We start from the raw sequence: 57671 nt of genomic DNA, 5'->3' as shown, positions 1-57671 counted from the left end.
GACCAGTCGCCGCTTCATCAGCTGCAACAGCCAGGTGCGCGGCGTGCCGCTTCCGCCGCAAAGCGACGAATACCGCGACCTCGAATATTATCTGTCCTATGTCAGCAATGGTCTGCCCATTTCCGGACCGGGATCACGGCCATGAGACGCCTGTCGAAAGTCTCGCTCGGAATTCTTGGGTTGCTTGCGATCCTGTCAACCAAAAGCGCTGCGTTTGCCGCGGGCCCTGAAGCCGATTTCAAAACGGCCTATGCCGCGGCGGAGGCCGCCGAAAAGCAAGCCGGCGTCTTGCGCAACCAATGGCTCCCGACGGAGACCGCCTTGGCGGATGCACGGAAAGCCGCCGAAAAGAGCGACTTCGACCGCGCGGTTGCCGCCGCGAAAGAGGCTGAAGCGTTGGCCAAGGCTTCGATCTTTCAGGCCAATAGCGAGAAAGAGGCCTGGAAAAATCTCGAGATACGCTGAGGGTTCCTTAGAGAATGACGCAACGCCGACCATGACCTTTCGCCGCCGGGATTTCTTGAGCCTATCAGGCGCCGCAGCGTTCGCGACCGCCCTGCCGCACCGCGCGCGCAGCGCCGAGCCCGGTGTCTACGACCTCGAGCGCTTCGGCAATGCCCGCATCCTGCATATCACCGATACGCACGCCCAGTTGTTGCCTGGCTATTTCCGCGAGCCGAGCGTCAATCTCGGCATCGGTGCGATGGCCGGACAACCGCCGCATCTCGTCGGCCACGCCTTTCTCGACCGCTTCGGCATCAAGGCGGAGAGCGCCGATGCCTACGCCTTCACGTCGCTCGAATTCGAGAAATCGGCGGCGCGCTTCGGTAAGCTCGGTGGCTTCGCGCATCTGAAAACATTGATCGACCGACTGCGTAACGAGGCTGGTCCGCGAAATTCCATGCTGCTTGACGGTGGCGATTCCTGGCAAGGCACCGGCCTCGCCAACACCTTGCGCGGCGCCGACATGGTGGAAGCGACCAACCTGCTCGGCGTCGAGGCGCTGACCGGGCATTGGGAATTCACCTATGGCGAGGAAACGCTGCGCAACAACCTCGCGCGCTTCAAGGGCGAGTTTCTGGCGCAGAACGTCTTTCTGACAGACGAAGCCGCGTTCAACGGCGCCAAGGCCCTCGATCCGGCATCAGGCCGCGTCTTCAAGCCGGCAATGGTCAAGGACATCGGCGGGTACCGTGTGGCCGTGATCGGCCAGGCTTTTCCCTACGTTCCGATCGCACATCCCAAGCGTTTCACGCCGGACTGGACCTTTGGCATTCGCGAGCAGGAATTGCAGGCTCTGATCGACAGTCTTCGTTCCACCGAGAAGGCCGACGCGGTGTTGCTGCTGTCGCATAACGGCATGGACGTCGATCTGAAACTGGCTTCCCGCGTGCACGGGCTCGACGTCATTCTCGGCGGTCACACCCACGACGCTATTCCGCAAGCCATTGCCGTGACCAATTCCGGCGGCACCACGCTCGTTACCAATGCCGGTTCGAACGGCAAGTTCCTCGGCGTGCTCGATCTCGATCTCGCCGGGGGCCGCGTGCGGGACGTGCGTTACCACCTGCTGCCAGTGTTCTCGGAACTGCTCAAGCCCGATGCCGAGATGACCGGGCTGATCGAGAAGATTCGCAGCCCGCAAGTGGCTGGCTGGAGTGGCAAGATCACCACCATCGACCGCCTGCTCTATCGTCGCGATAATTTTACCGGCACTGTCGACCAGTTGATCTGCACCGCGCTGCGCCGCGAATTCGATGCCGAGATCGCGCTGTCGCCGGGCTTTCGCTGGGGCGCAACTTTCCTCGCCAATCAGCCGTTGACGATGGAAGACGTGCTGGCCGAGACCGCCATCACCTATCCGGAAACCTACGTCTCGAGACTGACCGGCAGCGAAATCAAGAACACGCTCGAAGATGTCTGCGACAATCTGTTCAACGCCGACCCCTACCACCAGCAGGGCGGCGACATGGTGCGCATCGGCGGCCTCAGCTACAGCTGCTCGCCCTCGGAAAGCATCGGCCGGCGGATTTCCGACCTGAAGCTCGACAACGGCCGAGCTGTTGAATCGCACAAGCACTATTCGGTTGCGGGCTGGGCCGCGGTCAATCCGCAGCAAGGCATGCCGGTATGGGACGTTCTTGCCAAACAGCTCGGCAGCGCCAAACCGCGCGCCGAAACTGCCGACAATGTTGCGTTGCGAGGCGTCACCGGCAATCCCGGTATCGTGGAACAGTAGGGCGCTAGGGCTTCCGGCGTGATACGATGGCCGGATCGGTTCACGGATTTCTTGGCCATGATCTTTCGTCAGTTGTTCGACAGCGTCTCCGGCACCTACAGCTATCTCCTGGCGAGTCGCGCGGGCGGCGAGGCCATGATCCTCGACCCCGTTCTGGAACGGGTCGATCGCTACTGCACGCTGCTGCGCGAACTCGACCTCAAGCTGGTCAAGGCTGTCGATACCCACCTGCATGCCGACCATGTGACCGGCCTCGGCGAACTGCGCGACCGCACCCATTGCATCACCATCATGGGCGAAGAGACCAAGGCCGACGTCGTGTCGATGCGAGTGTCCGATGGCGACCGGGTGACCATCGAGGGAATCACGCTCGACGTCATGTACACGCCCGGCCACACCGACGACTCCTATAGCTATCTGATGGGCGATCGCGTCTTCACCGGCGACACGCTCTTGATCCGCGGCACCGGCCGCACCGATTTCCAGAACGGCAGCGCGCGGGCGCAATACGAGTCGATCTTCAATCGCCTGCTGAAGCTACCCGATGAAACCATGGTGTTTCCGGCCCACGACTACAAGGGCGACACCGTATCCACCATCGGCGAAGAGAAGCGCTACAATCCGCGTCTGCAGGTTCGCTCGGTCGACGAATATGTGGAGCTGATGAACAATCTGAAGCTGCCCAACCCCAAGATGATGGATGTCGCGGTGCCGGCCAATATCCGCGTCGGCCTGCACCAGGACGAGTTGACCAGGCAGGGATTGGCGTTCACCGCGATCGACGCGATCAAGAGCCTCGGCCGTCCCGATATCCTGCTCGTCGACTTGCGTGAAACAAGCGAGCGCGCCAAGCACGGCACCCTGCCCGGCGCATTGCATGCGCCGTATCCTTCGATCGATGACAGCCTCAAGCCCGGCGGGATGCTGCGCGAGGTCGCGACCGCGACCGGACGGCGCATCGTGTTCTTCTGCGCCTACGGCGAGCGATCGGCGATGGCCGTCAATGCCGCCAAGGAAGCCGGGTTGCCCAATCCAGCCCATATCGCCGGCGGCATCGACGCCTGGAAGAAGGCCGGCGGCCCCGTGCAGACCGGCTGACCGTTGTTATATGTGAGACAAACCCGGGCGCGTCGCCTCATAACCCTTGTTCTTAAGGGCTGCCATGCAGCCCTATTCATGGACAAGTAACCGCTAGCGCCGATATTTTGCCTCGCCGAAGCGAGGAAAACCCCTGATATGGCCGATATTCTGGCCGCGCCGCCAGTTGCATCCAAACAGGCCGAAACCGACGATCAGCTTCGTACGCTGGGCTTGATTTCGGTCGCGCATTGGGTGAGCCATTTCCATATCTTCGCATTGCCGATGCTGTTTCCTTTTCTGAAACAGCAACTCCATGTCGGCTATGTTGAACTCGGTTTTGCGCTGACCGTCTTCGCAGTGAGTTCCGGCCTGACGCAGGCGCCGATCGGCTATCTGGCTGACCATCTTGGCGCGCGGAAGATCCTCCTGATCGGCCTTTGTCTCGGCGGCGGCGCGCTAATCGCACTCGGCCTGCATCTCAGCTATTCGTGGCTGATCGTGAGCGCGGCGCTACTCGGACTGGCCAACAGCGTCTATCACCCGGCCAATTATGCAATCCTCTCGGCCCATATGAACGAAGCGCGGATGGGCCGCGCCTTTTCGATTCACACCTTCGCCGGTTTCCTTGGCGGCGCGGTGGCGCCTGCCGTTATCGCGGGGCTGGTGGCGGCGACAGGCGGCAACGGCGCGCTGATCGCAGCCGGCGCTGTCGGCCCGCTGGTGGCGCTCCTTATCCTCATCTTCGGCATTCCCGATGTTCGCGCGGCCGACAAGGAGACGGACAGAGCCGACGCGCCGAAGCAAAACGTCATCACACCGGCGCTCGTCGTGTTGACGGTCTTCTTCATGCTGCTCAGCCTCTCGAATGCCGGCATCGCCAATTTCGGCGTCGTGGCACTGATGAGCGGTTACGGCGCGACCTTCTCCGGCGCCAATTTGGCGCTGACCGCCTATCTCGGCGCCAGCGCGGCCGGCGTTCTCGCCGGCGGATTTCTCGCCGACCACACCGAGCGTCATGGACAGGTGGCAGCCGCCTGCTTTGGGGTGAATGCTGCTATCCTGTTGCTCGTCGCCACCGTGAGCCAGCCGCCACTGCTGCTGACCGGAGCGATGGGACTGGCCGGATTCCTCTCTGGCGTGATTGCTCCCTCGCGCGACATGATGGTCCGTAATGCCGCCCCTCCCGGCGCCGCAGGCCGCGCGTTCGGCATCGTCTCCACCGGCTTCAATATCGGCGGTACTGTCAGCCCGCTGCTGTTCGGCTGGATCATGGACCAGCACCTGCCGCATTGGGTGTTCGGCGGCTCGGTCGTTTTCATGGTGCTGACCGTCCTGCTCGCGCTCGCCACCGAGCAGAGCCCGGAAAGCAAGCCGGCTCGCGCCTGATGCCGTGACAGACCGGATCGCCTTCAAGCGAATTTCGGCTGCTGCGTGGCTGCCAGCAAACGCTCACGTTCGCTATTGGGCCATAGCAGCAGCAGGCCCAACAGGCCGGATACGACGAGGATGACCGCGTTGATCGTGAAGCCGGTCATATAGCCTTCCACCGAGCCGGACGCGCGCTGGATCATGCGGCCCATCACCCATGGCGCCATGATGCCCGCGAGCGTATAGATCGCGCCATAGATCGCGATCGCCGCCCCGCGCTGCGAGACGGGCGTAAACTCGCTGATCATCGGCCCGCACACAACATAGATCGAGCCCGAAAGTCCGGAGCCCACGACCAGCAGCGCGATCTGGAGTCTCGCGCCGTCGGCATAAGGAACGAGGCCAAGGATGATGCCGCCGGCGATCAACGGGACCGCGCCCAGAATCCCGCGCGCCAAGCGCGTTGAGTAGCCGCGTGCCACCAGCACTTGCGAGATCCAGCCGGTCAGCAGCACAACGCCGGCGCCAAAGATCCAGGGCAGTATCGAAACCACCCCGGCCTCACCTTGCGAGAAGCCGAGCCCCGTCACGATGAACGGCGTGAACCAGGTGAGACCCAGCGAAAGCGCCCAGTAAGCGCCGAAGCTCGCGGCGCAGCAGCCGACAAAGGTGCGCGAGGCAAGAAGCCGCAAATAAGGAAATCGGATTTCCTTCGCAGCTGTTGCCAAAGCCGGAACGAGCGGACCTTCCTTGCCGAGGAGCAGCCATGCCACGACCCAGAAGAGCCCGACCACGCCGAGCGCGCCGAATGCATAGTGCCAATTGTGGTAGACGATGAGCCAGTTCAGCGCGGGCACCGCCAGAATGATTCCGAACGCCGAGCCCTGCGCTAACACGGCCGTCGGCAGGGTGCGCTTCTCGTCGGGAAACCATTTGTAGATGGCGTGTGCCGCGACTGAACCCGCCGGCCCTTCGCCCGCACCGAGAATGACGCGACAGATCAAAAGCGTCATGAAACTGACGTCGCCGACCATCGGCAACTGGGCCAGCGCCCAGATCAATGCGAGCGCCAGCAGCACCCAGCGGGTTGCCACGCGGTTGGCGAGAAAGCCGACCGCAACCGCCGATACCGAATACAGGAAGAAGAAGGACGAGCCGAGCAGGCCGAACTGTTGCGGTTCAAGCTTCAGGTCGGTCATGATCGGAACGCCGGCAAGACCGACCACGATCTTGTCGGCAAAGTTCATCAGCATGAACAGAAACAGGAGAAACGTCATTCTCCAGGCCCCCTGAGGGGCGGACTGGGCGTTCATGGACATCCCCTCATAGCGATCTTTTGCCGTTAGACCGGCTTTGAGGTGATGCTACGCAAGGCGAACCCGGAAATGCAACCGATCGTCCGGCGGCCACGCCTTTTTCCGGCAACCAACCGATGATGGGCAGACCCGATCACGATCCAGTCCCCGTTGCCACCGCAGGGCATGATATGGGTTATGTGTATGGCTATGCTGAAGGGCTATCGAAAGTAGACAGCAAGGTGCATCGCTTCGCATGACGCGGGACAAAGAGATCGTGCTGAGCGTTCGTAATCTGACCAAAGCCTATTCCGCGGCTGGCGAAAAGGTTTCCGTTCTTCGCGGGGTCAACCTGATCGTCGCAGCCGGCGAGCGCGTCGCGCTGACCGGGGAATCCGGCAGCGGCAAGAGCACGTTGTTGCATCTGATCGCCGGACTTGATCGGGCAGACGGCGGCGACATCGATTTCGCCGGAACGCCAATGGCAGGCCTCAACGAAGCCGGGCTTGCGGCATTACGCCGCGACCGGCTGGGTCTCGTCTTTCAGCAATTCAGCCTGATCCCGAGCCTCAATGTTGGGGATAATTTGGCATTCCAGTCCCGCATTGCCGGACGTAACGATGTCGCCTGGCAGACCGAATTGGCGCAGCGCCTGGGCCTTGCCGGGCTTCTTGATCGCTATCCCGAGCAGCTTTCCGGCGGCCAGCAGCAACGGGTCGCCATCGGTCGGGCGCTCGCGGTCAAACCGTTGCTGCTGCTCGCGGACGAACCCACCGGCAACCTCGACGAGACGACAGCCGACAACGTGCTGGCGCTCACCCGCGACCTTGTCGCGCGGACCGGTTGCAGCCTTCTGATGGTGACCCATTCCAATCGTCTGGCGGCGACGCTCGACCGCCATGTCAACCTCAGCGCGGGATTGATCGCGTGACCCGGACGCTCTGGGTTCTCGCAGTCCTGCTCAGTCACTGGCGGCGGCATCCGATGCAGTTCGCGACGCTGGTGATCGGCCTCGTCTCGGCGATCGCGCTGTGGAGCGGCGTGCAAGCCCTGAACCAGCAGGCGCGCGCGAGCTATGACCGCGCCGCAGCTGCATTCGGCGGCACCCGCACGGCCACATTGGTCTCCCGCAGCGGCGGCACTTTCCCGCAGCAGCTTTTTGTCGATCTTCGTCGCGCCGGCTGGCCGGTATCGCCGGTTCTCGAGGGCCGCATCCAGATCGATGGACGTTCATTCCGTCTGCTCGGCATCGAGCCCGTGACGCTACCGGCGGAGGTCGGCGATACGCCAGCGATCGGCGGAGACCTGCAGAGCTTCGTCATGTCGCCCGGAGAGACGCGCGTCGCGCCCGAGACCTTGACCGAGCTCGGCGCAAGCGAGGGCGGTTCGCTGCAGGCGAGCAACGACATGACGCTGCCGCCGCTGCGCCTTGCGGCACGACTGACGCCTGGGGTGTTGGTGGTCGATATCGGCATCGCCCAGCAGCTACTGAAAATGCCGGGCCAGGTTTCACGCCTTCTGATCGGCAAGAGCAAAGGTCCGCGCGCTTCGCTCGAATCGGTTGCCGGCGACAGGCTTCGCCTGATCAAGCCCGACGCCGAGACCGACCTCGAACGCCTCACCGACAGCTTTCACCTGAACCTCACTGCGTTCGGCCTGCTGTCGTTTTTCGTCGGTCTGTTTATCGTCAACTCCGCGATCGGGCTGGCGTTCGAACAACGGCTGCCGATGCTGCGGACCTTGCGGGCGTGCGGCGTATCATCCCGTCAACTCAATGCGGTATTGCTGCTCGAACTCGTATTCTTCGCGCTCGTCGCCGGGCTTGCCGGCATGGTCGTCGGCTATCTCATCGCAGCCGCGCTGCTGCCCGATGTCGCCGCGTCCCTGCGCGGCCTTTATGGCGCGCAGATTCCTGGACAGCTTTCGCTGCGGCCGCAATGGTGGCTCGCTGGTCTCGTGATCAGCGTGTTGGGTGCGCTGCTGGCTGCGGCCGCGAGCCTGCTGAAAGCAGGCCGCCTCTCCGTGCTCGCGGCGGCCCAGCCCCAGGCCTGGCATCAGGCGCAGCGCCGATGGGTCATGCTTCAGGGGATGGCCGCGCTCGCGGTGTTCACTGCAGCGCTCGGCCTTCTCTGGTTCGGCGATTCCCTGCTTGCCGGCTTTGCGCTGCTCGCCGCGATCCTGCTTGGCGCTGCCCTGGCGTTACCCCTGCTGTTGGAGCTTGTGCTGGCCGGCGGTGAGCGACAGGCGCGCGGCGCGCTCGCCGCATGGTTCTGGGCCGACAGCCGCCAGCAGCTTTCGGGCCTATCCCTGGCCCTGATGGCGCTATTGCTCGCACTTTCCGTCAATGTCGGCGTCGGCACGATGGTCGAGAGTTTCCGCCAGACCTTTGTGAGCTGGCTCGACGGAAGGCTCGCGGCCGATGTCTACATCAATGCGGCCGACGATGCGCAAGCCAAAGCCATCACCGCATGGCTGCGCGAACGGCGTGACGTCATCGCCATCCTTCCCGGCGGACGCGCCGAGACGCAATTCGCCGGCGCGCCGCTGGAAATTTTCGGACTTCCCGATCGTGCCACCTACCGCGACCGCTGGCCGCTGCTGCGGTCGGCGGAGAACTCCTGGGCGCGGTTGCGGCAAGGGGACGCCGCTTTCGCCAGTGAACAACTGGCGCGGCGCTCGAAGCTTTCCATCGGTGGCGCGATCGAGGTGCCGACGCCGAATGGCGACTGGAAGATCCGGATCGTCGGCATCTATGCCGACTATGGCAATCCGAACGCACAGATCGCGGTCAATTTTGACGCGCTGACAAATCACTTCCCCACCATCCCGCGTACCCGGATCGGCTTGCGCGCCAATCAAGCCGCCGTCCCCAAGCTGATGTCGGACTTGCGCGAGAAATTCGGTCTCGACGAACACAGCCTGATCGATCAGGCGACCTTGAAAGCCGAATCGAAACGCATCTTCAAGCGGACCTTCTCGGTGACCGCCGCGCTGAACGCCTTCACCCTCGCCGTTGCCGGCATCGCGTTGTTGACTAGCCTGCTCACGCTCGGCAACTCGCGGCTGCCGCAGCTTGCGCCGCTGTGGGCGATCGGGATCACACGACGGCAACTGGCTGTCATCGAGCTGCTCAAGACGATGTCGGTTGCACTCGTCACCGCGCTGCTCGCGCTGCCGCTCGGCCTGCTGGTTGCCTGGTGCCTGATCGCGATCGTGAACGTGAAAGCATTTGGCTGGCGGCTGCCGTTCCACGTGTTCCCGCTGCAATTGGCCGAGCTTCTCGCCGTCGCCATGGCAGCCTCGCTCGTCGCGGCGGCCATCCCGGTTCTCAAGCTGGCGCGCTTGCAGCCGGCCGAACTGATCAAGGTTTTCGCCGATGAGCGGTAGTGGAGTGGATTTGGCATTCGCTACGGTATTTGCCGCAAGTTCGCAAAGCGAATGTCAAATCCAAAACTCCACTACAAACCTATATTTGCTGGTGGTCCAATGATTCCAACATTCGCAGAACTATTTGCCGAGACGGGCTGCGAATGTTGGAATCGGACCACCAGCTTCTTGATCTCGCGCCGGACCTTCGCCGGTGGCGCACTATTGGCCGCGCTGGCGGGAAAGACGGCGCGGGCGCAGGGCTTTGCCGGGCTCGGCATGAACGGCCAGGGGTTTGCACCCGTCGTGCCCGGCAGGCCGCTTGTCTTTCCCGCCGATCACGGCCCGCATCCGGACTTTCGCATCGAATGGTGGTACGTCACCGCGAACCTCGCTGATTCCAGCGGATCGGCCTACGGCGCGCAATGGACGTTGTTTCGCCAGGCGATGGCGCCCGGCCCACAGCACGAAGGCTGGGCCAATCAGCAGATCTGGATGGGACACGCTGCCGTCACCCGCGCCGACACACATCGCTTCAGCGAAACCTTTGCGCGCGGCGGCGTTGGACAAGCGGGCTCGCAAGCCTCGCCCCTTGAGGCGTGGATCGACGCTTGGCAAATGCGCGGTGGCGAGAGGATGAACAGCGACACGCTTTCACCGCTCGAACTCAATGCAGCCGGCAACGACTTCGCTTACACCCTTCGTCTCGAAGCCGATCATGCCTTGGTTCTGCAAGGCGATGCCGGCTACAGCGTGAAATCGGAACAGGGACAGGCGTCCTATTACTACAGCCAGCCTTATTTTAGAGCGCGTGGCCGCATCACCGTCGACGACAAGCCGGCCGAGGTCACCGGACTTGCGTGGATGGACCGCGAATGGAGCAGCCAGCCACTCGCCTCCGATCAAACCGGATGGGACTGGCTGTCGCTGCATCTCAATCGCGGCGAAAAGCTCATGCTGTTCCGGCTGCGCGACAGAGGCAATCATGACTTCATTTCGGGAAAATGGTTTTCGCCCGATGGCAGGGAAATGCGGCTTGGATCCTCCGACATCGCCATGACTCCGAGGGTTTTCACGGATATGGCCGGACACCGGATTCCAACCACCTGGGACATCGCCATCCCATCGCTCTCGCTCGCGATCTCGTGCACGCCAGTGAACCCGAAATGCTGGATGGGAACGCGCTTTCCCTATTGGGAAGGACCGATCCGCTTTTCCGGCAGCCACAGCGGGGTTGGATATCTCGAGATGACGGGTTACTGAACGTGGAATTTTTCAGACATTGAAGGAACTTTCGCCATGTATCACCTGACGGCCCTCGTCACGTGCCTTGTGATCTTGATGTATTTCGCTTTCAGCTTTCAGGTCGGCAAGGCGCGCGGAACCTACGGCATCAAGGCGCCGGCGATATCGGGCCATCCGGACTTCGAGCGCGTTTTTCGCGTCCACATGAATACGCTGGAGTGGATGCCGATCTTCCTGCCGGCGCTCTGGCTGTTTGCGTTCTATGTCAGCGACGCCATTGCGGCGGCGCTTGGCGTCGTCTGGATCATAGGCCGTATTCTGTACATGACCGGCTATGCAAAAGCCGCCAACAAACGCAGACCGGGGTTTGCGATCCAGGCCAGCGCCACGATCGCGCTTTGGCTGGGCGCGACCGGAGCCATCCTTTGGCGCCTCGTCCATCCATGAAACAAAACAGGTCGCGAAGTATTGAACCTATCAATGAATTGAAATATTTCCGTGCGATTTCAGGCCCGGACCGCTATTTGACTTCAGAGATACCCCAAGTTTAACTAGTGCGGTGAATTTGAAGTTCCTATCAGTTTCGCGGTGACCTCGTCATAGGAACTTCAAATTCTAAACCGCACTAGAATCAAATAATTGGCTAGTGCTCCTTTGATTCCGAAGTTCGTAAACGCGGAGCCGCAATATGATACGAACTTCGGAATCGGAGCACTAGTTATCATACCAGGGCCCACAGCCTCATTTGATGACATCAGCGCCTGAGTGCTTTTGCGCGACGGCCGCAGCGAGCCGCATACGAGCCCCATAGATGAATGACATTTTCAAGCGCCAGCTTGCCGATTACGTGGAATATCATCGCAACCCCTGGAACGGGGTGATGCACGTGCTCGGCATTTTGACATTGTTTTTTGCCGCCATTCTTCCGCTCAACCTGGTTTCGGTTCATGTGCTCGGCGTGCAGACGACGCTGGCGCCGATCCTGGCATTGCCGGTATTGATTTATTGGCTGTTGCTCGACGCTGCGCTTGGAACAGCCATCATCGGTTGTGCGATTATCCTGTTCGCTGTCGCCACGCTCGTCGTGCACCACGCGAGCATCCTCACGGTGTGGGCCGTGACGTTGCCTTTGATCGCCATCGGCATCGGCTTCCAGATCGTCGGTCATCGCTTCTTCGAACAGCGCCAGCCCGCTTTGGTCGATAACCCCTCGCACTTCCTGCTCGGGCCGATGTTTGTGATGACGAAGCTGTTTATCGCACTCGGGTTCCGGCCCGACCTGGCGGCGATTATCCAGAGCGAACCGCGGCAGGCGCAACGCGGGGCTTCGTCTTTCACCGAGGAAAGTCAGCCGCTGCCACGTTCATGACCAAGACACTCATCACGGGCGGCACAGGCTTCATCGGACAGCACCTTGTATCGGCGCTTGTGGCGGGCGGCCGAGAGGTGCGGGTGCTCGATCGCCGCGCGCCGATTTGCGCCACACCTGGCGTTGAATACGTGTCGGGTTCGGTGCTGGATGCGGGTCTCGTCGGCGAAACCCTGCGCGACGCCGATGAGGTCTATCATCTCGCCGGTCTTCCGGGCATGTGGATGCCGAACAAGGGCGACTTCCACGCCGTTAATTTTCAGGGAACGGAAGTTGTCATCGCCGCGGCCCGCAAACGCGGCGTCGCACGCTTCCTGCATTGCTCGACCGAATCCATCCTGTTCCGGCCGGCCTCGATGCAACAAGACAGCGGCGAGCGCAGCCTTTTGCCGCCAGAGCAGATGCCGGGCGTCTACACCCGCTCGAAGATGCTGGCAGAACAGTCGGCGGCACAGGCCGCAGCGGACGGATTTCCACTCGTCATCGGCACACCGACGATGCCGATCGGTCCGCACGATCACAACCTGACGCCTCCCACCGCGATGCTGCGCCAATTCCTGCACGGGCGAGTTCAGATGTATCTCGATTTCATCGTCAACATGGTGGATGTTCGCGATGTCGCCACCGGGTTGATCCTGACGATGGAGCGCGGGCAAACCGGCCAGCGCTATATTCTCGGCGGTGAAAGCGTGTCGCTGAAGAAGATCCTGCAGCTGATGGCTGACATCAGCGGGCGGCGCACGCTGGCCGTTCCGGTCCCCGGCCGGATTGCGGAAGCAGCCGCGGGCATGCTGGAATTCGTCGCAGATCACATCACGCACAAACCACCATCCGGCACGGCCGAGGGTGTGCGGATCGCGCTGCGGGCAACCGAATTATCGGTCAAGAAAGCACAGGACGAACTCGGCTATGCGCCACGGCCGATCGAGCCGGCGTTGCGCGATACCATTACTTACCTGCTCCGCGAGCCCAAACTCGCTTGAGGGCCTAAGCCGTTCCCCTGGCTTGATTTTTTCCACAATTGCCTTTGCGCGCCAATCGGGAATATAAGGCTGGCGTGGCGACCCTGACGTTCCTTTTAATGCCGCCGCGAGTTCTTTGAAGGAATGTCAGAGTCAAAGCACGCCAGAATTATATAGTTCCCAGCGTCCCCGTGGTTCTGACATTCGCAATAAGTGGACGCCTCGACGGGATACAAATGTCAGAACCGGGACGCTAGCCATGATGAATTCGATTGTCGCTTTCGTGTGGAGCGGTTGGACCGCGACCTGGCCCAGCGCCTTGTTGGCATTGATCTGGGCAGCCTGGCTTTTGAGCTGGTTCATAGGCGCATTCTTTTCCGGTCGAACCGAGAAGCACGTCAGGACCTGGGACTCGCGGGCCTATCGATTTCCCATTCTGGCCGGCGCGATCCTGCTGACGCCGTGGACCGCGAAAGTGCTCGGGGAGAAGCCGCTCTGGGATGTCGGCACCGGGGGCACCTATATACTTGCCGTCCTGACTGCCGCCGGCTGCCTTTTCACCTGGTGGGCTCGCATCCATCTCGGACGCTTCTGGTCAAATGCGATCACGCGCAAGGAAGACCATCGCGTCATCGACACCGGACCTTACGGATTGGTCCGTCATCCGATCTACACCGGGCTGATCGGCGCGATGATCGCGACCGGCGTTGCGGTTGGAACGGCGACCGCGTTGCTCGGCACAGCCCTGATCGCCATCGGCCTCTGGCAAAAAGCACGCATGGAGGAAGGCTTCCTCAGCGAGGAACTCGGTGCGGATGCCTACGGCCCCTATTGCCGCCGCGTTCCGATGCTGGTGCCTTTCCTGCCGCAGCGCTGACGGCGGCAGTAAGCGCTTAATTCCGGCTGCGCTCAGCGCTTTGCGGGCGCCCGCACCGACGCCTCGACCACCGGTTCGAGGTGACGCGGGACGACGACACGCTCGCCCGGAACCAGCGGCGTGCGCTCGGCGCCCCTGTTGATCTGCATGACCGACCAGAGCGGAACGTGGTAAGCGGTCGCGATCGACTGCAAGGTGTCTCCCGGACGGGCAAACACCGCCGTGCCGCTGTCCCAGAGCTCGATGTCCGCTTTCGCGGGAACGACGAAGCGAACGGGAACGGTGTTGTCGCCATCGGCCTTTGCCGCGGCGAGTTGAACAACCTTGGTCACGAGCTGCTGCTGGACCGTGTCCTGCTTCTCGATATTGATGTGCGTTACTTCGTCGTGCAGCGAAAGATCGTAGCTTGCATAGTGGCCGCGGTATCCCGGCTTGGGTTTGACGTCGCCGCCACCGAGCACGCTCTTTGACAGGAAGATGTTGATGAAGCGATCGACATTGAGGGGCACGTCAGGCGTCACATGGGCGGGGTCGATGGCAACGACGAGGTCCGCTCTGATCCCCTCGCCTTCCAGAATCTCGGCAAATTTCAGCGCACAGAAGCCGCCCATCGAATGCCCGATCAGAACGATCGGCGCCGGGTTTTCGCGATATTCGTGAATCGCCTGCGCGGCGATCAGACGGCAAATAGTGAATTCGTAGACGTTGGCGGTGATGCCGGCCTCTTCGAGCCGTTCGGTGATACGGTCGATCCCACGCGAGAAAAACGGACCCAGCGCACCACGGAACAGATAAGCACGCGGACGCGGCGCGACGCTTGGGGGCGGCGGCGATATAACGGCTTCGGTTGCGGCAGCCGTTACGGGATCCGCGGCCGCTGAACCAAGATTGCCACCTGACAGCGAGAGCAGGCACAGCGCTCCGGCAAGGACCGCCATACGCCGTGCCGGATTGATCATGCGATTCACTAGCTGTCCTGACGCTGGAAGCCCCTGATGGATCGCCAGGATCGGCGTCGCCAAAGGGCGGGAAGACGCAAGTCCATGCGCGCTTCCCGCCCTTTTGTGAGGCCGAATTGGTGGAATTGTGGCGACTTCGGCAACCCCGGAGGCATCGCTCATGCCGCAGCCGGCCCCTGCCGCCCATGGGCGCTGGTTGGATTTAATGCACGACGCGAGGTGCTGCGGAAACTTCCCTCGCCCGGCCGCCGAACACCACCGAATCGATGTCCACGATCACCTTCCGCTGCATGATCGCGTTCTTATCGATGGTGATGTGCCCGACACCCGGAACGTTCTGCACATTCACATTGTCGAGTTCGCCATGCATTCCTCGCGCGCGCGCCACCGGCTCTCCGTTACCGTTGCCGATGTAGTAGTTGATATAACGCCCGACGCGGCCGTTCAGGCTGGTGCGAAATACCGAATCGAGACCGATCACGAGCCTCACTGGAACGCCAAGCTGATTGAGACGGTCCACCATATCGGGCAGCACGGTCGCGCCGGAAGAATGCCCCACCAAAATGACCGTCTTGACCTTTCCGCTGCGATAGTCGGCTGCGACCTCGTCGGCGACCACCGACCAACCGAGATAGTTGGTCACGTCGACCGGGATGCCCTGGGCTTCCAGTTGCGATGCGATGCTATCCAGGCCGAGCGAAAAAATATTGAGCACGCCGCGCAGCATGTAGACTTTCGCGCCATTGGCGGGCTGTGCCGACACCGCCCGGCTTGCCATTGAGGGAATCGGAAGAGCAAGCAGCAGCAACGCCACCGCGACGGGCTTCCACCATCGTCCGGGCAAGCCGGACATGCTGAAAAATTTCAAGTAACCGCCGGATGACGTCATGGCTTTCCCTCGGATCAATGAAGTGGCCGGAACCTAGCCCCGGCATGCTCGCATCTGCAACAAAAACAGCGGTGACGGCCGCCATTTAATCTGCGTTTCGTGTCCCGCCTGCAACACCAACGGTTCCGCCGGCACCTCCCCCGACGCTTGAGCGCTTTTGCGGATGCCCTAAAAAACGCGGCGCCAAATGGCGCCGCGTCACATCGCCGCAATAACAGCAGCGTCGATTACTTCGTCAGTGGGCAGCCGCTTTCCTTGGCCGTGAAGAACGCCTTGTCGCCGGGCACCACCGCGAGCTGCTTGTAATAGTCCCAGGGCTTCTTCGATTCCGACGGCTTCTTGACCTCGAACAGATAGAGGTCATGCACCATGCGGCCGTTTGCGAGCACCTTGCCATTATCCGTAAAGGCGTCGTTGACCGGAAGCTCCTTGAGCTTCTTGACGACAGCGTCCGAATCCTTGGTACCGGCGGCCTTCACCGCTTTCAGATACTGCAGTGTCGCCGAGTAGGTCCCGGCATGGATCATGCTGGGCATGCGGCCGGTTCGCTTGAAGAAGCGTTCCGAGAACGCACGCGTCCTGTCGTTCTGGTCCCAGTAGAAACCTTCCGTGAGCACCAGGCCCTGGGCCGCTTCAAGTCCCAGGCCGTGAACCTCGGAGATCGTCATCAAGAGCGCTGCAAGTTTCTGGCCGCCTCTGACGATGCCGAATTCTGCCGCCTGCTTGATCGAATTGGTGGTGTCGAGTCCGGCATTGGCAAGCCCGATGATCTTGGCCTTGGAGCTCTGCGCCTGCAGCAGGAACGAGGAGAAGTCCGACGAGTTCAGCGGGACACGGACGGCGCCCAGCACCTTGCCGCCGTTTTCCTTGACGATATCGCTGGTGTCCTTCTCGAGCGAGTAGCCGAACGCGTAGTCGGCGGTCAAAAAGAACCAGGTGTCGCCACCCGCTCTAGCCAGCGCACCGCCGGTGCCGACCGCAAGTGAGCGCGTGTCATAGGCCCAATGGAAGCCGTAAGGCGTGCAGGCATCGCCGGTGATACGCGAACTTGCGGCGCCCACCACGATGTCGATCTTCTTCTTTTCCTTCGTGAGCTCTTGTACCGCGAGCGCAACTGACGACGTCGTGAGCTCGGTGATCATGTCGACGCCTTCGACATCGTACCACCGCCGCGCGATGCTGACGGCAAGGTCCGGCTTGTTCTGATGGTCGGCGGTGACCAGTTCGATTTTATGGCCGAGCACTTCGCCACCGAAATCCTCGATCGCCATCCTGGCGGCTTCGACCGAGTATTTGCCGCCGTAGTCGGCGTAAACGCCGGACTGGTCGTTCAAGATGCCGATCTTGACGCCTTGCGCCAACGCCGGCGCCGCGATCAACAGGCCGCAAGCCGCGACGGCTGCCGGAAGTAGATTAAGTCTCATGCGATCACCCCTGATTATTATTGTAGTGGATGCTAATTCATTCCACCGGCAGCATATTTTATAACCTTTGCCGTGCCCACCCGTTTGGGATGCACCAAAAGTAGGGTCGCAAGGGCACGCGCGCTGCGGCAAGCGCCGCGTCTTTTTTCCGGAATGCAGGGTCAGCTCATCAAAACCGGCTTTTTCGGTCCCGACCGATCCGCGAGGTTGCGCACCACCACATAGAAGATCGGCGTGAACACGAGCCCGAACAGCGTGACACCGAGCATGCCAAAGAACACCGCCACGCCAACCGCCTGGCGCATTTCCGATCCCGAACCGGTCGAGACGACCAGCGGCAGCACGCCGAGAATGAAGGCGAACGAGGTCATCAGGATCGGACGCAGCCGAAGCCGGCAAGCCTCGATCACCGCCTCCATGCGTGGCCGGCCCTCGAGCTCGATGTCGCGCGCGAACTCGACGATCAGGATGGCGTTTTTCGCGGCGAGGCCGACCAACACGACGAAGCCGATCTGCGTGAGGATGTTGACGTCCTGTCCCATGATCCGCACCCCGAGCGTCGCCGCCAGAAGGCACATCGGCACGATCAGGATGACCGAGAACGGCAGGCTCCAGCTGCCATACTGCGCCGCCAGAACCAGGAATACGAACAGAACGCAAATCGGGAAAACGTAAAGGCCCGAATTGGCGCCATTGACCTGCTGGTAGGACAAATCAGTCCAGTCGTAGAAGAAGCCGCTCGGCAGGGTCTGGTCTGCGAGATGCTTCATGAGTTCAATGGCGCCGGCCGAGCTCGTTCCCGGCGCCGGCTCGCCCTGAAGTTCGGAAGCCGGATATAGATTGTAGCGTGCAACCCGGTCGGGGCCCGAAACATCGCGGAAGTCGACGACGCTGCCCAGCATCACCATGTTGCCGGACGCGTTGCGGGTGCGTAGCCGCGCGAGATCGGCGGCCTCCTTGCGAAACGGGAGATCTGCCTGCGCGGTGACGTGATAGGTGCGGCCGAGGATGTTGAAGTCGTTGACGTAGGTCGATCCGAAATAGGTCTCGATGGCGTCCGTCACGCTCTGAATCGGGACGCCGAGCTTCTGCGCCTTGATGCGATCGATGTCGACGAAGACCTGAGGCGTGTTGGCAGTGTAAGGCGAGAACACCGACGTCAGCCCCGGCGTCTTGCGTGCCGCTGCCACGAGTTCGTCGGTCGCGGCCGCAAGCAATTCCGGACCGCGGCCCTGCCGGTCCTCGATGCGCATGGCAAAGCCGCCGCCAGTGCCGATGCCCGGAATCGACGGCGGAGGAATGACGATGATGAACGCGCCCTCGATCACCGAAAGCCGCTTGCGCAAGTCGCCGATGATTCTGGCCGCGGTCAAACCCTTCTTCAGGCGAGCTTCGGGCTCGTCGAACACCGGAAACAGCGCCGCGGCATTGCTCGCCTGCGTGCGTGTGGCGCCGGAAAGGCCGGCAAACGAAGCGACGCGGACGATGCCGGGCGTATCGAGCGCGATCCGTTCGATTTCGCGCACGACCTCGGTGGTGCGCGCCAGTGAAGCGGCGCCCGGCAATTGCGCCGAGACGATGATGTAGCCACGGTCCTGCGCCGGGACAAAGCCTTGCGGCGTTGTCGCGAGCAGCCAGCCGGCGCTTCCGATGAGCGCCAGATAGACCAGCAGCATCACCGACGAGTGCCGGATCACGAACGAGGCAGTGCTGGCGTAACCGTGGGAGAGCCAGTCGAAGCCGCGGTTGAAAACACCGCTGAATGCCTCCCAACCGCGCGCGACCACGTTCCAGCGCGCCGGCTCCCGCTTTTCTTCATGCGCGACCAGGATCTGCGAGGCCAGCGCCGGCGACAAGGTCAGCGAACAGAAGCACGAAATCGCCGTTGCGACCGCGATCGTAACGGCGAATTGCTGGAAGAACAGCCCGGAAACCCCGCCGAGAAATGCGGTCGGCACGAACACGGCACACAGCACGAGCGCGATCGACACCAGCGCGCCGCCGACCTCCTGCATGGTGCGCAGCGCCGCATCGCGCTTGCTCAAGCCATCGCGCAGATGCCGCTCGACATTTTCCACCACCACGATCGCGTCGTCGACCACGATACCGACCGCAAGCACAAGACCGAACAAGGTGAGATTGTTGATGGCAAAACCGAGCGCAGCCATCGCCGCGAACGTCCCGACCAGCGACACCGGGATCGCGATGATCGGAATGATCGCCGGCCGCCATCCTTGCAGAAACACCAGAACGACGATGACGACCAGAATCATCGCCTCGTAGATCGTCTTGATCAGCTCGCTGACGGATTGCGCGATGAATTCGGTCGGGTTGTAGCCGATATTGTAGTCAAGCCCCTTCGGAAAATTGGCCTTGAGGCGGGCCATCGTGTCGGAAATACGTTTCGCCGTGGCCAGCGCATTAGATCCCGGACGCTGGGTAACGAGCATCGCGACCGCGCTCTTGCGCAACAGAAAACTGTTGGTGGTGTAGTCGAGCGCGCCGAGTTCGATCCGCGCCACATCGCGCAGCCGAACCGTACGGCCATCGCTGCCGGCTTTGACCAGAATGTCTTCGAACTGCCTGATGTCCTTCAGCCGTCCGGTGAAAGTCAGATTGGGCTGGAAGGCGCGGTCGGCGATCGGAGGCCCCGCCAGCTCGCCGCCGGCAATCTGCAAATTCTGCGACCTAATCGCGGTCAGCACGTCGCCGGCCGTCAAGCCCAGATTGGCGATCTTGTCGGGATCGAGCCACAGCCGCATCGAGTAGTCGCGCGCGCCAAAGATCTGGATGTCGCCGATGCCATCCAGCCGGAGCAGCTGGTCGCGCACCTGAAGCAGCGCATAGTTGCTGATATAGAGCTGGTCGAAGGTGTCGTCGGGCGACAACATGAAGACGACCATCAGGATGTCGGGGCTGTTCTTGCGCGTCACCACACCGTTGCGCTGAACCTCCTCAGGCAATTGCGGCGTCGCGATCGCGACGCGGTTCTGGACCAGCACCTGCGCCTTGTCGAGATCGGTGCCGAGCTTGAACGTGACGGTGATCGTGAGCTGACCGTTCGAGGTGGCCTGGCTGTAGAGGTAGAGCATGTCCTCGACGCCGTTGATCTGCTGTTCGATGGGAGCTGCAACGGTGTCGGACACGGTTTGCGCCGAGGCGCCCGGATATTGGGTGGTGACCACCACGGTCGGCGGCACCACTTGCGGATATTCGGCAACCGGCAGCGTCGTATAGGCGATCGCGCCAACGATCAGCAGCACGATGGACAGAACCATCGCCAGGATCGGCCGGTTGACGGAAAGCGCCCCGAGATTCATGTCTTGTTACCTACGGGCTTGGCCTCGTGCGGCGTGACCTTCGCGCCAACCCGCACGCGCTGCAATCCATCGACCACCACGCGGTCTTCGGGCTGGAGCCCTTCGCGGACCACCCGCAGGCCCTGGTCGAGCGGTCCGAGCACGACGGGCCTCGCCTCGACCATGTTGTCGTCCTTGACCACGAACAGGATCTTGCGCGCCTGATCGGTCGCGACAGCCGTATCCGGCACCAGCAACGCCTCATACGGCGCGCTCGCGATCAGGCGAACGCGGCCGAATTGTCCGGGCAGAATCGACATATCCTTGTTCGGGATCACCGCACGGCCGCGCAGCGTACCGGTCGAAACATCGAGCTGGTTGTCAAGGAAATCGACGGTGCCCTTGTGCGACGGCTTGGCCTCGCCGGTCAGCGTCACCTCGACCGGGTTGGGATTATCGCGCGAGCTCGGACGTTTGCCCTCGAACCAGAGCCGGTTGTATTTGAGATAGGTCGCTTCATCGATATCGAAATAGATGTAGATCGGATCGAGCGAGACGATCGACGTCAACAGCGTCGAATTGCCTTCGCTGCCCTGGACCAGATTGCCGATATCGACCAGGTGCCGGCTGACCCGGCCGTCGATCGGCGCCTTGACGTGGGTGAATTCGACATTGAGCTGGGCCGCCTTGAGCACGCCTTCGGCCTGCAACTCGGCCGCCCTCGCCGCCTGCAGCGCCTGACGCCGCTGGTCGACCGTGGACTCCGCTACATTTTGCGACTGCTGCAGCGTCAGCGCGCGATCCAGCTCCCGCTTGGCCAGTTCGACCTTGGCGCGCGCATCCGACAACTGACCATCGGCCTGCGTGGCGACGGCCTCGAACGGCCTTGCATCGATCAGGTACAAGAGATCGCCGGTCTTGACGAAGGCGCCATCACGGAACTCGACGTCCGTGATGAAGCCGCCAACGCGAGCCCGCACCTGCACCTGCTGGACCGCATCGAAACGCCCCGTGAATTCGTCCCAGTCGGTGACGGTTCGTTTGACGGGCTGGGCGACAGTGACGGGCGGCGCCGGCGGGGCGGCAGCTTGCGCCGCCTGCTTTTGTTCGCAACCCGAAACAAGCCCGGCGAGAACGATAAGGATCGGGATCGGGGACAGGCTGTAAAACGATCGCATATCGGCCATTCGAACCGGACGCGTCGATTGCTCACTCGCGCTCAATTCTTCCTCCTGTCGACGACGGTTGCAACCAGCCGAGGTAATCCAGATATGCGACAACACCAAGAAGAGACCGCCGATAATCTGTTCATGCAACGACCGGGATCAAGCGAAATCGGTCGCACCCGCCCCTCCAAAAAAGCAGGCGCGCAGTCACTCGACCGCAGAAGTTCCCGCGCGATTGAAGGGGCGATCTTGGCCATCTCGGCATGCAAATGAACCGGCTGTGGTCAGAGGTGACTACTTCGCTGCGCGATCCCGGGACAACTGGCCGATTATCCGGGGCGGCATTTTCGGCGGGCGGCTGGGATGAAGACGGCGATATCGGTAAGGCACATGCTCCTCGTTTGCGCGGCCGCCGCTCCAAGTGAGCGCTCAAGCCGATCGATCAGCATGAAGCGAGGCGCAATACGCATGCAACTTTTGACGATGGCGGTGGTGACGCCGCCTCCCTGCTCCGCTAACATCCCCCAAAACAACGAATGAAAATTGTCCGGGAGGACGACGCGCACGGCCGGCAAGTCGCCGCGCCATCAGCGTCTGTTTGACCGGCCTTACGGGGAGTCGCTCGAACGATGTTTACCGGCAAGCACGCTCATCTTCGTCCACTTCAGCCCGCCTTCATCATGGCGAACTCCGGCGAGTCCGTGAGCTATGCCGAGCTCGAGGCGCGCACCAACCGCCTCGCGCATCTGTTTCGCAACCGCGGCATGAAGCGGCTCGACCATTATGCGATCTACATGGAGAACAACAGCCGCTACCTGGAAGTCTGCGGCGCGGGCGAGAAGGCCGGCCTCTATTTCACCTGCGTCAATTGCTATCTGACGGCGGCGGAACTCGCCTATATCGTCAACAACAGCCAATCCCGCATTCTCATCACTTCCGTCGCCAAGCTCGACGTCGCGCGCGAGGCGCTCAAGGAATGCCCGAAGATCGAGCTCTGCATCGTGGCGGACGGCGCAGTCGAAAGCGACGGTATCGTCGGGTTGAAGGAAGCCACCGCAGGACTTCCCAAAACACCGATCGCGGATCAATCGATCGGCACGGCGATGCTTTATTCGTCGGGCACCACGGGGCGGCCAAAAGGCATTTTGCGCCCGCTGGCGGAACAACCGCCCTCGGAGCAATTGCCGCTGTTCGATTTCCTGCAAAAGCTCTGGCAGTACCGCGAGGGCATGATCTATCTGTCGCCGGCGCCACTCTATCACTCGGCGCCGCAAGCCGCGGTCAACCTCACGATCCGGATGGGCGGCACCGTCATCATCATGGAGAGTTTTGATCCGCAACGTTATCTCGAGCTGGTCGAGCAATGGGGCGTGACCCACAGCCAGCTTGTTCCGACCATGTTTTCACGCATGCTGAAGCTGCCCGAAGGGGTGCGCTCCCGCTACGATCTGTCGTCTCTTGAGATCGCCGTTCACGCCGCCGCTCCCTGCCCGGCCGCTGTCAAGGAAGACATGATCAAATGGTGGGGACCGATCATTCACGAATATTACGGCGCCACCGGAGGTCTTGGCTTTACCGCCTGCAACTCCGCCGAGTGGCTCGCCCATCGCGGCACGGTGGGCAAGGTTCTGCTGGGTGACCTTCACGTCCTTGATGAGAATATGAAGCCCTGCCCGCTCGGCACACCGGGCACGGTCTGGTTCAAGACCGCGAGCGCCTTCGAGTATTTCAACGATCCCGACAAAACGCGTGAGGCGCGCTCGGCGGACGGCAGCATGAGCACCGTGGGGGATGTCGGCTATGTCGACAAAGACGGCTATCTTTACCTGACCGATCGCGCGACCTTCATGATCATCTCGGGCGGCGTGAACATCTATCCGCAGGAATGCGAAAATCTGCTGATCACCCATCCGAAGATCGCCGACGCCGCGGTATTCGGTGTGCCCAATGCGGATCTGGGCGAAGAAGTCAAAGCGGTGGTACAGCCGATGCCGGGGGTGAAGCCTTGTGCCGAACTCGCCGAGGAGCTGATCGGCTTCTGCAGCCAGTCGCTGTCGCGCCAGAAGGTGCCTCGCTCGATCGATTTCGAGGAGCAACTGCCCCGACTGCCGACGGGCAAACTCTACAAGCGGCTGTTGCGCGACCGCTATTGGGGCAACAAGACCTCGCGGATCGTGTGAGAAGGCCCGGACACCGCCGGCGCAACGTGCCGGCATGCGAAACCTTTTTTAGATGTGGACTTCGCTCACGCCGTCGTTGATTGCCCATCGGCTTTTTGCTGAGATGTTTTCGGGCTGAGGTGCGGCATGACGTGGAAGAACGAACGCGATCTTCTCATCGCGCAGACCATGGCGTTTGTGCAGTCGGTGACCGGGAAAACGGCATATCCCGAACGCCCGCTCGAAACGCCGCGTCCATCGGAACCGGCAAATCATCCTGCGATCGTTGAACAACGTCCGGTGGACGTTCTTCCCGCTCGCCTGACCCCGGTAAGCCACGGCGACTTGCGTGACGAAATCCGCCGAAGGGTGGATGCCTTCCGCGCCCGCCAGCAGGCTTTCGACCGCGAACGCCACGAATATTGCAACGCGATGATGGCGAAGGTTCGCGCTGCACGCGAAGTGGCCGCAAAGACCGGTGATAATCCGACGCCCGAACGCTGACTGCCAATCTGTCCTCGACCACCGTCAACGCAGGAAATGCCTTGCGTGGTGTGGTTTTTGCAGCGCTAAATTGGATCACCCCGCGTATCGCTGGATGGGGCAACTGATGGAGCAGGACGATGACAGGACTTAACCGACGAGGTCTGTTGGGAGCGGGCTCGGCCATGTTGGCGTTCGCAGCGCTTGGCAACAGGACCGCGCTGGCCGCCGGAACGCCTGGATTGACCACCCACGTTCTGGATACGGCGAACGGCAAGCCCGGCGAGGGCATCAAGATCGAGTTCAGCGAACTTGAGGGCGACACCTACAAGCTGCTCAAGACGGTGCACACCAATGCGGACGGCCGCAACGCCGAACCTCTGATGACGCCGGAGAACATGAAGACCGGCAAATTTCAGCTGGTATTTTATGTCGGCGAGTACTTCGCCAAGCTCGGTACCCAGCTGCCCAACCCGCCCTTCCTGGAAAAGGCGGTCATCCAGTTTGGCATCGCCGACGCCAAGTCGCATTATCACGTGCCGATCCTGGTCGCGCCCTGGAGCTACACGACGTACCGCGGTAGCTGATACCCCGCACGCAGGCGAAAGGACGTTGAGCATGATCGGTCGCATCTCGCTTGCTGCCTCGCTGATTTGTGCGCTGCTGCTCGGGCCGGCGGCGTTTGCCGGCCCGGTCGACATGGCGCCGATCAACGCCATGGACCGCGCCGCCTTCGTCGTGAAGTTCGGCGGCATCTTCGAGAAATCGCCGTGGGTTGCGGAGAAGGCCTGGGAGAAACGTCCGTTTGCCAGCCCCGACGATATGCATGCTGCGATGGTTGCCGTGGCGAAGGATGCTCCGGCAACCAAGCAGCTTGCCTTGTTGCAAAGTCACCCCGATCTGGCCGGCAAGGAAGCCAAGGCCGGAACAATGACGGCCTCGTCGGTTGCCGAGCAGGCGAGCGCCGGGCTCGACTCGCTGCCGCCGGCCGAATTCGCCGAATTGTCGCGCCTCAACGCCGCCTATAAGGCAAAATTCGGATTTCCCTTCATCATCGCGGTGAAGATGTATACCAAGGAAGGGATCTTCTTCGAGTTCAAGCGGCGGTTGCAGAACGACACCCAGACCGAATTCGCCAACGACCTGCAGAACGTCTACCTGATCACGCGGCTGCGGCTGAACAAGCTACTGGATACGCACTGAGCGCTCGCAAGCCATCACGACCACGACGTGTCCGGGATTTTCTGCTGTTCGGCGGCCAGCGTTTCGGCCTTCACCGCCCGGCGGAAGCTGTCGCGCTCGCGCAACCGCTGCCAATAGCCAACAACGGCCGGCGTAAAATCCCCGGACAGGCCGAGACGCTCCGCCATTAGCAGCGCGTAGCCCACGGAAATATCGGCGGCGGTAAACCGGCCGCCGCACAACATGTCGCGATTTGCAACCGCAGCCTCGACCGCGCGCAGCCGGCCTAAGAACCACTTCGAATAGTCGGCCACGACCTGCGGATTGCGCCGCTCTTCCGGCTCGAGCCTCGAGTAACGCAGCACCAGCGTTTGCGGAAAAGTCAGCGTCGCTTCGCCGAAATGCAGCCAGTTGAGGTAACCGCCAAACTCGGGCTCGTCCGTACCGATCGCGAGCGGCGTAGGGCCATACTGCGTGACCAGATATTGAGCGATCGCCGCCGATTCCGTCATGCGGACGTCACCGTCGATGAGAAGCGGGATAGTGCCAAGCGGATTGAGCGCCAGATATTCCTTGGCGAACACCCGCGGCGGAAATGGCAGCATCTTGAGCTCATACTCGAGCCCGAGTTCTTCCAGCGCCCAAAGCGGACGAAACGAGCGCGCCGCCTTGCAATGATAAAGCGTGATCACCTTGCAAATCTCCCCTCGCCCCGACACTTTGCCGAAACTACCTTGCCACGATCGCAATCGAGCGAAGTTCGAGCCTTGCGATCCACCCGTCTGGTTCCCAACTTAATCCAGGGGCAACCGATATTGAACGGCTGAATTTCATCATGGGCTCCCAGATTCATTATCTGCCGCTGACGCCGGCCCTGTTTTCCGTCCTGGTGGTTCTGTTCATCGGACTGATCATCCTGATTCAGCTTCGGATCCTGCGCTACGCCTATATGAAGCTCGGCGTCGGACCGGGAGTCGCGCTGCTCCTGCTATTCGGCTCGCTGATCGGCAGCTACTTCAATATCCCGATCACGGTCCTGCCGGGACAGACGGTGAGATCGGGACAGGTCGTCGATTTCTTCGGCATGCAATATGTCGTACCGCTGGTGCAGCAATGGCCCGGCACCGTGCTTGCAGTCAATGTCGGCGGCGCCGTGATCCCGACGCTGATGTCGACCTATCTCGTGCTCCGCTACCAATTGTGGGGCAAGGCGGCGATTGCCGTTATCGCCATTGCCGTCATCATCCATATGATGGCAACCCCGGTGCACGGACTTGGCATTGCGGTGCCGGTGTTCGGACCCGTCATTGCGACGGCGATCCTGGCGTTCATTCTCTCCCGCGAATACGCCGCTCCGCTGGCCTATATTGGCGGCTCGATGGGAACATTGATCGGCGCGGATCTCTCCAATCTCGACAAGATTACCGGCCTCGGCGCGCCCGTCGCTTCCATCGGCGGCGCGGGGACGTTCGACGGCATCTTTCTCACCGGCATTCTGGCGGTACTGCTGGCGGGCATCGTCTCGCCAGCGCGGCCACGACCTGCCTGGTAGCAAGTCCAAACTGGTAGCAGGCCTGCATTCGCGCAACGCGAGTTGTCACCTGTGCCAACTATCAATAATAAGAAATCAAGTGGCCGGAGAACCGCCGAATTTCCGTCTCCGGGAAAAATCATCAGAGGCAGCGTTTAGGAAACATGGAAGCCCGTTCAGGAAATGCGGCCGGCAAATGGTCGCCGCCGTCCGATGCCAGCCGCGTCGTCCAGCAAATCCACGCCATGCTGCACCCGCGCAATATTGTCGTGGTCGGCGCGACGGATAAGCCAGGTAATTACGCCGAGCGCATCTGGAATAACCTGATCAAATACGGCTTCGGGGGCGGCCTCTATCCGGTCAACAGCAAGCGCGAAACCATCTGGGGAGTGCCCTGCTACAAGGATTTCGCCAGCCTGCCGGACAAGCCGGATCATGTGCTGGTGATGGTGCCGGCTCGCTTTGCAGTCCAGGTGGTCCGGGATGCCGCGGCGGCCGGCGCCCGTTCGGCGACGATCGTGACCTCCGGCTTCAGCGAATTGCAGGACGCGGAAAGCCAACGGCTCGCTGTCGAATTGCAGCAGGCGATCCGCGAAACCGGGCTTGCCGTCACCGGACCGAATTGCCTCGGCAATCTGAGCGCCGGCGAAAATCTCTTCACCAACATCGACGACCGCATCGTCACGATGAAAGCGGGTCCCGTTGCGATTGCCGGCCAGTCCGGCGCGATCGTGATGGCGATCCGTCAGGCGCTGGAAGATCGCGGCGTCGGCGTCGGCTACATGGTCACCACCGGCAACGAAGCTGGCCTGGAAACCACCGATCTGATGAACTATTTCGCGATCGATCCCTCGATCCGCGTCATCGTGGTCTACCTCGAAGGCGTGCGCAACACCAAGGCATTCCGCGAGGCCTGCAAGGCGGCGCGCGCCGCGGGCAAGCCGGTGATTGCGATCAAGCTCGGCGCTTCCGAAGGCGGCCGCGCCGCCGCGATGGCGCATACCGGCGCGCTCGCCGGCTCGATCGAAAGTTTTGACGCGATCTCCTCGCGCGAAGGCGTGATCCGCGCCCACGGGCTCGACGAACTCGTCGAAACCACCGAATGCTTCGTGCATGCCGCCGTGCCGCAGGGCTCGCGGCTTGCCGCCGTAAGCCTGTCCGGCGGCAAACGCGGGCTTCTGATCGATGCGTTCACCTCGGCAGGGCTCGATTTCGCGCCGCTCACTCAAACCGCCAGCGAAAAGCTCGCCAAAATGCTGGGGCCCGGGTCGATCGTCGGCAATCCGCTCGACGCCGGCTTTGCCGCGGTGGTCGATCCCTCCGTTTACATGCAGTCGATCAAGATCATGATCGACGATCCCGACACCGATATCGTCATCATCGACGCTGAATTGCCGAAGGCGCCGCATGAATTGCGCGAGCGGAACCTGCATCGCGTCAACGAAATGGCGGCGTCGGCCAATAAGCCCGTGATCTACATTTCGACGATGTCGATCGGCTTTACCGAATTCACCAAGGGCTTGCGCCAGTCGCTGCAGCATATTGCCGTGATGCAAGGGCTTGATCGCGCCGTCGGCGCCATCAAATCGCTGATCGAATATGCGCAGCTGCCCAGGAACGTCCCGGAAATTGCGTCAAGCTCGACTGCCTCGGCGCGGGCGACGCTGGAGCGCACGCTCAAGACCGCCAAGGGCGCGGCGCTCGACGAGGTCGCGTCGAAAAAACTGCTCAAGGCCTATGGCATTCCGATATCGAAGGAAGCGATCGCGCAGACTTCGACCGAAGCAGTGAAGATCGCGAAAAAAATCGGCTTTCCCGTCGTCGCCAAGGTGGTCAGCGCGGAGATCCTGCACAAATCCGATGTTGGTGGCGTGGTGCTCAACATCAACAGCGCCGCCGAAGTCAAAAAAGCCGTCGACCAGATCATGTCGCGGGTGAAAAAGCTCAAGAACAAGCCGAGGATCGACGGCATCCTGATCGCGCAGCAGGTCAAGGCCGATCTCGAACTGGTTGTCGGTAGTTCGCTCGATGCCGAGATGGGCCCGGTCATCCTGTTCGGCACCGGCGGCGTCGAGATCGAGCTGATGAGGGACGTGGCTTTGGCGGGCGCCCCTCTCGATGCGGTGGAAGCAAAGAAGCTGATTGGCCGCACCAAGGCCGGCGTCAGGCTGCGCGGCTACCGCGGCAAGCCGGCGCTGCATGAGGCTTCCGTCGTCAAGGCGCTCGTTGGCCTGTCCAACCTGATGATGGACGCAGGCAGCCGCATCGCCTCGATTGACGTTAATCCGTTTCTCCTCAACAGCCGCACGGGCGTCGCCGTCGACGGGCTGATCGTTCTCAACAATTAGAGCTCCGACTCCGAAGTTCGCGAGCAATCGCGGCAACCTCTAGAGCTGCGACGGCCCGGGTAATGATTATGTTTTCGACGGCATCGCATGGCCGACCAGGTTTTTTCCGAGCGACCATATAGCGCCAGGGACGCGGTGGCTTTCCGCGATGACGGAGTCAAAACCGTTCAAGATCCAATCACAGTCCGAATCGGAAATCACAAGTGCGGGCAAAAGCTTGATCGTGTGGCCGGCATGACTGGCGACTTGGCTCAGTATTTTATGCTCTTTGAAAAGCGGGATCGTAATGAGCTGGCTGAACAGACCCGTCCTCGCGGTCTCAAGGGCATGCCATGATGCCTTAAGTTTAAGCGATCTTGGTGGACCGAACTCGATACCAATCATCAATCCCTTGCCGCGTACCTCGCGCATAAACTCGTAACGCTGGGTCATTTCAGTAAAGGCGCGCAGCAAGCGTTCTCCGGTCTGCGCTGCCTTTTCGACCAACTGCTCCGATTTGAGTACATCCAGTGTCGCTATTCCGGCCGCCATTGCCAGGTCGTTTGTCCCGAATGTCGATCCGTGGGCTACTGCACGCTCCATGCGGTCGAAGACTTTGTCAAAAATCCATTTTCGGGTGAGAACTGCTCCAACCGGAACATGTCCACCCGACAGGGTTTTTGCAAGAAGAACCATATCCGGCTCGACGTCCCAGTATTCAACCGCAAGGAAGCGGCCGGTGCGGCCCAATCCAGTCTGCACTTCATCCGCGACGAACAAGGTGCCGTGGCGCCGGCAGAGATCCGCGGCAAGTCTGAGATAATCATCATCGGGGACGTTTACCCCTTTACCCTGGATCGGCTCGACGATGAATGCGGCAATAGTGCGCGAGTGAAGTGCCTTCTCAAGCGCAACAAGATCATTAAATGGAATGCGGACACTGTGAGGCAGCAAGGGCTCGAAGCCTTCGCGGAAAATCTCGTCGCCATTGAGAGACAGCGCACCATTGGTGAGACCGTGAAATGCATGCTCGCAGTACAGTATCCCGGGCCGGCCGGTTGCTGCTCGGGCAAATTTGATGGCTGCCTCGACTGTTTCCGATCCGGAATTTACGAAGCAGACCTTGTCGAGATACGGCACGTGCGCCAGTAATCGCTCGGCTAGAATTCCAGCCAACGTCGAAACATCCATTTGGACCAGATTGGGAAGATCGCTGTCGAGAACGCTTTTCAAGGCCTCACAAAGAGCGGGATGATTGCGCCCGATGGCAAAGACTCCAAAACCACTCAACAGGTCGAGATAACACTTGCCGTCTCGATCATAGAGATACTGGCCCTTGCCACTGCAAAAGCCAACGTCATAACCGATTGCTTTGAGCACCCGCACCATCTGCTCGTTGAGGTGGCGCCGATGCATCGCGTAATGATCATGTTCATGTAGCGCAAATAACTTGGCCATATCGCGGGTCATCAACGCCTCCAAATTGAAAAAAATGCAGGACCGTCACCAAAGTTCTTTGTAGTTAGGAAACAGCTTTAGTGTCGCGTCGTAGCGCACCGGCGCGATCCAGGGCAGCGCCATCCTGAATATTGCATTTGGAAGGGCCGACCTGTGGCGCACGTATAGATCAATTGGATCGAGTCGGTGCTTCATGTGCAGCTTCGGGTCATAATTCAGGCCGCTGCTGCGGAACCATCTATACTCTTTGCTGATCCCCCAACTGATCATGTCCCGAACGACATAGTGATACAGATGCAGGTCGAGCGCGACGGAGTAATCGAAGCCAACATACTCCGCATACAGCGAGTCTCCCTGCACCATGCAAAGGCTGAACGCTACCAGCGTGTTTCCGCGACGCCACGCGAAGAACCGGACCTTATCGCCCATTCGTTGGCCGAGCTGGCGGAAAAACTCCTTGGTGAGCTTCTCGAATCGCATCTTTGAACGTTTGAACACCTGCAGATAGAGCGGATAAATCTCATCGACGAAACTCGCCGCATCATCGGTGACGCTCAAGCGAATGTCCGCAATGTCGGCTGTCGCCTCGAGCTTCTTGCGCAACTTCCTTCGCGCTGAACTCTTCAGCGCCTTCGCCATGTAAGCTTCGAAGCTGTCATATCCTCCGATGTCGAGCATCGTCATCGGCATGCTTGGCGCGCGTGCGAAGCCGTGTTGCTCGAAGCAGCGGAGTACTTTGCGATAGCGAGAAGGGAACTCCTTCAACACTATCAGTTGCGCGTTGAGCGATCTCGCCTGCTCGACGATGCCGTTCGACAGGGTTTCCGCGACGATATTGACAGGCAGAGTGGCTGTGAGGTGAGCCTCTCCGGCGGAACAACCAATCATCAAACAGCGCAGCTTTAGGAACCGCGGATAGAATCGTCGGACGAGAGCAATCCAGTAAACCCGTTCAGCGCCAAGCCCTTCGAGAATATCCTGATCGATGAGAAAGAACGGTTGAACAGCCCGAATGTGGCCCCTGCTGTCAACAATCGCAAAATATCGGTGCTCGAATTGACCCCGGAGAGTATCGTCCAGGATCTCGTAATACCGATAGTCCTTTCGCTGGTCGGTGAAGGTAGAGGTCCAGGGCGAGCATCCGGAAAATTCTGCGCGCGACACAACGGAAACCGAGAACGACTCACGGGAGGCGTTCGAAATGCCGGGACCATCCGCGTTCATCTCTACCACCTCGCGAGGCTCATCGGAGCTATAACCCCATGCGGCGCCGATTATTTCCCGCCTCGGTGGAGGGCGCCCTGTCCCGGCAAGGAAAAAACATCAGCGCGGCAGTCAATAGCGGCGGTTACAAGCTATGGTCGCCGAGACGGAACTCTCTAGTGCCCACTTTCCGAAGTTCGTGCTCCATCGCAGCGCCCACCTTCACGAACTTCGGAAAGTCATGGGCTACTCACAAACTTATTGATTCTAGTACCGCTTTATCGATCTGAAGTCCCTGATCGAATTCGCCGCTTGTGGTGCAGGGACTTCAGATCGGCGGTACTAGTGCGGCGAATTTGAAGTTCCTGTCAGTTTCGCTGCGAGTTCGTCATAGGAACTTCAAATTCAAAGCCGCTACTCAAATCAATAAGTTGCTAGCGCTCCTTTGATTCCGAAGTTCGCATCGGAAGGGCAGCAACAGCTTGCGAACTTCGGAATCGGAGCTCTAGTTGTGGATTGGATTTGACATTCGCTACCAGCCTGGCCGCGGCGGCACTTACGGTGCCTGTGGTCGAAAGGCTCTCATCCGACGATGATTTCGCTTGCCGCCTATACGGCATCGCTGGCGTCTTAGCGCCATTTCGCCGCACCGCCCGATCGCACGCGATCGATGAACTGATCCGGAAAAGCCTTCATCGGCGGGCTTTCCCTGGCTGTCCGGCCCTCTACCCAGGCCCGGGAAATCGCCATCCAAACAATGATTTGGCCGCTAAACCGGTTTCTCCGGCGGCCGGCGCGACGCCCTACGCCGAAGGTTGCAGGGTTTTTGCCGGGTTGGTCGTTGGCAAGGACGCAGCGGAAAGTTACGCTCCCCTTTCTAAAGGCATCAAAGAATGCCTGACTTCAATGCATCAAACCGTTGTCGGGGAGGACAGCATGGGTACAGCGCGACGATCCTGGCCGGTCGATCGGCGGACTATTCTGCGGACAGGCGCCGCGCTTGCGGCAATGCAAGTTTCATCGCCGTTCATCATCAAAGCCCGTGGCGAAACGCTGGTGCGGATCGGAATGGTCGATCCGCTCACCGGCGTTTACGCGGCGATCGCACAGGGCGAAGTGGTCGGCGCCAAATTTGCCACCGAAGAAATCAATAAAAAGGGCGGCATCATGGGCCGCCAGGTCGAACTCCTCGTCGAGGATTCGGCCAATGACGTCGGCACCGGCGTCCAGAAGACACGGAAGCTGATCGAGCGCGATCAGGTCAGTTTCATCATTGGTGACGTCAATTCCGGTATCGCAATTGCGATGGCCCAGGTCACCAGCGAGAAGAAGATCCTTCATATCGTATCCGGAGGTCACACCGATCCGATCACCGGAACGAGCTGTACCTGGAACGTATTCCGGGTCTGCAATTCCACCGCAATGGATGCCAACGCCATCGCCTCCACACTGATGGAGAAATTTGGCAAGCGATGGTACTTTCTGACGCCGGATTACGCCTATGGCCACTCGGTCCAGGCCGGCTTCGAAAAGCTGCTGAAAGCTGCGGGCGGTACGTCCTCCGGGGCGCTGGTGCCGATCGGCACGGCGGATTATTCGGCCTACCTGATCCAGGCCAAGGCTTTCGCGCCGCAGGTCCTGATCAACGTCATGGGCGGCGGCGACCAGGTCTCGAGCCTCAAGCAATTCGTCCAGTTCGGCCTCGACAAGCAGATGGCGGTCGGCGGCACCTTGTTCGAACTCGAGAGTATTCGCGCTGTGCCGGACTCCGCGCGCATCGGATGGTGGACCATGGAATGGTGGTGGGATCAGCCGGGCGTTCCGCATGTCGCCGAATTCAACACCTCGATGAAAAAGATTACCGGCGCCTCTGCGACGGCCCGTAACTGGTTCGGCTATGCCTCGGTGCAGACGCTCGCAGCAATCGCAAACCAGGAGAAGACGTTGGATTCCGTGAAACTTTCCAGAGCGCTCGCGGGATTCAAGCTGCCGCCGGAAATCGCACTTCAGCCGGGCGCACCGGCCTTCCGCGAAGGCGACCACGAACTCATGAGCACCGTTTTTGTCGGCGAGGTCCACCCGCCAAAGGGCGACCCCGACAACATGTTCACCGTGCGTAACCCCGTGCCGGGAGAGAAAGCGGCGGGTCCTGCAGAGGCCACCGGCTGCAAGATACACTGGCCCGCCTGAGCTCGAAACTTGTCGACGGATCAATCGCGGCTAAGACCATCAAGGTGTCAACCGCGAAAATAAAACAAAAAGAGCAGTAACTGGAGAAGCCTTATGAGTTCGCAGACTTTCGGCCCGAAATTCAACCGTCGCACGCTAGTGAAGGGCGCCGCGGCGTTGGGCGCCTTTCAGGTCGCCTCACCCTTTCTGATCCAGGCCCGCGGCGAGACGCCCATTCGCCTCGGCATGGTCGATCCGCTCACCGGCGTCTATGCCGCACCCGCCGGCAATGAAGTGATGGGCGCCAAGCTCGCCGTCGAGCATATCAACGCCAAGGGGGGCATATTGGGACGCCAGGCCGAGTTGCTTGTCGAGGATTCCGCCAATGACGTCGGCACCGGCGTACAAAAGTGCCGCAAGCTGATCGAGCGCGACCAGGTCAGCTTCATCATCGGCGACGTCAATTCGGGGATCGCAGCCGCGATCGCCCAGGTCACCAACGAAAAGAAGATCCTGCACATCGTATCCGGCGGCCACACCGATTCCATCACCGGAAAGGACTGCAAGTGGAACGTATTCCGCGTCTGCAACACGACGCGGATGGAGGCCAATTCGGTTTGCGGCGTGCTGTTCAAGAAGTACGGCAAGAAATGGCACTTCATCACGCCGGACTACGCCTTCGGTCACACGCTGTTCGACGCCTGCACTGCCGATCTGAAAAAGCTCGGCGGCACCGTCACCGGCAACGAACTGACGCCGCTCGGCACCACGGATTTCTCCGCCTATCTGATCAAGGCGCGCGCCGCAAATCCGGATGTGATGATCCTGCTCGTGCAGGGCTCCGACATGATCAACTGCCTCAAGCAGATCGTGCAATTCGGCCTGAACAAGCAGATCCATGTCGCGGGCACGCAGCAGGAGCTGGAATCGCTCGCCGGGCTTCCGCCGGAAGCGCGGATCGGCACCTGGATGTTCGAATGGTACTGGAAACAACCGGGCGTGCCCGGCGTCGACAAGTTCATCGCCGATATCCGCAAGGTGAATAACGGCCACGTACCGACCGCGCGGCACTGGTTTGGCTACACCTCGGCGATGAGCTTTGCCCTGGTCGCGAACCAGCAGAAGACCCTCGACGCCGTCAAGCTGGCCGGAGCACTTGAGGACTTCGAGCTGCCTGACGACGTCAAGCTGCAGCCGAACAAGGTCTATTACCGCAAGGGCGACCATCAGCTGATGACGTCGGCCTTTGTCGGCGAGGCCCAATCGACCGGCAAGGACGATCCGGAAGACCTCTATAAGGTCGACGAAATCGTCCCCGGCGACAAGACGGCACCCCCCGTCAGCGACACCGGCTGCTCGGTCAAGTGGCCGACCTGAGACCAAACAATAGGCTGGACTTGAGGTGATCCGGGAGCAAGTCTCCCGGATCAAGCGTTGAGGGAATGTTCTCGGTGAATTATGACGCAACTGCTTCTGTTTAACGTCACCAATGGGCTCATCATCGGTGCGTTCTACGTACTGATGGCACTTGGCCTTTCGCTTATTCTCAATCTGAGCAATGTCATCAATTTCGCCCATGGCGGTTTTCTCGTCATCGGCGGCTATATTGCTTACGCCATCACACCCTATATCGGCTTCTGGGGCGCGCTGGTGGTGGCGCCACCTTTGACGGCGATCATCGGACTGATCGTCGAGCGCGTGCTGATCCGGCCGCTTTACGGGCGCGATCCGCTCTATAGCCTGCTATTGACCTTCGGGCTTGCCTTCATGATCGAGGACGGCACCCGCTTCATCTTTGGTCCGCAAGGAAAGCCGGTCACCGTTCCGCCCTTCCTGTCACAACCGCTAAGCAACGACTTTTTCTTCATCACCGGCTACCGCCTGTTCATGGTAGCTACCGTGATGATCGCGGTGGCGCTCTTGTTCCTTTTGCTCCGCTACACGCGGCTCGGCGTTCGCATCCGCGCCGGCGCGCTCGACCTTGAAACCGTCGCCGCGCTCGGGATCAACGTGCAGATGCTGCGCTCGCTCAATTTTGCGGTCGGGATTTTCCTCGCCGGCCTCAGCGGCGTGCTCGCCGCCGGACAATTGGGACTGGAGCCGACGATGGGCACCGGGCTATTGATGCCGAGTTTCATCGCCATCATCGTCGGCGGCATCGGCAGCCTCCCCGGAACGCTGTTTGGCGGCCTCTTGATCGGCGTGGCCTCCGGACTGACGGCGGTGTTCTATCCCGCCGCGAGCGAGGCGGTGATGTACGTCCTGATGGCGGTGGTGTTGCTGATACGTCCGCGCGGATTGTTCGGCGAAGAAGGAATGCTGACTTGAGCGCCAAAGATACCCGCAAGCTGATCGTCCTCGCCGCGATCTGGGCAGTCTTGATCCTTGCCCCTTATTGGATGGTGCCGCTCGGCGGCTATACCGCGCTTGCCACCCGCGTCCTTGTGCTGGGGCTCGCGGCGATGTCGGTGAATTTTCTCTTGGGCTTCACCGGCGTACTGTCCTTCGGCCACGCGGCCTGGTTCGGGCTCGGCGCCTATGGCGCCGGGCTGGCGCTGAAATTCCTCGCCCCGAGCACGCCGCTCGCCCTCGTCCTTGGAATGCTTCTTGGCGGCCTTTGCGGCGCGGTTCTCGGCGCGCTGCTCGTGAGGCGGCGCGGCGTCTATTTCGCAATGGTCACGATCGCCTTTGGCCAGGTGTTCTATTACATCGCCTTCCAGTGGAGTTCGCTGACCGGCGGCGACGACGGATTGCGCGGCTTCGAGCGCCAACCGATCGATCTCGGGCTGCTCAAGCTCGATATCCTGTCGAATGCCAACACGTTCTACTTTTTCGTGCTGTTTTGCTTTGCGCTCGCGGTCGGCGCCATGGGCTTCATCCTGCGTTCGCCGTTCGGCCGCACCATGATCGCCATCCGCGAGAACGAGCGCCGCGCGCGCTTCCTTGGCATTCCGATCGAGCGGCACATCTGGATCGCCTTCACGCTGTCCTGTTTCTTCATGGGGTTTGCCGGCGCGCTCTACGCGCTGGTCAACAACTTCGCCGACCCGCGAGGCCTGCATTACAGCCAGTCCGGCGATTTCGTCATGATGGCGGTGATGGGCGGGATGCGTAACTTCTGGGGCCCGCTACTCGGCGCCGCGGTGTTCGTGGTAGTGCAGGATTATCTGTCGAGCGTCACTGTGAACTGGATGTCGTTTCTCGGCCTGCTGTTTGTCCTCGTGGTGCTGTTCTTCCCGCGCGGACTGCTGGGCTTTCTGCAGCGGGGCAAGGCATGAACGACGTCCTGGAAATCAACAACGTCACCAAGCGGTTCGGCAATCTGGTCGCTGTGCGCGACGTTTCGCTCAACGTGGCAAAGGGCGAGCTGTGCGCCATTATCGGGCCCAATGGCGCCGGCAAGACCACCTTCTTCAACCTGATCAGCGGATTCTTTCCGCCGACGTCCGGCAGCATCGTTTTCGACGGCAACGACATCACGCGGCTGTCTACGCATGAACGCGTGGTGCGGGGAATGGCGAGAACGTTCCAGATCACCGAGATCTTCCCCGAGCTGACCGTATTCGAGAATGTCCGCACGGCCGCGGAGGTCGCCGGCGGATACCGCTTGCGGCCCTGGATCAGCCGCGCGGAAAGCCTGAAACTTCACCACCACGTCGAGGAGACGCTCAAGCTGGTGTCGCTGGAGGCGCGCGCCGACCGTCTGGTCGGCGAGCTCGCCCATGGCGACCAGCGCGCTGCCGAAATCGCCATGGCGCTGGCGCTTAATCCGCATCTGCTTCTGCTCGACGAGCCAACCGCCGGCATGGGCGATGGGGAAACGTACCAGATCACCCAGTTGATCCGGCGGCTGCACCGCGGCAGCAACTACACGATCGTGCTGATCGAGCATGACATGCGGGTGGTCTTCAATCTCGCCGACCGTATTTGCGTGCTGGATCAGGGCCGGATGCTGGCGCAGGGCACGCCGCAGGAAATTGCCGCTAACGAAACCGTTCAGGCCGCCTATCTCGGAAACGCCGCATGACCGCAGCCCTCACGGCCGAAGGCCTCCACACCTACTACGGCAAAAGCCATATCCTTCATGGAGTCAGCCTCTCGGTCGCCGAAGGCAAGATCACCGCGCTGCTCGGACGCAACGGCGCCGGCAAGACCACCACGCTACGCAGCCTGATGGGGTTGACCGCGCCGCGCGAAGGCAAGGTCACGGTGTTCGGCCAGGAGACCACGCGCTGGCCGACCTTCCGCATCGCGGAGCTTGGCGTCGGCTATGTGCCGGAGGGCCGGCGCATCTTCGCCAATCTCAGCGTCGAGGAAAACCTCAAGGTACCCCTGGAGCGTGCCGGTCCCTGGACCATCCCGCGCATCTATCAGCTCTTTCCGCGCCTCGAAGAGCGCAAGGACAACCGCGGCCGCCAGCTTTCCGGCGGCGAGCAGGAGATGCTGTCGATCGCGCGGGCGCTGTTGCTGAATCCGAAGCTGCTCATCCTCGACGAACCCTCGCAGGGGCTCGCGCCGTTGATCGTGCGCGAGGTGTTTCGCATCGTTCAGCAGATGAAGGCCGAGGGCATTTCAGTCCTGCTGGTCGAACAGAACGCGCGCATGAGCCTGGAGATTTCCGACGACGCCTACGTGCTCGACGACGGCATCGTGGTCTATTCGGGAACGGCGCGCGAACTCGCGGCCGACGATGCGCGCGTCCGCTCGCTGGCCGGCGCCAGCGCCGAAGAATGGACGCTTGCCTAGTGCTCCGATTCCGAAGTTCGTATCATATTGCGGCTCCACGTTTACGAACTTCGGAATCAAAGGAGCACTAGCCAATTGTATGATTCTAGTGCGGTTTAGAATTTGAAGTTCCTATGACGAGGTTTCCGCGAAATTGATAGGAACTTCAAATTCACCGCACTAGTGTTCCTTTCAGCGGCAGTGCCTTGCAGCGCCGATTGACTTGAAGCCAGCCCTTGACCTCAAGCCGGCCCTAAAGCCGGCGGTCGGCCTTTCGCCTGACCCGCTTTGCCCGTACAATTGGCGGATTCTTAAGCGATTGGGCCTTTCGACTGTCTATCGAATGCGGCTTCCCTGATGAAAATGCGCTCCAGCAATCTCGTGCTCGGAACCACGACGCTCGCGATTCTGTCGGCGGGCCTCCTGGGCTTTCTGGGCGTGCGCAAATACCACGCCATCTCGCAGGAAACCCGCATGCGTGTCGTCTTCGAGGGCGGCTCGGCGAGCGGCCTGCGCCGGGGCGGCAACGTCAATTTCGACGGCGTGCAGATCGGTCAGATCGTTTCGCTCAGGCTCAACACCCCGCGCAAGGTCGTCGCCGTCGTCAGCGTCGACAAGAGCGCCCCGATCCGCAAGGACACCGTCGCGGGGATCGAGTTCCAGGGGCTCACCGGAATCGCGGCCATTTCCTTGATCGGTGGCGAGTCTCCCGATCCGCCCCCGCCGTCCGGCAAGGACGGCATTCCGACGCTGACCGCGGACTTGAGCGAAATCCAGTCGATCCGCGATACCCTGCATGATGTCGATCGGATCCTTGTCAGCAATCAAGCGACGATCAAGGACGGGTTGTTGAGTTTCGAGACCTATACGGCTTCGCTGGCAAGCCGGGGCGATGCCATCGACCAGGCGCTTGCCAGGGCGGATGTTGCCTTTGCGGGATTCGACAGCGCGATCGCGCGTATCGACAATCTTTTGCCCGGTTTTACCGATGGAAAGGCCGACGAGTTGTTCGAACGGATGCGAAATATCCGCGAATTTGCGCAGACATTTGACAAGAAGTCCGCGATCGTGATGGACGAAGCACGCCAGACGCTTCTCGATGTCAGCGACCGCGCCAACAAGATAACGCTGAAGTTCAACCCCCAAGCCACTGTTAGCGGCCCACGGCCGCCGCGGCGGCAAGCCCCGCGTCGCTAGCTGTTCGCGGGCCGGCGCCTTCGGCGATAGTTCCCGCAATGGAACGCGGGTAACGCCATCGAAACGATGCTCGAAAAAAATTGAATTTGCCTGGAACGAATATGCGTTTGCCGAATTAGTTTCCTTGGGTCGAAACTGGCATGCTATCTTATTGTTATATCAAGTGTATTTCTCTTGCCTTGTGACCATTCGCACGATTTGATCGTGCGAAAACTGACTCATATGCGCGCGCAGCTTCGCACGCTTTTCCGGCTCCTTCGAGGGGAATTCAATGGGTGAACTTGGTTCGGTCAATCCGTCCACGCGTCGGCGCGTCAAAGTCAAACCCCCTTACACCAATGGAAAGCCCGATCCTTCGCAGGAGTTACTGCAAGCCTTGCAGGCGATGCGCAGCGGCGACTTCTCGGTGAGAATGACCGGCGATCATCTCGGCATCGACGGCAAGATTGCCGACACCTTCAACGAGATCGTGGCTGCCAATCAACGGATGGCGCAACAGCTCGAGCGCGTCGGCCAGGTGGTCGGCCGCGAAGGCAAGACGCGCCAGCGTGTCCGTTTTGGTCTCGCCAGCGGCTCCTGGGCCGACATGGAAAATTCGGTCAACACCCTGATCGACGATTTGCTGTGGCCGACGCGCGAGGTGACGCGCGCGGTCGCCGCCGTGGCGCAAGGCGACCTGCTGCAAACCGTGAAGCTCGACGTCGACGGCCGTCCGCTCGGTGGCGAGTTCCTGCAGTCGGCGACGCTCGTCAACACGATGATCAAGCAGCTTTCCGTGTTCACCTCGGAAGTGACGCGTGTGGCGCGCGAAGTCGGCACCGAGGGCAAGCTCGGCGGTCAGGCGCAGGTGCCGGAGGTGACGGGCGTGTGGAAGGACCTGACCGAGAGCGTCAACTCGATGGCCAACAACCTGACCGGCCAGGTCCGCAACATCGCCGAGGTGACGATCGCGGTCGCCAATGGCGACTTGTCCAAGAAGATCACCGTCGACGTGCGCGGCGAAATCCTGCAGCTCAAGGAAGCCATCAACACCATGGTCGATCAGCTGCGTTCGTTCGCTTCCGAAGTGACGCGTGTGGCGCGCGAAGTCGGCACCGACGGCAAGCTCGGCGGCCAGGCGATCGTGCCAGGCGTCGCCGGCACCTGGAAGGATTTGACCGACTCCGTGAACGCGATGTGCGGCAACCTGACCGCACAGGTTCGCAACATCGCCAACGTCACCACGGCGGTTGCCCGCGGCGACCTGTCGCGCAAGATCACGGTGGACGTGCGCGGCGAAATTCTTGAGCTGAAAGACACCATCAACACCATGGTGGACCAGCTCAACTCGTTCGCCTCGGAAGTGACGCGCGTGGCGCGCGAAGTCGGTACCGAAGGCAAGCTCGGCGGCCAGGCCCAGGTGCCGGGCGTGGCCGGTACGTGGAAGGACCTCACCGACAACGTCAACTTCATGGCGTCGAACCTGACGGCGCAAGTCCGCAACATCGCCGACGTCGCGACTGCGATCGCCGGCGGCGATCTTTCCAAGAAGATCACCGTGAACGTGTCGGGCGAAATCCTTCAGCTCAAGGAAACGCTCAACACCATGGTCGACCAGCTCAACGCCTTTGCGGGCGAAGTGACCCGCGTGGCGCGCGAGGTCGGCACCGAAGGCCGGCTCGGCGGTCAGGCCAATGTGCTCGGCGTCGCCGGCACCTGGAAGGATTTGACCGAAAGCGTCAACTCCATGGCGGGAAACCTGACGGCGCAGGTTCGTAATATCGCCGACGTGACGACCGCGGTCGCCAACGGCGACTTGTCGAGGAAAATTACGGTCGACGTGCGCGGCGAAATCCTCGAGCTGAAAGACACCATCAACACCATGGTCGACCAGCTCAACGCCTTCGCAGGCGAAGTGACGCGCGTGGCGCGCGAGGTCGGCACCGAAGGCAAACTCGGCGGTCAGGCCAATGTGCGCGGCGTTGCCGGCACCTGGAAAGATCTCACCGACAGCGTGAACTCGATGGCCTCAAACCTCACCGGCCAGGTTCGCAATATCGCCGAGGTGGCGACCGCTGTGGCGAAGGGCGACCTGTCGAAGAAGATCACGGTGAACGTGTCGGGCGAAATCCTTCAGCTGAAGGAAACGCTCAACACCATGGTCGATCAGCTCAACGCCTTCGCGGGCGAAGTGACGCGTGTGGCGCGCGAAGTCGGCACCGACGGCAAGCTCGGCGGTCAGGCCCAGGTGACGGGCGTCGCCGGCACCTGGAAGGACTTGACCGACTCCGTCAACTCCATGGCCGGCAATCTGACGGCGCAGGTTCGTAACATCGCCGAAGTCGCGACCGCGATCGCTGGCGGCGACTTGTCGCGCAAGATCACCGTGGACGTGCGCGGCGAAATCCTTCAGCTCAAGGAAACGCTCAACACGATGGTCGACCAGCTCAACCGCTTCGCGGGCGAGGTGACGCGCGTGGCGCGCGAGGTTGGCACTGAAGGCCGCCTTGGCGGCCAGGCCAACGTGCCGGGCGTGGCCGGCACGTGGAAAGACTTGACCGACAGCGTCAATTCGATGGCGGGCAATCTGACCGCGCAAGTCCGCAACATCGCCGAAGTGACGACCGCGGTGGCGCGCGGCGACCTGTCGCGCAAGATCACCGTGGACGTGAAAGGCGAAATTCTCGAGCTGAAGAACACCATCAACACGATGGTGGACCAGCTCAACGCCTTTGCTTCGGAAGTCACCCGCGTGGCGCGCGAGGTCGGCACCGAAGGCAAGCTCGGCGGCCAGGCCGAAGTGCCCGAAGTGGCCGGCACCTGGAAGGACCTCACCGACAACGTCAACTTCATGGCGTCGAACCTGACCGCGCAGGTCCGCAACATCGCCGAGGTCGCGACCGCGATCGCCGGCGGCGACCTGTCGAAGAAGATCACGGTGGACGTGCGCGGCGAAATTCTGCTGCTCAAGGAAACGCTCAACACCATGGTGGAGCAGCTTCGTTCCTTTGCGGCCGAAGTGACGCGCGTGGCGCGCGAAGTCGGCACCGGGGGGCGCTTGGGCGGCCAGGCCGTCGTGCCCGGCGTCGGCGGGACGTGGAAAGACCTGACCGACAACGTCAACCTCTTGGCCGCCAACCTGACCACGCAGGTCCGCAACATCGCCGAAGTCACCACCGCGGTGGCGCGCGGCGACCTGTCGCGCAAGATTACCGTGGACGTGAAGGGCGAAATCCTCGAACTGAAGAACACCATCAACACCATGGTGGACCAGCTCAACGCCTTCGCCGGCGAAGTGACGCGCGTGGCGCGTGAGGTCGGCACCGAAGGCAAATTGGGCGGACAGGCGCAGGTGCCGGGCGTCGCCGGCACGTGGAAGGACCTGACCGACACCGTGAACTTCATGGCCGCCAATCTGACCGAGCAGGTGCGCGGCATCGTCAAGGTTGTGACCGCGGTCGCCAACGGCGATCTGAAACAGAATCTCACGATGAAATCGAAGGGCGAGGTCGCCGCCCTTGCCGACACCATCAACAACATGACCGAGACGCTCGCGACCTTCGCCGATCAGGTGACGAGCGTGGCGCGCGAGGTCGGCGTGGAAGGCCGGCTCGGTGGCCAGGCCAACGTGCCAGGTGCCGCCGGTACCTGGAAGGACCTCACCGGCAACGTCAACCTGCTGGCGGCCAACCTGACCTCGCAGGTCCGCGCCATCGCGGAAGTGGCGACCGCGGTGACCAAGGGCGACCTGACCCGCTCGATTCAGGTCGATGCGAGAGGCGAAGTCTCGGAGTTGAAAGACAACATCAACACCATGATCACCAACCTGCGCCTCACGACCGATCTCAACACCGAACAGGACTGGCTGAAGACCAACCTCGCCCGCTTCACCAACATGTTGCAGGGCCAGCGCGACCTCGGCACCGTCGGCCGCCTGCTCCTCACGGAGCTCACGCCGCTGGTCAATGCCCATCGGGGCGTGATCTATCAGGTCCAGAACGAAGACAGTCCCCAGATGCACCTGCTGGCCGCCTATGCCAGCGACGGTGCCAGTCCGCATTTGCAGCTGATCCAGGTCGGGGAAGGCCTGATCGGACAATGCGCGCTGGACAAACGGCAACGACTGGTGTCCGACATCCCTCAAGACACGGCGCCGATCAATTCGGCACTGATGCGCGTGACGCCAAGGAATCTCGTCGTGCTCCCGGTGCTGTTCGAAAACCAGGTCAAGGCCGTGATCGAACTCGCGTCAGTCTCAGCCTTCACGACCTCGCAGATGACGTTCCTGGAACAGCTCACGGACTCGATCGGCATTGTGCTGAACAGCATCGAGGCCACGATGCAGACCGAAGGCCTGCTGACGCAGTCGCAGCAGCTTGCCGGCGAATTGCAGACGCAGCAGAAGGAGTTGCAGCAGACCAACGATCAGCTCGAACAGAAAGCCCAGCAGGTCGCCGAACGCAACGTCGAAGTGGAACGCAAGAACCAGGAAATCGAGCAAGCCCGTCGCGCGCTCGAGGAAAAGGCCACCGAGCTTTCGCTGACGTCGAAGTACAAGTCGGAATTCCTGGCCAACATGTCCCACGAACTCAGGACGCCGCTCAACAGCATCCTGATTCTGGGCCAGCAACTGACCGAGAATCCCGACGGCAACCTGACGCCCAAGCAGGTCGAATTCGCACGCACCATCCATGGCGCAGGCACCGACTTGTTGAACCTGATCAGCGACATTCTCGACCTTTCGAAGATCGAATCCGGTACGGTGACCGTCGAGGCCGAAGAGATCCTCATGGTCAACCTGCTGGAAACCATCGGCCGTCCGTTCCGCCACGAGGCGGACAACCGGCAGCTCACCTTCGATGTCGGGGTCGACCCGCATCTCGGACGAAGCATCCATACCGACTCCAAGCGGTTGCAGCAGGTGCTGAAGAACCTGCTCTCCAACGCCTTCAAGTTCACCGCGGAGGGCGGTGTCCGCCTCAGCGTCTCGGCGGCGCTGGGCGGCTGGAGCGCGGAGCACCCCGTGCTCGGGCATTCGCCCGCGGTGGTCGCCTTTGAGGTGTCCGACACCGGCATCGGCATTCCGCAGGACAAGCAGAAGCTGATCTTCGAAGCCTTCCAGCAGGCGGACGCCGGCACCAGCCGGAAATACGGCGGCACTGGTCTTGGCCTTGCGATCAGCCGCGAACTGGCAAGCCTGCTCGGCGGCGAAATCCACCTGCAAAGCACACCCGGCAAAGGCAGCGTGTTCACCCTCTACCTGCCGCTGAAATATTCCGGTCCGACGATCGCGTTGCGCACCAATGTGCCGATGTCATCTCTGCAGCATGGCCTCGCGCCGGCGATTCCTGCCGCCACGCAGGAGCGCGTCATCGAAGCTCTGCCGGACGACCGGCTGAGCCTCGAGCCCGGTGACACGATTCTGTTGATCGTCGAGGACGATCCGCATTACGCCCGGGTTCTCGTCGATCTGGCCCGCGACAAGGGCTTCAAGGTCATGGTCGCAGCGAGGGGCGCCGAGGCGCTCGATCTGGCCAAGCAATATCAGCCGAGCGCCATTTCGCTCGACGTGTTCCTGCCCGATATGCTGGGCTGGACGGTGCTGAGCCAGCTCAAGCACAACCCGCTGACGCGGCACATTCCGGTCCAGATTATCACGCTCGACGAGGACCGGCAGCATGCGCTGGCGCGCGGTGCATTCTCCTTCGTCAACAAGCCGACGACCACCGAAGGCGTCGCGGCGGCCTTGTCCCAGATCAAGGAATATGCCAAGCCCCGCCGCAAGCGCCTTCTGATTGTCGAAGACAACGCGGCCGAGCAGATGAGCATCAAGGAACTGCTTGGCCACGATGACATCGAAATCGTCACGGCCGACACGGGCGCGGGCGCTCTGACGACGCTGCGGGACCGCCCCTGTGACTGCGTGGTGCTCGATCTCCGGCTGCCCGACATGAGCGGTTTCGAGGTCCTCGATTCGATCCGCAAGGACGACTCGCTGTCGGACGTTCCGGTGGTGGTCTTCACCGGCCGCGAACTCTCGGTCGAGGAAGATGCCGAGCTGCACACCATGGCCCGCAGCATCGTCGTGAAAGGCGTGGAATCACCGGAGCGCCTTCTCGACGAAACGTCGCTGTTCCTGCACCGCGTGATCACGGAACTGCCGATCGAAAAACAGCGGATGCTGGAAAAACTCAACAGTTCCGATGAGGATCTGGTCGGCCGCACCGCGCTTCTGGTCGACGACGACGCCCGCAATATCTTTGCACTGTCGAGCGTTCTGGAGCGACGTGGCATGAAAGTGCTCACCGCGACGACGGGCAGCGAGGCGGTTACGCTGGTCGGATCGAACCCCGAAATCGCGGTCGTGCTGATGGACATCATGATGCCGCAGATGGACGGTTATCAGACCATCGGCGTCATCAGATCGAACCCGGAGTTCCGAAGACTCCCGATTATTGCCCTGACCGCGAAGGCGATGAAGGGAGACCGGGAGAAATGCCTCGAGGCCGGGGCCTCCGATTATCTTGCCAAGCCTGTCAACACTGAACAGTTGCTGCTCGCGATCAGAATGTGGCTCCATCGTTGATTGGTGCGTAGATGATAGACCACGAAAAGGTAGATATTCTTCTGGTTGACGACCAACCGGCCAAGCTCCTGGCCTATGAGGTCATTCTCAAGGAGCTCGGCGAAAATCTCGTCGTGGCGACCTCGGGACGGGAGGCGCTCGAATATCTCCTCAAGAACGAAGTCGCCGTGATCCTCGTGGACGTCTGCATGCCCGAGCTCGACGGCTTCGAGCTGGCGGCCATGATCCGCGAGCATCCGCGGTTCCAGAAGACAGCGATGATTTTCATCTCCGCCATCCAGGTTTCCGACATCGACCGCCTGCGTGGCTACGAGATGGGTGCGGTCGACTACGTGCCGGTGCCCGTTGTTCCGGAGGTATTGCGTGCGAAAATTCGCGTCTTCGTCGATCTTTACCGCAAGACGCGGCAACTCGAACGGTTCAATGCCGAACTCGAAGACCGCGTGCGTGCCCGGACCAGGGAATTGGAGCATTCCAATGCGCGGCTGCTCGAGAGCGAACAGCGACGCAGCCTCGCTTTGGCCGCAGGTCGAATGGGTTCCTGGGACTGGGACTGGGTGAACGGCGACTGGATGTGGGACGAAGGACAGTTCCGGATTTTTGGCGTCGACGCCGAAACCTTCACCGTCAATCCGGAAAACGTGCGCGGCCTGCTGCACCCGGAAGATATCCATGAGCTGCGCAAGGCGATCGTCCAGTTCGACAAAGGCGTCAAGTCCTACGAAACCGAGTTTCGCGTTGTACGCCCCGACGGCGAAATCCGCTGGCTGTTCGGCACCGCCGCCGCCACCACCGACCGGACCGGTCGTGTCATCCGCGTCAGCGGCGTCACCGTCGACATCACGGAACGCAAGCGGGCCGAAGAGCGGCAAACCCTGCTCACCCGCGAAGTCGACCATCGCGCCAAGAATGCGCTCGCGCTGGCCCAATCGATCGTCCGGCTGACGCGCGGGGAAAGCGCCAAATCCTACATGCAGGCGGTCGAGGGCCGCATCGGAGCGCTGGCGCGTGTGCATACCATCCTCTCGCTTTCAAGCTGGCAGGGCGCGGAGATTACAAAACTCGTCGATGAGGAACTCGCGCCCTATCAGGTAAACGACCAGATCGCATTTGGCGGAACGAACGTTCAGCTGCAGCCCGCGACCGCACAGACCTTGGCGATGGCGCTGCATGAACTGGTCACGAACTCGGCCAAATACGGCGCCCTGTCGACGCTGGCAGGCCGTTTAACGATCGATTGGACGGTCGAAGCTGACGTTCTCACGATTCAATGGGAAGAGCGCGATGGCCCGCCGGTCGTGGAGCCGGCTTCGCGCGGCTTCGGAACACGAAGTGTGATCGCCAGCATCGAATCCCAGCTCGGAGGCCGGGCCGAGTTCGACTGGCAGCCGGGGGGCCTGATTTGCCGGCTCTCGGTTCCGCTGAAGCAAGGCCCGTCGCCGCGGCAAGCCAGCCATCGCCCGCCCGCGCCACTCGCGGCTGCCGAGCGAACGGCCGAAGTCCAGAAGGTCGCCAGTCAGTGATTGACGATCCAGGGGCGTCCGCGGCCCTGGATGCCGACAAATCTCCCCGGTGCTTCCACTGATACCTGCGCCAAGGCTGGCGCCGTTTCTCCTGCCATGTTAGCGCGTTGCCTATCGATAGCGGGGCAGGGCCATGTTTGAAGCGGTGATCTGGGATTTCGGCGGCGTGTTGACGTCCTCGCCGTTCGAGGCTTTCGCTCGCTTCGAGGCCGAGCGCGGCCTGCCAGCCGATATCATCCGCCGCACCAACACCGCCAACCATCTGGAGAACGCCTGGGCGAAGTTCGAACGCGCCGAAGTCGACATCGAAACATTCGACAGGCTGTTCGCCGCGGAATCGCTCGCGTTGGGCGCCGAGGTCCAGGGGCGGGACGTCTTGCCGCTGCTGGCGGGCGACTTGCGGCCTGAAATGGTCGAGGCGCTCCGCCGCATCCGGTCCAAATTCAAGACCGGCTGCATCACCAACAATCTTCCCGCCAATGCAATTGGCAGCGCCGGCGGACGAACGCTTTACATTGCCGAGGTGATGGCGCTGTTCGATCATGTGATCGAGTCGGCCAAGATCGGCTTGCGAAAGCCCGATCCAGGAATCTATCGGATGATGGCGGACGCACTCGCGGTCGATCCGAAGCGTTGCATCTATCTCGACGACCTCGGCGTCAACTTGAAGCCGGCGCGCGAGATGGGCATGACCACGATCAAGGTCGTCAGCGCTAAACAGGCGCTCGCGGAGCTCGAAGCGGCGACGGGCCTGCCGTTGCAGTGAGACGGGCCGGCGCATGTTTCAGGCGTCGATCGCTTCCTTGATCTTCTTTCGCGTCAGCGGCAGATCGCGTATCCGCTTGCCTGCGGCGTTTGCAATCGCGTTCGCAACCGAAGCCGCAGCCGGCCCCTGCCCGGTCTCGCCACTGCCGAGGAACGGCAGGCCCGGACGGTTGATGATATGGACGTCGATCTTTTCCGGCACGGCATCGAACCGCAGGATCGGATAGGTCTGCCAGTCGATGCTGGTGATCCGCCTCTCATCGAAGGTAACAGCCTCATACAGTGTCCAGCTCGTCGACTGCACGATGGCGCCCTCGACCTGGTTGATCAGCCCGTCCGGATTGACGACCTGCCCGCTGTCGACCGCGGCCACCGCGCGCACCAGACGCGGGCGCCCGGTTTCCCGGTTGACCTCCGCCTCGGTCGCAATGGCGCAGTAGGCAGAGAGATTCTTGTAGCGCGCAAAGGCAAATCCGTAGCCGCGCCCCTCGGGTGCCGTTTGCCCCTTCTGCCAGCCGAATTCCCTGGCCGCCTTTTCGACGACCTCGCGTGCGCGCGGATCGTCGAGATGCTTCAAGCGGAATTCGACCGGATCGGCGCCGGCCAATTCGGCAAGCTCGCTCATGAAGCTTTCGATCGAAAACACGTTGTGGTAGGCGCCCAGCCCCCGCATCGCCGAAATCCTGACCGGCATCGACGGAATGAAATGGTGCACGATGTGCGCGTTGGGAAATTTGTAGATCGGGATCGCGTTGCGATCGCCGCCGCCTTCAGGTAACGGCAGCGGCTTCGGCGCAGGGATGGCAAGCGGATCGGCCATCAGCTGGGCCGCCAGCATGCAGCCGCCACCGCCCGGCCGCATCGAATGTGTGTTGCTCCAGACCTCAAAATTCCACGACGCGATCGCGCCGCCGTCGTCGAGCGAGGCTTTCAACCTGGTGACCATCGCCGGGCCGTAGGGCTCCCAGCCGTGTTCCTGTTCGCGCATCCATTGCACGCGCACCGGCTTGCCGGGCAATTCGCGCGCGATCAAAGCGGCGTCGGCAGCGGCATCGTCGGCGCCATTGTGTCCATAGCAGCCAGAGCCCTCGACATGAATCAGGTGAACCTTCGCCGTCGGCACACGCAGCATCTGGGCGATGCCAGCGCGATCGGGATAAACGCCCTGGGTATGAGTCCAGACCGTCATGATGTCGTCGTCGAGCTGTGCGACCGCGCAGGACGGACCGATCGAGCCGTGCGACTGGTAAGGACGCGTATAGCTCACCTCCAGCGTCTTTTTCCCGGTCGCCGCGGGATCGCCGACTTCGAAAATGACCGAGTCCTGCGACGGCAGGTTGGTGACCACGTGCGGCAGATCGTTCTCGTTCGGCAGCCGCGCCGTTTCGGTCCACTTTGCGGCGGCCGATAGCGCCCGCATCGCCTTGATCGCCTGAAACTCCTTTTGCGCAACGACCGCGAGGAAATTGCCGCTGCGGACGACCTTGACCACACCCGGCAGCTTTTCGATCAGCGCCGTATCGCACTCGGTCAGCTCGGCGCCATAGCTTGGCGGACGCACGACACGCGCATGCAGCATGCCCGGCAACCGAATGTCCTGAACGTATGCCGCTCCGCCAGTGACCTTGGCCGGAATATCGACCCGCGGCACCGGGTGTCCCATCACCTTGTAGGTCGCGGGATCTTTCAGGTTCGATTTGACCTGCGCCTCGACGTGCAGAATATCGCCAGCGACCAGATCGCCGTAACCGAGATGACGGGCATCGGGCGCGATCACGGCGCCGTTTGCTGTACGAAGACTTTCGGCCGGCAAGTCGAACCGCCGGGCGGCTTCTGCAATCAGAAGCGCGCGCACCTGCGCGGCCGCATTCTGGATCGCGGTGCCGCTGTCCTGCATCGAATGGCTGCCGGCCGTATAACCTTCGTTGGCGGTGCGGCCCGTATCGGCGGTCACGACCTTGATGGCCTCGAAGGGAACATCAAGCTCTTCCGCCGCGATTTGCTGAAATGCCGTCTTGAAACCTTGCCCGAGTTCGACCTTGCCCGTGAATGCCGTGATGCCACCAGCGTCGATGCGGATCCACGCGTCGAGATAGGGCGATTTTGCGAGGCTTCCGGGAGGCTTGGGAGCGGCGGTTGGGGCGTGTTCCTGTGCAAAGGCAACGGGCAACGAAAAGCTGACGATCAGGGCGCCGCCAGCGGCAAGTACCTGACGGCGATCGGGATTGATGGGGCCGTTCATTGTGCCCTTTCCTTTCCGTTCGTCAGTTCGGCGGTATCCATCAGGCGCGCCGCGCGATGCACGGCACGAAGGATGCGCATATGGGTGCCGCAACGGCAGAGATTGCTCTGCAGCTCACTGCGGATCTGTGCATCCGAAGGTTTTGAATTTCGCTGCAGCAGCGCCTGCGCGCGCATCATCATGCCGGCGATGCAATAGCCGCATTGCGCCGCCTGCTCTTCGATGAACGCGCGCTGGATCGGCGCCGGCTTGTCGACCGTGCCCAGGCCTTCCAGCGTGGTCACTTCCTTGTCCTTCAACAGCAGCACCGGCGTGACGCAGGACAACACCGCTTTGCCGTCAACGATCACGGTGCAGGAGCCGCACTGGCCGAGACCGCAGCCGAATTTGGCGGCGTTGAGCTTGAGTTCGTCGCGCAGCACATAGAGCAGCGGCGTATCGGGATCGGCGTCAATCTCGTGAACTTGACCGTTGATCTTCAGTGTCGTCATGGCTTGTCTCGCTGCGTCGAACCGGGGGCGCTAACGGTCCCGGGTGAAGTCTGGAGAGATACGGTTTCCGTCTGCCTCGCATTCCGAACGGTCTGCTCGATGCCGCTCCAGGCCGGCTGAGTGCTGAAGCGACTGCGCAGATACTTCAGCAAGGCGACCAGCTGATCGTCGGTCATGTTGTTGGCAAAACCCGGCATGATCGGACTGCGTTCCCCGCTGACGGGACGGATACCCGATAAAATGACGTTGGCGGCATTGCGCGGATCCGGCGCGCTGAGCGCCGTGCTGAGCCGCAGGTCGATTCCGCTATAGGGAAGCGGCCGATCCGATTCATGACAGCTCGCGCAGGCCGCCTGATAGATCGATGCGCCCGCCTGGTCGCCTGCGGCGGCTTGGGCGCTTTTGTCGTTGGCCGGTCCGGGTCGCCCCGGTGCCGGCGTTCCAAATACGCTTGTCATATAGAAAGCGATCGCGCGAACGTCGCTTTCCGGCACCGAGGACAGGTTGGCGGCGACTTTCGCCATCGGACCGCGCGCCGTGCCATGATCGGCATCCCAGCCGTAACGCAGATAGTGGAACAGCGAGTCCTTGGTCCAGGGCAGCGGCGAACGCGATTGCGCGTTGATGGCATAGGCGTGCCAGTTATCGACATCGGCGCCGGAAAATGAGGCGCTCGCCTCTTCCGCGCCGAGCCCGTTGCGCGGCGTATGGCAGGCGCCGCAATGCGCCAAGCCGTCGACCAGATAGGCGCCTCGATTCCACTCCGCGCTTTGGCTGCTGTCAGCCTTGTAGGTCCCTTTTTTGAGGAACAGCAGCTTCCAGCCAGCGATGAGAAAGCGCTGGTTGAATGGAAAAGAGAGATCGTTGGGATGGTCGCTTGCGCGAACGGGTGAGCGCGTCATCAGGAATGCGTAGAGCGCCTGATCGTCCTCGTCGGTCACATTGGTGAAGTGGTCATAAGGAAAGGTCGGGTAAAGATGATGTCCGGCCCGGTCGACGCCGGACCGCATGGCGCGCCGGAAGGCTGCTTCCGACCACCGCCCAATGCCGGTTTCCGGATCGGGCGTGATGTTCGAGGAATAGACCGCGCCGAACGGCGTCGGCACCGGCACGCCGCCGGCAAAGGCTTTGCCGCCAGGTGCCGTGTGGCAATCGTTGCAATTGCCGATGGCGGCGAGATCACGGCCTCGTTTGACCAGCGCGGGATCGAAGGATCGAGATGCGGGGGGCTCGATCGCCCCGATCGCCGGCCGCCAGGCGACCGCGAATGCTGCGATCGCTCCTCCTACCAGCGCCGCGATCACGACGCTCCCGACGATTGCTGGCTTTGACATCCGTCCCAAGCTCTTGTTGCTTTGGGAGCATTGCTAGCACGACTTGCCTGGCCGCGTCCAAGCACCCGCACCTCGCCTGATGACTTCGAACACGGGTTTTGTCTTGTAAACGGACCGCCTTGCGGCGCTTCCGGCGCAGGCGGTAATCTACGTTACTGCTTGATTATTTCGGCCGCGGGTGCCGCAGCGACAAAGGCGCGTTCAAACACCGCAAGATCCGCACTCGGCAAGTCGCACACCGCGACATAGGTGAAATTGCCATCGCTCCAGCTTCGAACGTTGTATCCGTCGATCGTCTGATCGGGGACGCTCTGGCCGGACCGGAGCGTCGTGAGGCTCACCGTATGCGCGGCATGCTTGTAGACGATCGTTGCCACCGGACGATTGCCGATCACGTCGACCCGGCCGCCGAGCAGTGAGAATCCCTGAGCCGAGAGATCCGGCACCTGAGGCGATTCCGGAAGCCGCGAGGTGAACCACGGTTTGACCGTATGACGGTCGGAGGAAGCGATATCGAAGGGCTGCGGAGCCAGCAGGCCGCGGATATGGCCGGCGACAACCTCGCTCGCCAGCGTATCGCTCTGGCCGAAATGATCGATCGTTTTCAGCACGGAGCCGGAGATGACGGCGCCAAGCACCGCGGATGCGGCCAACGCCTGGAAGGACCAGCTCCGGCGGCGCAGAACGGTGACGTTATTGGCCCTGCTGGCTCGCTCCACGTTCGCCTGCTGCTCGACCTTCAGCCGGGCCTGAATGCGCGCCTGCAGGTCGGAGGGCACCTCCGTCAACGGCAGTGAGCGGACCGCTCGCCGCAGCGACATCAGGTGCCCATATTGGGCCTTCAACGCAGCGTCGGTTTCCATACGCCGCTCGAATTCGCTCGCGGCGCCCGGATCGAGCTCGCCATCGCAATAGGCGGTCAGCAACAGTTCGTCATTATCTCGCAAGGACGCGGTCATACTTGCTTTCGACCTCCGAGAAGCGCCATCAACAGCTGCCTTCCCCGCGACAGTCGGGACATGACCGTTCCGATAGGAACGTTGGTGATCTCGGCGATATCGCGGTAGTTCATCTGATTGATTTCCCGCAAGACAATTACTTCGCGAAACTGTGTCGGCAATTGCGCCAGGGCTTTCTGGATCTCCTCGGCATCGGCCTTGAGAAGCGCGGCTTCTTCGGGAGTCTCTATTTTCGTTCCGTGCAGCCCCTCGTATTCAAGCTCCTGCTGCTCGGCCGCATTAAGGTCGTCGATATACGTAACTGTCTTTGGCCTGTTCTTCGTCAGCCAGCTCATCGCCGTATTGCGCACGATCGTCAGCGACCAGGCGCGGGCGTTGACAGCCCCAAAACCTTTAATGCCGCGAAACGCACGTATCGCGGCTTCCTGCACAATATCTTCCGCATCAGAGGCGTTGCCGGCAAGCCATTGCGCAAGACGGTAAGCCTCTGGCAAATACGGCAGGAAGACCTCGTCGAACGCGTTTCTGTCGTCCTGGTTTTGCACTACGGAGACCGGTATTTGCTGTTGGCTCGGCCGGTGATCGGAGCCATCCAGCCGGTCTTTTAGCATGTCGTTTTTAGGTTCGGTACACCGGAAAGAAGTCCGGTGTACCGATAGCGTTGTCGTCATGACTCTCTCGATAGTGCGGGCTCTAGAAGCTCACGGCGCCGTTACTTCACGACGATCTTCCCGGTCATCTGCGGATGCAGGCTGCAGAAGTAGCTGAAGGTGCCGGCGCTGGCGAACGTGAAGGAATACGAATCGTCCGTGTCGAGCGCCTTGGAGCGAAAGGCTCTGCTGGTGCTGGTTTCGACCACCGTATGCGGGATATCGTCGTGATTGACCCACTTCACGGTCGTACCCACGGGGATCGTCAGGTCCTTTGGGCCGAAGGTGAAGTTGTCGATGACCACTTCATTGGGCTCCTGCGCCGCGAGCGCGCCATAGGCGAGGAATGCGCCGGCGGTCGGACCGAGCAGCATCGCAACGAGCACGGTGCGAGCGGGAGTTAACCGCGCGACCGTGCGGCGTAGTTGATTTACGAGTGTACGCATGGAAGTCCTCAATTGATCAGGTCAACGTCTTGTCGATGATGGCGAGCGGTTTGTTGCCTTGCATGACAGTGACGGTCGACAGCCCGAGTTTGCTACGGAGCTGATCGGCGGGAACGACCATCGGTCCCGGCGAAGGCGCCGAGCCCGGAGCGGGCTGCGGGAATGCCGTCGACAGCGCCGTGTGGAAGGTCATGTGGCCTTCGACCTTTTGGGCGAGCTGATGGATATGGCCGTTGAGAACGGTGACCGAGCCGAACCGCTTGAGCAGGTCGAGCGCGCGCTGGCCGTCTTCAGTGCCCCAGCCCCACTCCTTGTAGAGGACGTAAAGCGGAATGTGGGAGAACACGACGATCGGCGTGCTGTTCGAGCGGTCCTTGAGATCCGCTTCCAGCCAGGCGAGTTGTTCGGCGCCGAGATTGCCCAGGCCGCCGGCCTTCAGATCGACGACGTTGACGAGGCCGATAAAGTGGACGCCGCGATCGTCGTAAGAGTACCAGCCGGCGCCCTGCGAGCCCTTGCCGTAGCGATCGAGATAGGCCTTGCCGCGATCCTCGTCGATCAGGTCGTGTTCACCGGGCACCCAGTGCATCTGGACGCCGGTCTCACCGAACACCTTGTCGGAGTCGTCGAACTCGCTCGGCTTGGAAAGATGAGTGATGTCACCGGTATGAATGATGAAAGAAGGCTTCGTCGGCATCGCCTTGACCTTGGCGACCGCCTCGCGCAGCGTGCCGAGCGCGTCGGGATTGGCCTTCTTGTCGAAGCCGATGTGGCTGTCGCTCATTTGCAGAAAGGTAAAGCCGGTGGTGGCCTCGGCGGCCGCCGCTTCGCCGATCAGCCCGATCGAGTGAGGAACACCGCCGCTAACGGTCCAGAGGACGCCGGTTCCCGCCCAGACCATGCATTCCAGCACCTCGCGGCGACCTAGTCCCTTTGCCTGATCGTCAGCTCCCGATTTAGCCATGACATCTTCTCCCTGAGGAGCCGGGGGGCTCCAGATGGCGCAGAATTGCGCCGTACGAGGGAGACTCGGGCTTTTCGCCGTTTATTCCGGACGACGGTAGCGATGGTTAAAGGCCGATGGCGGAGGCCCAACCTGGATGGCCAATGGTCAAGAGAAATGCGGGCCAAAAAGAAATGGGGGAGCGGAATTTCCGCTCCCCCATAACTCAGGCTTGGCTTTGGTCCAGCTTAGAACTGGTAGCGGAGACCAATGCCCGGGTCGAAGTTCGAGACGTGATTGTTCACGTTGACGCCGGTCAGGGTGCCGTTGTTGGTGGACAGCACGTAGCCGTTGGCGAAGCCACCGAACTTCTGCTCCCAGGCAATGCCGGCATACATGTCGACGTGACGGGCGAAGCGCCAATCCACCAAGACGCTGACCATGTCGGTGCCACCGGCGCAACCAGGCGAGGCAGCGCTGTTAGCTGCGCACGCAGCCGCCTGAGCCGCAGAGCCCGGCGCCGCCCCGGTATTGGGCACGGCGAGGATCGAACCGGCCGGTCCGGCGCCAACCGTGAAGTAGCCAGCGCGCTGACCGTAGTAAGCTGCCGCGATATCCAAGGTCGGGGTGATCGCATACTTCGCACCAACCCAGAAGATGTTCAGGTTCTTGTTGGAGGCGTAGAAGTTGTTGTTGACCACGCCGAGGTTATACCCACCGTAATCGAAGGCGCCGGGAGCCAACGGGCTGTCCGGGTTCGAGTACTGGACATGCTCGTATCCGCCGTAGAACTTCCACGGACCGAGCGTATAACGCGCGGCGACCGCGAACACGGTGTTGTCCGAAACAACAGCGCCCAGACAGCCCAGCGAGCAATCGACGGCATAGCCAAGGCTGGTGTTGGTACCCAGTTGAGTGCCCGTGATGGCATTGACCTGCCCGGCGCTCAGCGTCGCTCCGACCGAAGGCGCGTCGGTGATCTTGCCACCCAGGAAGTCCATCGACAGGCCCATGTAGTCGAAGCCGATATCGCCTTCGAAGGCATTGCCGACCGACGAGTTGCCGCCGTTGCGCAACTGCGCTTCGGCCGCCAACCGCACCGGACCGATGTTCAGCCGGTACTCATAGGAGTTGTCGTAGATGCGGTTTTCCGTCACGCCGCCGCCGCCGGTTGCACCTTCGAAGGTGATCAGCGACCAGGCGTTTGCGCCGGACAGCGCGTCATAGTTGCCGACGAGGTCCGAGCTCAGAGCCGACTGGCGGCCCATGGTGAAGGTACCGTAGGTCGGCGAACTGACACCGAAGTAGGCGGCGTTGTTGAACATTTCGCCGGCCTTCGAGGAGTCGCCGTAGGAGTTGGCAAAAGTGCCAAGCTGCGGCGACTGGCCAAGGCCGTTGTTCTGCGCGATCGCGCCGAGACCGTTGCCGTTCATGCCGCTCGCCGGGTTGAACAGGGTCTGCAAGTTGAAGACGGCGTACAGATTGTCACCGATCTCCTGCTTGCCGCGCAAACCGATGAACGAGGTGCTCGCCTGGTTGGCGGCAACGCCGAAGTACGAGCCGTTCGACGCTTTTTCGACCAGGTAGTTCAGCGGGCCGGCGGCGAAGGTGTTGAACGCGCTGCCGTGCTGCTGATAGTTGATGCCCATGTCGAAGTTGCCGTAGACGCAAATGCCCTTGATGCAGATGTCGTCGTTCTCCGGCGGCCTTGCCTTGACGGCTGCCTTGTAGGGCAGGTCAGCGGCCATCGCATCGACCGGACTGATGGTCGGCACGGCGGC

Annotated in this window: 45 protein-coding genes (1 of these 45 running past the window's edge); 28 read left to right on the top strand and 17 right to left on the bottom strand. The window is 61.5% G+C overall.

What is annotated here, in order from left to right:
* The 5 genes from soxA to M6D32_RS08220 all read left to right on the top strand — a co-directional run.
* Positions 1–145 carry the end of a sulfur oxidation c-type cytochrome SoxA gene (soxA, locus tag M6D32_RS08240; RefSeq protein ID WP_298255162.1) on the top strand. 704 nt of this gene lie to the left of the window's left edge, so the window shows 145 of its 849 coding nt (coding positions 705–849); its start codon lies off the left edge, out of view; the stop codon is at positions 143–145.
* Positions 142–465 carry a hypothetical protein gene (locus tag M6D32_RS08235; RefSeq protein ID WP_298255160.1) on the top strand — a complete coding sequence of 108 codons (324 nt, stop codon included), beginning with the start codon at positions 142–144 and terminating at the stop codon, positions 463–465. The genes soxA and M6D32_RS08235 overlap by 4 nt, the downstream gene beginning before the upstream one ends.
* Positions 466–496: 31 nt before the next feature.
* On the top strand, positions 497–2239 hold the full coding sequence (soxB, locus tag M6D32_RS08230; protein WP_298255158.1) for a thiosulfohydrolase SoxB: 1743 nt from the start codon (positions 497–499) through the stop codon (positions 2237–2239).
* Between the two features lie 57 nt (positions 2240–2296).
* Complete coding sequence (locus M6D32_RS08225) at positions 2297–3337, top strand: MBL fold metallo-hydrolase (protein WP_298255157.1); 1041 nt, start codon at positions 2297–2299, stop codon at positions 3335–3337.
* A gap of 138 nt (positions 3338–3475) precedes the next feature.
* Complete coding sequence (locus M6D32_RS08220; protein WP_298255155.1) at positions 3476–4705, top strand: MFS transporter; 1230 nt, start codon at positions 3476–3478, stop codon at positions 4703–4705.
* 23 nt (positions 4706–4728) lie between these two features.
* On the opposite strand, the gene M6D32_RS08215 is transcribed toward M6D32_RS08220, so the two are convergent.
* Positions 4729–6000 (bottom strand): MFS transporter, encoded by a 1272-nt coding sequence (locus M6D32_RS08215; RefSeq protein ID WP_298255153.1) that lies wholly within the window; start codon positions 5998–6000, stop codon positions 4729–4731.
* Positions 6001–6238: 238 nt separating this feature from the next.
* On the opposite strand from M6D32_RS08215, the gene M6D32_RS08210 reads away from it, so the two are divergent.
* From M6D32_RS08210 to M6D32_RS08180, 7 genes are all read left to right on the top strand, one after another.
* Positions 6239–6913: an ABC transporter ATP-binding protein gene (locus M6D32_RS08210; RefSeq protein WP_298255151.1), complete on the top strand. Its 675-nt coding sequence runs from the start codon at positions 6239–6241 to the stop codon at positions 6911–6913.
* Complete coding sequence (locus M6D32_RS08205) at positions 6910–9369, top strand: ABC transporter permease (RefSeq protein ID WP_298255148.1); 2460 nt, start codon at positions 6910–6912, stop codon at positions 9367–9369. The genes M6D32_RS08210 and M6D32_RS08205 overlap by 4 nt, the downstream gene beginning before the upstream one ends.
* Positions 9370–9468: 99 nt before the next feature.
* Positions 9469–10611, top strand: coding sequence for a lipocalin-like domain-containing protein (locus tag M6D32_RS08200; protein WP_298255146.1), 1143 nt, complete (start codon positions 9469–9471; stop codon positions 10609–10611).
* 36 nt (positions 10612–10647) lie between these two features.
* Complete coding sequence (locus tag M6D32_RS08195) at positions 10648–11040, top strand: MAPEG family protein (protein ID WP_298255144.1); 393 nt, start codon at positions 10648–10650, stop codon at positions 11038–11040.
* A gap of 364 nt (positions 11041–11404) precedes the next feature.
* On the top strand, positions 11405–11962 hold the full coding sequence (locus M6D32_RS08190) for an Mpo1-like protein (RefSeq protein WP_298255142.1): 558 nt from the start codon (positions 11405–11407) through the stop codon (positions 11960–11962).
* Complete coding sequence (locus tag M6D32_RS08185; RefSeq protein ID WP_298255140.1) at positions 11959–12945, top strand: NAD-dependent epimerase/dehydratase family protein; 987 nt, start codon at positions 11959–11961, stop codon at positions 12943–12945. The genes M6D32_RS08190 and M6D32_RS08185 overlap by 4 nt, the downstream gene beginning before the upstream one ends.
* 238 nt (positions 12946–13183) lie before the next feature.
* Positions 13184–13801 carry an isoprenylcysteine carboxylmethyltransferase family protein gene (locus M6D32_RS08180; RefSeq protein ID WP_298255138.1) on the top strand — a complete coding sequence of 206 codons (618 nt, stop codon included), beginning with the start codon at positions 13184–13186 and terminating at the stop codon, positions 13799–13801.
* A gap of 32 nt (positions 13802–13833) precedes the next feature.
* Here the strand turns inward: M6D32_RS08180 and M6D32_RS08175 are convergent, their stop codons facing one another.
* The 5 genes from M6D32_RS08175 to M6D32_RS08155 form a co-directional block, all read right to left on the bottom strand.
* Entirely contained in the window at positions 13834–14760 is a 927-nt protein-coding gene (locus M6D32_RS08175) for an alpha/beta fold hydrolase (RefSeq protein WP_298255136.1), read from the bottom strand.
* 202 nt (positions 14761–14962) lie between these two features.
* Positions 14963–15649, bottom strand: a complete 687-nt coding sequence (locus tag M6D32_RS08170; protein WP_298255134.1) for a hypothetical protein — start codon at positions 15647–15649, stop codon at positions 14963–14965.
* 227 nt (positions 15650–15876) lie between these two features.
* Entirely contained in the window at positions 15877–17073 is a 1197-nt protein-coding gene (locus tag M6D32_RS08165; RefSeq protein ID WP_298255132.1) for an ABC transporter substrate-binding protein, read from the bottom strand.
* Between the two features lie 161 nt (positions 17074–17234).
* Positions 17235–20393 carry a multidrug efflux RND transporter permease subunit gene (locus M6D32_RS08160; RefSeq protein WP_298255128.1) on the bottom strand — a complete coding sequence of 1053 codons (3159 nt, stop codon included), beginning with the start codon at positions 20391–20393 and terminating at the stop codon, positions 17235–17237.
* Positions 20390–21550, bottom strand: a complete 1161-nt coding sequence (locus M6D32_RS08155) for an efflux RND transporter periplasmic adaptor subunit (RefSeq protein ID WP_298255200.1) — start codon at positions 21548–21550, stop codon at positions 20390–20392. Before M6D32_RS08155 ends, M6D32_RS08160 begins: the two co-directional genes overlap by 4 nt.
* Positions 21551–22167: 617 nt before the next feature.
* On the opposite strand from M6D32_RS08155, the gene M6D32_RS08150 reads away from it, so the two are divergent.
* The 4 genes from M6D32_RS08150 to uraD all read left to right on the top strand — a co-directional run bounded on the left by M6D32_RS08150 (position 22168) and on the right by uraD (position 25383).
* The gene (locus M6D32_RS08150; RefSeq protein ID WP_298255126.1) at positions 22168–23718 is read left to right on the top strand and encodes an AMP-binding protein; all 1551 of its coding nucleotides are present in this window, start codon (positions 22168–22170) and stop codon (positions 23716–23718) included.
* Positions 23719–23844: 126 nt separating this feature from the next.
* Positions 23845–24201: a hypothetical protein gene (locus tag M6D32_RS08145; protein WP_298255124.1), complete on the top strand. Its 357-nt coding sequence runs from the start codon at positions 23845–23847 to the stop codon at positions 24199–24201.
* Between the two features lie 164 nt (positions 24202–24365).
* The gene (gene uraH / locus M6D32_RS08140) at positions 24366–24767 is read left to right on the top strand and encodes a hydroxyisourate hydrolase (RefSeq protein WP_298255198.1); all 402 of its coding nucleotides are present in this window, start codon (positions 24366–24368) and stop codon (positions 24765–24767) included.
* 31 nt (positions 24768–24798) lie between these two features.
* Positions 24799–25383 (top strand): 2-oxo-4-hydroxy-4-carboxy-5-ureidoimidazoline decarboxylase, encoded by a 585-nt coding sequence (uraD, locus tag M6D32_RS08135; protein ID WP_298255122.1) that lies wholly within the window; start codon positions 24799–24801, stop codon positions 25381–25383.
* A 14-nt stretch (positions 25384–25397) separates the two neighbouring features.
* On the opposite strand, the gene M6D32_RS08130 is transcribed toward uraD, so the two are convergent.
* Positions 25398–26054, bottom strand: a complete 657-nt coding sequence (locus M6D32_RS08130; RefSeq protein WP_298255120.1) for a glutathione S-transferase family protein — start codon at positions 26052–26054, stop codon at positions 25398–25400.
* Between the two features lie 143 nt (positions 26055–26197).
* Here M6D32_RS08130 and M6D32_RS08125 point away from each other — a divergent pair, with 143 nt between their 5' ends.
* Together M6D32_RS08125 and M6D32_RS08120 are read left to right on the top strand one after the other, a co-directional pair.
* A complete protein-coding gene (locus M6D32_RS08125; protein ID WP_298255118.1) occupies positions 26198–26914 on the top strand; it encodes a DUF1614 domain-containing protein in 717 nt (238 codons plus the stop codon).
* Positions 26915–27057: 143 nt separating this feature from the next.
* Positions 27058–29241: an acetate--CoA ligase family protein gene (locus M6D32_RS08120; protein ID WP_298255115.1), complete on the top strand. Its 2184-nt coding sequence runs from the start codon at positions 27058–27060 to the stop codon at positions 29239–29241.
* Positions 29242–29307: 66 nt separating this feature from the next.
* Here M6D32_RS08120 and M6D32_RS08115 read toward each other — a convergent pair whose 3' ends face one another.
* Both M6D32_RS08115 and M6D32_RS08110 read right to left on the bottom strand, forming a co-directional pair.
* Positions 29308–30690: an aspartate aminotransferase family protein gene (locus M6D32_RS08115; protein ID WP_298255113.1), complete on the bottom strand. Its 1383-nt coding sequence runs from the start codon at positions 30688–30690 to the stop codon at positions 29308–29310.
* 33 nt (positions 30691–30723) lie between these two features.
* Positions 30724–31902, bottom strand: a complete 1179-nt coding sequence (locus M6D32_RS08110; protein ID WP_298255111.1) for a GNAT family N-acetyltransferase — start codon at positions 31900–31902, stop codon at positions 30724–30726.
* A 915-nt stretch (positions 31903–32817) separates the two neighbouring features.
* Between M6D32_RS08110 and M6D32_RS08105 the strand changes: the two genes are divergently transcribed.
* From M6D32_RS08105 to M6D32_RS08060, 10 genes are all read left to right on the top strand, one after another.
* Positions 32818–34071: an ABC transporter substrate-binding protein gene (locus M6D32_RS08105; protein WP_298255109.1), complete on the top strand. Its 1254-nt coding sequence runs from the start codon at positions 32818–32820 to the stop codon at positions 34069–34071.
* Positions 34072–34164: 93 nt separating this feature from the next.
* Positions 34165–35427, top strand: coding sequence for an ABC transporter substrate-binding protein (locus M6D32_RS08100; RefSeq protein WP_298255107.1), 1263 nt, complete (start codon positions 34165–34167; stop codon positions 35425–35427).
* A gap of 81 nt (positions 35428–35508) precedes the next feature.
* Positions 35509–36378: a branched-chain amino acid ABC transporter permease gene (locus M6D32_RS08095; RefSeq protein WP_298255106.1), complete on the top strand. Its 870-nt coding sequence runs from the start codon at positions 35509–35511 to the stop codon at positions 36376–36378.
* Positions 36375–37328 carry a branched-chain amino acid ABC transporter permease gene (locus M6D32_RS08090; RefSeq protein WP_298255104.1) on the top strand — a complete coding sequence of 318 codons (954 nt, stop codon included), beginning with the start codon at positions 36375–36377 and terminating at the stop codon, positions 37326–37328. The genes M6D32_RS08095 and M6D32_RS08090 overlap by 4 nt, the downstream gene beginning before the upstream one ends.
* The gene (locus tag M6D32_RS08085) at positions 37325–38077 is read left to right on the top strand and encodes an ABC transporter ATP-binding protein (RefSeq protein WP_298255102.1); all 753 of its coding nucleotides are present in this window, start codon (positions 37325–37327) and stop codon (positions 38075–38077) included. Before M6D32_RS08090 ends, M6D32_RS08085 begins: the two co-directional genes overlap by 4 nt.
* Positions 38074–38796 (top strand): ABC transporter ATP-binding protein, encoded by a 723-nt coding sequence (locus M6D32_RS08080; RefSeq protein WP_298255100.1) that lies wholly within the window; start codon positions 38074–38076, stop codon positions 38794–38796. The genes M6D32_RS08085 and M6D32_RS08080 overlap by 4 nt, the downstream gene beginning before the upstream one ends.
* A 342-nt stretch (positions 38797–39138) precedes the next feature.
* Entirely contained in the window at positions 39139–39972 is an 834-nt protein-coding gene (locus M6D32_RS08075; protein WP_298255196.1) for an MlaD family protein, read from the top strand.
* A gap of 271 nt (positions 39973–40243) precedes the next feature.
* The gene (locus M6D32_RS08070; RefSeq protein ID WP_298255098.1) at positions 40244–46537 is read left to right on the top strand and encodes a HAMP domain-containing protein; all 6294 of its coding nucleotides are present in this window, start codon (positions 40244–40246) and stop codon (positions 46535–46537) included.
* A 14-nt stretch (positions 46538–46551) separates the two neighbouring features.
* Positions 46552–48060 carry an HWE histidine kinase domain-containing protein gene (locus tag M6D32_RS08065; RefSeq protein WP_298255194.1) on the top strand — a complete coding sequence of 503 codons (1509 nt, stop codon included), beginning with the start codon at positions 46552–46554 and terminating at the stop codon, positions 48058–48060.
* 133 nt (positions 48061–48193) lie between these two features.
* Positions 48194–48826 (top strand): HAD-IA family hydrolase, encoded by a 633-nt coding sequence (locus M6D32_RS08060; protein ID WP_298255096.1) that lies wholly within the window; start codon positions 48194–48196, stop codon positions 48824–48826.
* An 18-nt stretch (positions 48827–48844) separates the two neighbouring features.
* Here M6D32_RS08060 and M6D32_RS08055 read toward each other — a convergent pair whose 3' ends face one another.
* From M6D32_RS08055 to M6D32_RS08020, 8 genes are all read right to left on the bottom strand, one after another.
* On the bottom strand, positions 48845–51067 hold the full coding sequence (locus M6D32_RS08055; RefSeq protein ID WP_298255094.1) for a molybdopterin cofactor-binding domain-containing protein: 2223 nt from the start codon (positions 51065–51067) through the stop codon (positions 48845–48847).
* The gene (locus M6D32_RS08050; RefSeq protein WP_298255092.1) at positions 51064–51558 is read right to left on the bottom strand and encodes a (2Fe-2S)-binding protein; all 495 of its coding nucleotides are present in this window, start codon (positions 51556–51558) and stop codon (positions 51064–51066) included. The genes M6D32_RS08055 and M6D32_RS08050 overlap by 4 nt, the downstream gene beginning before the upstream one ends.
* On the bottom strand, positions 51555–52892 hold the full coding sequence (locus M6D32_RS08045) for a cytochrome c (RefSeq protein ID WP_298255090.1): 1338 nt from the start codon (positions 52890–52892) through the stop codon (positions 51555–51557). Before M6D32_RS08045 ends, M6D32_RS08050 begins: the two co-directional genes overlap by 4 nt.
* Before the next feature lie 152 nt (positions 52893–53044).
* Positions 53045–53851, bottom strand: a complete 807-nt coding sequence (locus tag M6D32_RS08040; RefSeq protein ID WP_298255088.1) for an anti-sigma factor — start codon at positions 53849–53851, stop codon at positions 53045–53047.
* Positions 53848–54522 carry a sigma-70 family RNA polymerase sigma factor gene (locus M6D32_RS08035; protein WP_366145825.1) on the bottom strand — a complete coding sequence of 225 codons (675 nt, stop codon included), beginning with the start codon at positions 54520–54522 and terminating at the stop codon, positions 53848–53850. Before M6D32_RS08035 ends, M6D32_RS08040 begins: the two co-directional genes overlap by 4 nt.
* A gap of 41 nt (positions 54523–54563) precedes the next feature.
* The gene (locus M6D32_RS08030; RefSeq protein ID WP_298255086.1) at positions 54564–54947 is read right to left on the bottom strand and encodes a cupredoxin family copper-binding protein; all 384 of its coding nucleotides are present in this window, start codon (positions 54945–54947) and stop codon (positions 54564–54566) included.
* 16 nt (positions 54948–54963) lie between these two features.
* Complete coding sequence (locus M6D32_RS08025; RefSeq protein WP_298255085.1) at positions 54964–55911, bottom strand: metallophosphoesterase; 948 nt, start codon at positions 55909–55911, stop codon at positions 54964–54966.
* Between the two features lie 227 nt (positions 55912–56138).
* Positions 56139–57671: porin (locus M6D32_RS08020; RefSeq protein ID WP_298255083.1), on the bottom strand; the 1533-nt coding region annotated here is incomplete at its 5' end.

Origin of the sequence: Bradyrhizobium sp. (assembly GCF_027307225.1) — a bacterium.
Lineage (GTDB): Bacteria > Pseudomonadota > Alphaproteobacteria > Rhizobiales > Xanthobacteraceae > Bradyrhizobium.
The sequence above is the reverse complement of the archived record's forward strand: the minus strand, read 5'-3'. Positions and strand labels throughout refer to the sequence as shown.

What these genes read in the sequence shown, in the direction of transcription:
- M6D32_RS08235 (WP_298255160.1), top strand. Translation starts at nt 142, where the DNA reads ATGAGACGCCTGTCGAAAGTCTCGCTCGGAATTCTTGGGTTGCTTGCG.
- soxB (WP_298255158.1), top strand. Translation starts at nt 497, where the DNA reads ATGACCTTTCGCCGCCGGGATTTCTTGAGCCTATCAGGCGCCGCAGCG.
- M6D32_RS08225 (WP_298255157.1), top strand. Translation starts at nt 2,297, where the DNA reads ATGATCTTTCGTCAGTTGTTCGACAGCGTCTCCGGCACCTACAGCTAT.
- M6D32_RS08220 (WP_298255155.1), top strand. Translation starts at nt 3,476, where the DNA reads ATGGCCGATATTCTGGCCGCGCCGCCAGTTGCATCCAAACAGGCCGAA.
- M6D32_RS08215 (WP_298255153.1), bottom strand. Translation starts at nt 6,000, where the DNA reads ATGAACGCCCAGTCCGCCCCTCAGGGGGCCTGGAGAATGACGTTTCTC.
- M6D32_RS08210 (WP_298255151.1), top strand. Translation starts at nt 6,239, where the DNA reads ATGACGCGGGACAAAGAGATCGTGCTGAGCGTTCGTAATCTGACCAAA.
- M6D32_RS08200 (WP_298255146.1), top strand. Translation starts at nt 9,469, where the DNA reads ATGATTCCAACATTCGCAGAACTATTTGCCGAGACGGGCTGCGAATGT.
- M6D32_RS08195 (WP_298255144.1), top strand. Translation starts at nt 10,648, where the DNA reads ATGTATCACCTGACGGCCCTCGTCACGTGCCTTGTGATCTTGATGTAT.
- M6D32_RS08190 (WP_298255142.1), top strand. Translation starts at nt 11,405, where the DNA reads ATGAATGACATTTTCAAGCGCCAGCTTGCCGATTACGTGGAATATCAT.
- M6D32_RS08185 (WP_298255140.1), top strand. Translation starts at nt 11,959, where the DNA reads ATGACCAAGACACTCATCACGGGCGGCACAGGCTTCATCGGACAGCAC.
- M6D32_RS08180 (WP_298255138.1), top strand. Translation starts at nt 13,184, where the DNA reads ATGATGAATTCGATTGTCGCTTTCGTGTGGAGCGGTTGGACCGCGACC.
- M6D32_RS08175 (WP_298255136.1), bottom strand. Translation starts at nt 14,760, where the DNA reads ATGATCAATCCGGCACGGCGTATGGCGGTCCTTGCCGGAGCGCTGTGC.
- M6D32_RS08170 (WP_298255134.1), bottom strand. Translation starts at nt 15,649, where the DNA reads ATGACGTCATCCGGCGGTTACTTGAAATTTTTCAGCATGTCCGGCTTG.
- M6D32_RS08165 (WP_298255132.1), bottom strand. Translation starts at nt 17,073, where the DNA reads ATGAGACTTAATCTACTTCCGGCAGCCGTCGCGGCTTGCGGCCTGTTG.
- M6D32_RS08160 (WP_298255128.1), bottom strand. Translation starts at nt 20,393, where the DNA reads ATGAATCTCGGGGCGCTTTCCGTCAACCGGCCGATCCTGGCGATGGTT.
- M6D32_RS08155 (WP_298255200.1), bottom strand. Translation starts at nt 21,550, where the DNA reads ATGCGATCGTTTTACAGCCTGTCCCCGATCCCGATCCTTATCGTTCTC.
- M6D32_RS08150 (WP_298255126.1), top strand. Translation starts at nt 22,168, where the DNA reads ATGTTTACCGGCAAGCACGCTCATCTTCGTCCACTTCAGCCCGCCTTC.
- M6D32_RS08145 (WP_298255124.1), top strand. Translation starts at nt 23,845, where the DNA reads ATGACGTGGAAGAACGAACGCGATCTTCTCATCGCGCAGACCATGGCG.
- uraH (WP_298255198.1), top strand. Translation starts at nt 24,366, where the DNA reads ATGTTGGCGTTCGCAGCGCTTGGCAACAGGACCGCGCTGGCCGCCGGA.
- uraD (WP_298255122.1), top strand. Translation starts at nt 24,799, where the DNA reads ATGATCGGTCGCATCTCGCTTGCTGCCTCGCTGATTTGTGCGCTGCTG.
- M6D32_RS08125 (WP_298255118.1), top strand. Translation starts at nt 26,198, where the DNA reads ATGGGCTCCCAGATTCATTATCTGCCGCTGACGCCGGCCCTGTTTTCC.
- M6D32_RS08120 (WP_298255115.1), top strand. Translation starts at nt 27,058, where the DNA reads ATGGAAGCCCGTTCAGGAAATGCGGCCGGCAAATGGTCGCCGCCGTCC.
- M6D32_RS08115 (WP_298255113.1), bottom strand. Translation starts at nt 30,690, where the DNA reads ATGACCCGCGATATGGCCAAGTTATTTGCGCTACATGAACATGATCAT.
- M6D32_RS08110 (WP_298255111.1), bottom strand. Translation starts at nt 31,902, where the DNA reads ATGAACGCGGATGGTCCCGGCATTTCGAACGCCTCCCGTGAGTCGTTC.
- M6D32_RS08105 (WP_298255109.1), top strand. Translation starts at nt 32,818, where the DNA reads ATGGGTACAGCGCGACGATCCTGGCCGGTCGATCGGCGGACTATTCTG.
- M6D32_RS08100 (WP_298255107.1), top strand. Translation starts at nt 34,165, where the DNA reads ATGAGTTCGCAGACTTTCGGCCCGAAATTCAACCGTCGCACGCTAGTG.
- M6D32_RS08095 (WP_298255106.1), top strand. Translation starts at nt 35,509, where the DNA reads ATGACGCAACTGCTTCTGTTTAACGTCACCAATGGGCTCATCATCGGT.
- M6D32_RS08085 (WP_298255102.1), top strand. Translation starts at nt 37,325, where the DNA reads ATGAACGACGTCCTGGAAATCAACAACGTCACCAAGCGGTTCGGCAAT.
- M6D32_RS08080 (WP_298255100.1), top strand. Translation starts at nt 38,074, where the DNA reads ATGACCGCAGCCCTCACGGCCGAAGGCCTCCACACCTACTACGGCAAA.
- M6D32_RS08075 (WP_298255196.1), top strand. Translation starts at nt 39,139, where the DNA reads ATGCGCTCCAGCAATCTCGTGCTCGGAACCACGACGCTCGCGATTCTG.
- M6D32_RS08070 (WP_298255098.1), top strand. Translation starts at nt 40,244, where the DNA reads ATGGGTGAACTTGGTTCGGTCAATCCGTCCACGCGTCGGCGCGTCAAA.
- M6D32_RS08060 (WP_298255096.1), top strand. Translation starts at nt 48,194, where the DNA reads ATGTTTGAAGCGGTGATCTGGGATTTCGGCGGCGTGTTGACGTCCTCG.
- M6D32_RS08055 (WP_298255094.1), bottom strand. Translation starts at nt 51,067, where the DNA reads ATGAACGGCCCCATCAATCCCGATCGCCGTCAGGTACTTGCCGCTGGC.
- M6D32_RS08050 (WP_298255092.1), bottom strand. Translation starts at nt 51,558, where the DNA reads ATGACGACACTGAAGATCAACGGTCAAGTTCACGAGATTGACGCCGAT.
- M6D32_RS08045 (WP_298255090.1), bottom strand. Translation starts at nt 52,892, where the DNA reads ATGTCAAAGCCAGCAATCGTCGGGAGCGTCGTGATCGCGGCGCTGGTA.
- M6D32_RS08040 (WP_298255088.1), bottom strand. Translation starts at nt 53,851, where the DNA reads ATGACCGCGTCCTTGCGAGATAATGACGAACTGTTGCTGACCGCCTAT.
- M6D32_RS08035 (WP_366145825.1), bottom strand. Translation starts at nt 54,522, where the DNA reads ATGACGACAACGCTATCGGTACACCGGACTTCTTTCCGGTGTACCGAA.
- M6D32_RS08030 (WP_298255086.1), bottom strand. Translation starts at nt 54,947, where the DNA reads ATGCGTACACTCGTAAATCAACTACGCCGCACGGTCGCGCGGTTAACT.
- M6D32_RS08025 (WP_298255085.1), bottom strand. Translation starts at nt 55,911, where the DNA reads ATGGCTAAATCGGGAGCTGACGATCAGGCAAAGGGACTAGGTCGCCGC.